General features: G+C 41.6%; 61 protein-coding genes, 3 pseudogenes and 1 riboswitch (2 of these 65 running past the window's edge). Of the genes and pseudogenes, 16 read left to right on the top strand and 48 right to left on the bottom strand.

Annotation, left to right across the window (positions count from 1 at the left end; genetic code table 11):
• On the bottom strand, positions 1-61 hold the beginning of the coding sequence (locus PGQ38_RS06825) for a 5'-methylthioadenosine/adenosylhomocysteine nucleosidase (RefSeq protein WP_118577995.1). The gene continues 638 nt to the left of window position 1, outside the view; 61 of the gene's 699 nt are visible here — the first part of the coding sequence; the start codon lies at positions 59-61; its stop codon lies off the left edge, out of view.
• A 204-nt stretch (positions 62-265) separates the two neighbouring features.
• Between PGQ38_RS06825 and PGQ38_RS06820 the strand changes: the two genes are divergently transcribed.
• Positions 266-508, top strand: coding sequence for a TIGR03905 family TSCPD domain-containing protein (locus tag PGQ38_RS06820; RefSeq protein WP_118577996.1), 243 nt, complete (start codon positions 266-268; stop codon positions 506-508).
• Positions 509-558: 50 nt separating this feature from the next.
• Here PGQ38_RS06820 and PGQ38_RS06815 read toward each other — a convergent pair whose 3' ends face one another.
• Complete coding sequence (locus PGQ38_RS06815) at positions 559-2,175, bottom strand: MBL fold metallo-hydrolase RNA specificity domain-containing protein (RefSeq protein WP_118577997.1); 1,617 nt, start codon at positions 2,173-2,175, stop codon at positions 559-561.
• Positions 2,176-2,230: 55 nt separating this feature from the next.
• Positions 2,231-2,773 (bottom strand): hypothetical protein, encoded by a 543-nt coding sequence (locus PGQ38_RS06810; protein ID WP_195379965.1) that lies wholly within the window; start codon positions 2,771-2,773, stop codon positions 2,231-2,233.
• A 120-nt stretch (positions 2,774-2,893) separates the two neighbouring features.
• Here PGQ38_RS06810 and PGQ38_RS06805 point away from each other — a divergent pair, with 120 nt between their 5' ends.
• Complete coding sequence (locus tag PGQ38_RS06805; RefSeq protein WP_173719051.1) at positions 2,894-3,958, top strand: undecaprenyldiphospho-muramoylpentapeptide beta-N-acetylglucosaminyltransferase; 1,065 nt, start codon at positions 2,894-2,896, stop codon at positions 3,956-3,958.
• Between the two features lie 48 nt (positions 3,959-4,006).
• On the opposite strand, the gene PGQ38_RS06800 is transcribed toward PGQ38_RS06805, so the two are convergent.
• Positions 4,007-4,534 (bottom strand): RNA polymerase sigma factor, encoded by a 528-nt coding sequence (locus PGQ38_RS06800; RefSeq protein ID WP_118578000.1) that lies wholly within the window; start codon positions 4,532-4,534, stop codon positions 4,007-4,009.
• A 17-nt stretch (positions 4,535-4,551) separates the two neighbouring features.
• Positions 4,552-4,959 (bottom strand): HIT family protein, encoded by a 408-nt coding sequence (locus PGQ38_RS06795; protein ID WP_118578001.1) that lies wholly within the window; start codon positions 4,957-4,959, stop codon positions 4,552-4,554.
• A 191-nt stretch (positions 4,960-5,150) separates the two neighbouring features.
• On the opposite strand from PGQ38_RS06795, the gene PGQ38_RS06790 reads away from it, so the two are divergent.
• Positions 5,151-5,840, top strand: coding sequence for a sensor histidine kinase (locus PGQ38_RS06790; protein WP_118578002.1), 690 nt, complete (start codon positions 5,151-5,153; stop codon positions 5,838-5,840).
• Here PGQ38_RS06790 and PGQ38_RS06785 read toward each other — a convergent pair.
• The 12 genes from PGQ38_RS06785 to PGQ38_RS06730 all read right to left on the bottom strand — a co-directional run bounded on the left by PGQ38_RS06785 (position 5,771) and on the right by PGQ38_RS06730 (position 16,026).
• Positions 5,771-6,409, bottom strand: coding sequence for a rhomboid family intramembrane serine protease (locus PGQ38_RS06785; RefSeq protein WP_226855113.1), 639 nt, complete (start codon positions 6,407-6,409; stop codon positions 5,771-5,773). The two genes, PGQ38_RS06790 and PGQ38_RS06785, sit on opposite strands and share 70 nt — an antisense overlap.
• Before the next feature lie 130 nt (positions 6,410-6,539).
• Positions 6,540-7,994: a DUF6382 domain-containing protein gene (locus PGQ38_RS06780; protein ID WP_118578003.1), complete on the bottom strand. Its 1,455-nt coding sequence runs from the start codon at positions 7,992-7,994 to the stop codon at positions 6,540-6,542.
• Positions 7,995-7,997: 3 nt separating this feature from the next.
• Positions 7,998-8,432 (bottom strand): TadE/TadG family type IV pilus assembly protein, encoded by a 435-nt coding sequence (locus PGQ38_RS06775; RefSeq protein WP_227200609.1) that lies wholly within the window; start codon positions 8,430-8,432, stop codon positions 7,998-8,000.
• On the bottom strand, positions 8,429-8,839 hold the full coding sequence (locus tag PGQ38_RS06770) for a prepilin peptidase (RefSeq protein WP_204452833.1): 411 nt from the start codon (positions 8,837-8,839) through the stop codon (positions 8,429-8,431). Before PGQ38_RS06770 ends, PGQ38_RS06775 begins: the two co-directional genes overlap by 4 nt.
• A 28-nt stretch (positions 8,840-8,867) precedes the next feature.
• Complete coding sequence (locus tag PGQ38_RS06765) at positions 8,868-9,665, bottom strand: hypothetical protein (RefSeq protein ID WP_195392055.1); 798 nt, start codon at positions 9,663-9,665, stop codon at positions 8,868-8,870.
• Between the two features lie 79 nt (positions 9,666-9,744).
• The gene (locus PGQ38_RS06760; protein WP_204452831.1) at positions 9,745-11,244 is read right to left on the bottom strand and encodes a DUF5702 domain-containing protein; all 1,500 of its coding nucleotides are present in this window, start codon (positions 11,242-11,244) and stop codon (positions 9,745-9,747) included.
• Between the two features lie 44 nt (positions 11,245-11,288).
• Positions 11,289-11,468, bottom strand: a complete 180-nt coding sequence (locus PGQ38_RS06755; RefSeq protein ID WP_118578007.1) for a Flp1 family type IVb pilin — start codon at positions 11,466-11,468, stop codon at positions 11,289-11,291.
• Between the two features lie 79 nt (positions 11,469-11,547).
• Positions 11,548-12,564, bottom strand: a complete 1,017-nt coding sequence (locus tag PGQ38_RS06750; protein ID WP_204452829.1) for a type II secretion system F family protein — start codon at positions 12,562-12,564, stop codon at positions 11,548-11,550.
• A gap of 3 nt (positions 12,565-12,567) precedes the next feature.
• Positions 12,568-13,320, bottom strand: coding sequence for a type II secretion system F family protein (locus tag PGQ38_RS06745; protein WP_270431102.1), 753 nt, complete (start codon positions 13,318-13,320; stop codon positions 12,568-12,570).
• Positions 13,317-14,510 (bottom strand): TadA family conjugal transfer-associated ATPase, encoded by a 1,194-nt coding sequence (locus PGQ38_RS06740; RefSeq protein ID WP_118578010.1) that lies wholly within the window; start codon positions 14,508-14,510, stop codon positions 13,317-13,319. Before PGQ38_RS06740 ends, PGQ38_RS06745 begins: the two co-directional genes overlap by 4 nt.
• On the bottom strand, positions 14,507-15,520 hold the full coding sequence (locus PGQ38_RS06735; protein ID WP_118578011.1) for a P-loop NTPase family protein: 1,014 nt from the start codon (positions 15,518-15,520) through the stop codon (positions 14,507-14,509). Before PGQ38_RS06735 ends, PGQ38_RS06740 begins: the two co-directional genes overlap by 4 nt.
• Positions 15,517-16,026 carry a prepilin peptidase gene (locus PGQ38_RS06730; protein WP_204452825.1) on the bottom strand — a complete coding sequence of 170 codons (510 nt, stop codon included), beginning with the start codon at positions 16,024-16,026 and terminating at the stop codon, positions 15,517-15,519. Before PGQ38_RS06730 ends, PGQ38_RS06735 begins: the two co-directional genes overlap by 4 nt.
• 274 nt (positions 16,027-16,300) lie before the next feature.
• Between PGQ38_RS06730 and PGQ38_RS06725 the strand changes: the two genes are divergently transcribed.
• The gene (locus tag PGQ38_RS06725; protein WP_173770902.1) at positions 16,301-16,921 is read left to right on the top strand and encodes an SGNH/GDSL hydrolase family protein; all 621 of its coding nucleotides are present in this window, start codon (positions 16,301-16,303) and stop codon (positions 16,919-16,921) included.
• Between the two features lie 289 nt (positions 16,922-17,210).
• Complete coding sequence (locus tag PGQ38_RS06720) at positions 17,211-17,966, top strand: GNAT family N-acetyltransferase (RefSeq protein WP_204452823.1); 756 nt, start codon at positions 17,211-17,213, stop codon at positions 17,964-17,966.
• A gap of 210 nt (positions 17,967-18,176) precedes the next feature.
• Here PGQ38_RS06720 and PGQ38_RS06715 read toward each other — a convergent pair whose 3' ends face one another.
• On the bottom strand, positions 18,177-18,737 hold the full coding sequence (locus PGQ38_RS06715) for a folate family ECF transporter S component (protein ID WP_173718422.1): 561 nt from the start codon (positions 18,735-18,737) through the stop codon (positions 18,177-18,179).
• A gap of 86 nt (positions 18,738-18,823) precedes the next feature.
• A riboswitch (THF riboswitch) is annotated at positions 18,824-18,925 on the bottom strand.
• A gap of 340 nt (positions 18,926-19,265) precedes the next feature.
• On the opposite strand from PGQ38_RS06715, the gene PGQ38_RS06710 reads away from it, so the two are divergent.
• Positions 19,266-19,490 (top strand): hypothetical protein, encoded by a 225-nt coding sequence (locus tag PGQ38_RS06710; protein WP_118578827.1) that lies wholly within the window; start codon positions 19,266-19,268, stop codon positions 19,488-19,490.
• Positions 19,487-20,644 (top strand): hypothetical protein, encoded by a 1,158-nt coding sequence (locus tag PGQ38_RS06705; RefSeq protein WP_187566132.1) that lies wholly within the window; start codon positions 19,487-19,489, stop codon positions 20,642-20,644. Before PGQ38_RS06710 ends, PGQ38_RS06705 begins: the two co-directional genes overlap by 4 nt.
• Here the strand turns inward: PGQ38_RS06705 and PGQ38_RS06700 are convergent.
• Complete coding sequence (locus tag PGQ38_RS06700) at positions 20,625-21,500, bottom strand: amidohydrolase family protein (RefSeq protein WP_187566131.1); 876 nt, start codon at positions 21,498-21,500, stop codon at positions 20,625-20,627. The genes PGQ38_RS06705 and PGQ38_RS06700 overlap by 20 nt on opposite strands.
• Positions 21,501-21,535: 35 nt before the next feature.
• Complete coding sequence (locus tag PGQ38_RS19800; protein WP_334298329.1) at positions 21,536-21,709, bottom strand: DUF6783 domain-containing protein; 174 nt, start codon at positions 21,707-21,709, stop codon at positions 21,536-21,538.
• Between PGQ38_RS19800 and PGQ38_RS19795 the strand changes: the two are divergent.
• Positions 21,626-21,934, top strand: a pseudogene (locus PGQ38_RS19795) (DUF6783 domain-containing protein); the annotation flags it as partial. The gene PGQ38_RS19800 and the pseudogene PGQ38_RS19795 sit on opposite strands and share 84 nt — an antisense overlap.
• Here the strand turns inward: PGQ38_RS19795 and PGQ38_RS06695 are convergent.
• Positions 21,856-22,968: pseudogene (locus PGQ38_RS06695) on the bottom strand (alanyl-tRNA editing protein); the annotation flags it as partial. The pseudogenes PGQ38_RS19795 and PGQ38_RS06695 sit on opposite strands and share 79 nt — an antisense overlap.
• Here PGQ38_RS06695 and PGQ38_RS20495 point away from each other — a divergent pair.
• The 4 genes from PGQ38_RS20495 (at position 22,960) to PGQ38_RS06680 (ending at position 25,138) form a co-directional block, all read left to right on the top strand.
• A complete protein-coding gene (locus tag PGQ38_RS20495) occupies positions 22,960-23,277 on the top strand; it encodes a DUF6783 domain-containing protein (RefSeq protein ID WP_373119321.1) in 318 nt (105 codons plus the stop codon). The pseudogene PGQ38_RS06695 and the gene PGQ38_RS20495 sit on opposite strands and share 9 nt — an antisense overlap.
• Before the next feature lie 84 nt (positions 23,278-23,361).
• Complete coding sequence (locus PGQ38_RS19790; protein ID WP_118578819.1) at positions 23,362-23,874, top strand: RNA polymerase sigma factor; 513 nt, start codon at positions 23,362-23,364, stop codon at positions 23,872-23,874.
• Positions 23,875-24,369 (top strand): hypothetical protein, encoded by a 495-nt coding sequence (locus PGQ38_RS06685; protein WP_270431100.1) that lies wholly within the window; start codon positions 23,875-23,877, stop codon positions 24,367-24,369.
• A gap of 1 nt (position 24,370) precedes the next feature.
• On the top strand, positions 24,371-25,138 hold the full coding sequence (locus PGQ38_RS06680) for a hypothetical protein (RefSeq protein WP_148462183.1): 768 nt from the start codon (positions 24,371-24,373) through the stop codon (positions 25,136-25,138).
• Between the two features lie 68 nt (positions 25,139-25,206).
• Here PGQ38_RS06680 and PGQ38_RS06675 read toward each other — a convergent pair whose 3' ends face one another.
• From PGQ38_RS06675 to PGQ38_RS06625, 11 genes and pseudogenes are all read right to left on the bottom strand, one after another.
• Positions 25,207-26,202, bottom strand: coding sequence for a biotin--[acetyl-CoA-carboxylase] ligase (locus tag PGQ38_RS06675; protein ID WP_306797064.1), 996 nt, complete (start codon positions 26,200-26,202; stop codon positions 25,207-25,209).
• Positions 26,192-27,181: a helix-turn-helix transcriptional regulator gene (locus PGQ38_RS06670; protein ID WP_173734981.1), complete on the bottom strand. Its 990-nt coding sequence runs from the start codon at positions 27,179-27,181 to the stop codon at positions 26,192-26,194. The genes PGQ38_RS06675 and PGQ38_RS06670 overlap by 11 nt, the downstream gene beginning before the upstream one ends.
• 10 nt (positions 27,182-27,191) lie before the next feature.
• Entirely contained in the window at positions 27,192-27,449 is a 258-nt protein-coding gene (locus PGQ38_RS06665; RefSeq protein ID WP_148462181.1) for a hypothetical protein, read from the bottom strand.
• A gap of 285 nt (positions 27,450-27,734) precedes the next feature.
• Complete coding sequence (locus PGQ38_RS06660) at positions 27,735-28,427, bottom strand: LrgB family protein (protein WP_148462180.1); 693 nt, start codon at positions 28,425-28,427, stop codon at positions 27,735-27,737.
• Positions 28,424-28,786, bottom strand: a complete 363-nt coding sequence (locus tag PGQ38_RS06655; RefSeq protein WP_118578807.1) for a CidA/LrgA family protein — start codon at positions 28,784-28,786, stop codon at positions 28,424-28,426. Before PGQ38_RS06655 ends, PGQ38_RS06660 begins: the two co-directional genes overlap by 4 nt.
• Positions 28,783-29,259 carry a hypothetical protein gene (locus tag PGQ38_RS06650; RefSeq protein ID WP_118578805.1) on the bottom strand — a complete coding sequence of 159 codons (477 nt, stop codon included), beginning with the start codon at positions 29,257-29,259 and terminating at the stop codon, positions 28,783-28,785. Before PGQ38_RS06650 ends, PGQ38_RS06655 begins: the two co-directional genes overlap by 4 nt.
• Positions 29,260-29,428: 169 nt before the next feature.
• Positions 29,429-29,890 carry a metallophosphoesterase family protein gene (locus PGQ38_RS06645; protein WP_118578803.1) on the bottom strand — a complete coding sequence of 154 codons (462 nt, stop codon included), beginning with the start codon at positions 29,888-29,890 and terminating at the stop codon, positions 29,429-29,431.
• A gap of 58 nt (positions 29,891-29,948) precedes the next feature.
• Positions 29,949-31,130: pseudogene (locus PGQ38_RS06640) on the bottom strand (endonuclease Q family protein); the annotation flags it as partial.
• Between the two features lie 145 nt (positions 31,131-31,275).
• Positions 31,276-32,274 carry a glycoside hydrolase family 5 protein gene (locus PGQ38_RS06635; RefSeq protein ID WP_204452820.1) on the bottom strand — a complete coding sequence of 333 codons (999 nt, stop codon included), beginning with the start codon at positions 32,272-32,274 and terminating at the stop codon, positions 31,276-31,278.
• Complete coding sequence (locus tag PGQ38_RS06630) at positions 32,274-32,840, bottom strand: M48 family metallopeptidase (RefSeq protein ID WP_226814855.1); 567 nt, start codon at positions 32,838-32,840, stop codon at positions 32,274-32,276. Before PGQ38_RS06630 ends, PGQ38_RS06635 begins: the two co-directional genes overlap by 1 nt.
• On the bottom strand, positions 32,834-33,613 hold the full coding sequence (locus PGQ38_RS06625; protein WP_319017282.1) for an HD domain-containing protein: 780 nt from the start codon (positions 33,611-33,613) through the stop codon (positions 32,834-32,836). Before PGQ38_RS06625 ends, PGQ38_RS06630 begins: the two co-directional genes overlap by 7 nt.
• A gap of 370 nt (positions 33,614-33,983) precedes the next feature.
• On the opposite strand from PGQ38_RS06625, the gene PGQ38_RS06620 reads away from it, so the two are divergent.
• The 3 genes from PGQ38_RS06620 (at position 33,984) to PGQ38_RS06610 (ending at position 38,202) form a co-directional block, all read left to right on the top strand.
• Positions 33,984-34,880 (top strand): AraC family transcriptional regulator, encoded by an 897-nt coding sequence (locus tag PGQ38_RS06620; protein ID WP_226836606.1) that lies wholly within the window; start codon positions 33,984-33,986, stop codon positions 34,878-34,880.
• 141 nt (positions 34,881-35,021) lie between these two features.
• On the top strand, positions 35,022-37,280 hold the full coding sequence (locus tag PGQ38_RS06615; protein WP_187566124.1) for a glycogen/starch/alpha-glucan phosphorylase: 2,259 nt from the start codon (positions 35,022-35,024) through the stop codon (positions 37,278-37,280).
• Between the two features lie 283 nt (positions 37,281-37,563).
• A complete protein-coding gene (locus tag PGQ38_RS06610) occupies positions 37,564-38,202 on the top strand; it encodes an endonuclease III domain-containing protein (protein ID WP_173715838.1) in 639 nt (212 codons plus the stop codon).
• Positions 38,203-38,299: 97 nt separating this feature from the next.
• Here the strand turns inward: PGQ38_RS06610 and PGQ38_RS06605 are convergent, their stop codons facing one another.
• The 14 genes from PGQ38_RS06605 to PGQ38_RS06540 form a co-directional block, all read right to left on the bottom strand.
• On the bottom strand, positions 38,300-39,070 hold the full coding sequence (locus PGQ38_RS06605) for an ABC transporter permease (protein WP_148462177.1): 771 nt from the start codon (positions 39,068-39,070) through the stop codon (positions 38,300-38,302).
• Positions 39,045-40,082 (bottom strand): ABC transporter substrate-binding protein, encoded by a 1,038-nt coding sequence (locus PGQ38_RS06600; RefSeq protein WP_148462176.1) that lies wholly within the window; start codon positions 40,080-40,082, stop codon positions 39,045-39,047. Before PGQ38_RS06600 ends, PGQ38_RS06605 begins: the two co-directional genes overlap by 26 nt.
• A 348-nt stretch (positions 40,083-40,430) precedes the next feature.
• Positions 40,431-40,868, bottom strand: a complete 438-nt coding sequence (locus PGQ38_RS06595; protein ID WP_330382748.1) for a MarR family winged helix-turn-helix transcriptional regulator — start codon at positions 40,866-40,868, stop codon at positions 40,431-40,433.
• A 99-nt stretch (positions 40,869-40,967) separates the two neighbouring features.
• On the bottom strand, positions 40,968-42,728 hold the full coding sequence (locus tag PGQ38_RS06590; protein ID WP_187566121.1) for an acetyl-CoA carboxylase carboxyltransferase subunit alpha: 1,761 nt from the start codon (positions 42,726-42,728) through the stop codon (positions 40,968-40,970).
• Entirely contained in the window at positions 42,718-44,082 is a 1,365-nt protein-coding gene (locus PGQ38_RS06585) for an acetyl-CoA carboxylase biotin carboxylase subunit (RefSeq protein WP_204452818.1), read from the bottom strand. The genes PGQ38_RS06590 and PGQ38_RS06585 overlap by 11 nt, the downstream gene beginning before the upstream one ends.
• 36 nt (positions 44,083-44,118) lie before the next feature.
• Entirely contained in the window at positions 44,119-44,547 is a 429-nt protein-coding gene (fabZ, locus tag PGQ38_RS06580) for a 3-hydroxyacyl-ACP dehydratase FabZ (protein WP_118578791.1), read from the bottom strand.
• A 121-nt stretch (positions 44,548-44,668) separates the two neighbouring features.
• Positions 44,669-45,205, bottom strand: a complete 537-nt coding sequence (gene accB, locus PGQ38_RS06575) for an acetyl-CoA carboxylase biotin carboxyl carrier protein (RefSeq protein ID WP_118578789.1) — start codon at positions 45,203-45,205, stop codon at positions 44,669-44,671.
• Between the two features lie 106 nt (positions 45,206-45,311).
• Positions 45,312-46,550: a beta-ketoacyl-ACP synthase II gene (gene fabF / locus PGQ38_RS06570; RefSeq protein WP_173770914.1), complete on the bottom strand. Its 1,239-nt coding sequence runs from the start codon at positions 46,548-46,550 to the stop codon at positions 45,312-45,314.
• The gene (fabG, locus tag PGQ38_RS06565; RefSeq protein ID WP_204452816.1) at positions 46,547-47,287 is read right to left on the bottom strand and encodes a 3-oxoacyl-[acyl-carrier-protein] reductase; all 741 of its coding nucleotides are present in this window, start codon (positions 47,285-47,287) and stop codon (positions 46,547-46,549) included. Before fabG ends, fabF begins: the two co-directional genes overlap by 4 nt.
• Before the next feature lie 148 nt (positions 47,288-47,435).
• Positions 47,436-48,362 (bottom strand): ACP S-malonyltransferase, encoded by a 927-nt coding sequence (gene fabD / locus PGQ38_RS06560; protein ID WP_204452814.1) that lies wholly within the window; start codon positions 48,360-48,362, stop codon positions 47,436-47,438.
• Positions 48,355-49,293: an enoyl-[acyl-carrier-protein] reductase FabK gene (fabK, locus tag PGQ38_RS06555; protein WP_118578783.1), complete on the bottom strand. Its 939-nt coding sequence runs from the start codon at positions 49,291-49,293 to the stop codon at positions 48,355-48,357. Before fabK ends, fabD begins: the two co-directional genes overlap by 8 nt.
• Before the next feature lie 145 nt (positions 49,294-49,438).
• The gene (acpP, locus tag PGQ38_RS06550) at positions 49,439-49,663 is read right to left on the bottom strand and encodes an acyl carrier protein (protein WP_118578781.1); all 225 of its coding nucleotides are present in this window, start codon (positions 49,661-49,663) and stop codon (positions 49,439-49,441) included.
• A gap of 279 nt (positions 49,664-49,942) precedes the next feature.
• Positions 49,943-50,911, bottom strand: coding sequence for a beta-ketoacyl-ACP synthase III (locus PGQ38_RS06545; protein WP_195392189.1), 969 nt, complete (start codon positions 50,909-50,911; stop codon positions 49,943-49,945).
• A gap of 148 nt (positions 50,912-51,059) precedes the next feature.
• A complete protein-coding gene (locus PGQ38_RS06540; RefSeq protein ID WP_270431088.1) occupies positions 51,060-53,411 on the bottom strand; it encodes a transglutaminase domain-containing protein in 2,352 nt (783 codons plus the stop codon).
• 133 nt (positions 53,412-53,544) lie between these two features.
• Between PGQ38_RS06540 and PGQ38_RS06535 the strand changes: the two genes are divergently transcribed.
• Entirely contained in the window at positions 53,545-53,901 is a 357-nt protein-coding gene (locus tag PGQ38_RS06535; RefSeq protein ID WP_195699620.1) for a hypothetical protein, read from the top strand.
• 84 nt (positions 53,902-53,985) lie between these two features.
• On the opposite strand, the gene PGQ38_RS06530 is transcribed toward PGQ38_RS06535, so the two are convergent.
• Together PGQ38_RS06530 and PGQ38_RS06525 are read right to left on the bottom strand one after the other, a co-directional pair.
• Positions 53,986-54,924, bottom strand: a complete 939-nt coding sequence (locus tag PGQ38_RS06530) for a glycosyltransferase family 2 protein (protein ID WP_204452801.1) — start codon at positions 54,922-54,924, stop codon at positions 53,986-53,988.
• A 123-nt stretch (positions 54,925-55,047) separates the two neighbouring features.
• Positions 55,048-56,475, bottom strand: partial view of an AAA family ATPase gene (locus tag PGQ38_RS06525; RefSeq protein ID WP_204452868.1) — the 3' portion only. 276 nt of this gene lie beyond the right edge of the window; 1,428 of the gene's 1,704 nt are visible here — the last part of the coding sequence; its start codon lies off the right edge, out of view; the stop codon is at positions 55,048-55,050.

Genomic DNA, 56,475 nt, shown 5'->3' with positions numbered 1-56,475 from the left:
TTTTTTCTTTTAAAATCGCAACTTCAACTTCCATTGCGCCAATAATACCAATTGTTTTCATTTAGCATTCTCCTCTGTTTTTGAAAGTTAACTGCTTCTTCATCTGACATTATACCAAAACTTCTTGCTATATCCAACTTAAATTTGGCATGGAAACTTATAATATCTTCTGCTATAATGAGAGAAGGTGCAAAGCTATTGCTGTTCATAACCTGACCAGCGTTCCTGATCTCCTGATTTTACATAACGATTGGAGGAAAAAACAATGGAATATAAAACAAAAGGTGTTTGTTCTATGGCAATTCAATATGATATTGATGATGAACAGAAAGTTCACAATGTGAAATTTATTGGTGGATGTTCTGGAAATACACAGGGAGTTGCCAAACTTGTAGAAGGTATGCCGGCGAAAGAAGTAATTGCACGCCTGGAGGGAATCCAGTGTGGACGCAGACCTACTTCATGCCCTGACCAGCTTGCCACTGCTTTAAAAGAAGCGATTTCATAATTACTTCCCCGGGATTTTTGTCCCGGGGATTTCTTTTCAGACTGTAACACTTACCCATCAGTTCTGTCCCATTTATCACATAAAGATTGGACATCCCTTGAAAACTTCTCCAGATCTTTGTTTGCACAGCCCTCGTTTTTGCGTATGACGGAAAGCAGTCTGTATCCAAGCGCAAGCAGCTTTTCGTATACCTTTGCAGCCTTAGATGCTTTTTGTAACGCAGCAGGCTTCTGTATCTTAACGCCCTCTGCCTCGTACAGAAATTCGCCTTCAGCCAGATCAAATTCTGTTCCACTGAATGGCGCATATGCATCATAGTTCATCTCATCACGCAGTCTTGCAGCAAACAGTTCTGTCACAGTATCCTCGCCATGAGTAACAAACACTTTCTGAGGCTTTACTTCAAATGCTTTTATCCAGTCAACCAGACCATTTACATCTGCATGGCCACTGATTCCCGGCATACGGCAGATTTTTGCTGCAACGTGCACCGGTTCACCAAAGAGTTTTATTTCCTGAGTTCCTTCCAAAAGGGCGCGTCCCGGAGTTCCAACAGCCTGATAGCCCACAAAAAGAATGGTGCTGTCCTCCCGCCACAGATTATGTTTCAGGTGATGTTTAATTCTTCCTGCATCACACATTCCACTGGCAGAAATAATCACCTTACAGTCATCATCGAAATTGATTGCTTTTGAGTCTTCACTTGTTACGGATATCTTCAAACCAGGAAAGCTAAGAGGATTGATTCCTTTTCGAATAAGTTCCAGAGCCTCGTCATCAAAACAATCATATTTATGAATACCGAAAATATTTGTTGCTTCATTTGCAAGAGGGCTATCTACAAACACTTTAAAATTATCATGCCCGTGAATAAGGCCTTCTGCTTTTATCTGTCTGATAAAATACAGCATCTCCTGCGTTCTTCCCACTGCAAAAGAGGGAATTACCACATTACCGCCCCGGTCAAAGGTCTCCTGAATAACATCTGCCAGAAGGCGCACATAATCTGGTCTCTCTCCGTGGCTCCGGTCTCCGTATGTAGATTCCATTACCACGTAGTCTGCTTTTCTAAAATAGGCAGGGTCTTTTATAAGCGGCTGATTTTTGTTTCCTATATCTCCCGAAAATACAATTGTTTTTTCAACTCCAGCTTCACAGATATTCACCTCAATACTGCTTGATCCAAGAAGGTGACCTGCATCAATAAACTTTACTCTCAGCCCCTCGCCAAGAATTATTCCAGTCTCATATGGACAGCCTACAAAATTACGAATAACCCCTAATGCATCCTCCATGGTATAAGCTGGAACAAATTCAGGCTTCCCCTGACGTTTTGCCTTGCGGTTACGCCATTCTGCCTCAAACATCTGGATATGGGCACTGTCACGGAGCATAATATCGCAAAGATTACAGGTTGCCTCTGTGGCATATACAGGTCCTTTAAAGCCTTTTGCGTAAATAGCAGGAAGATTTCCGGAATGGTCCATGTGTGCATGTGTTAAAAGCACAAAATCTAATTCTCCCGGAGGCACAGGAATATCTTTATTTTCATAATAATCAGGTCCCTGTTCCATTCCACAGTCTACAAGAAACTTTTTTCCTGCTGCTTCCAGGTAATAGCAGCTCCCGGTAACTTCATGTGTTGCTCCAATAAAAGTGATCTTCATACAGATTCCCCCTTTTACCCGAACTCTTACTTATATTACATATATTTTTCTGTTTTTATGGCATAACATCTTCACTATTTATAATATGCTGAACAGAGCTGACAAATTTCGCTGAATCAGCCTGGCTTGCCATACTTCCGGCAAGAATACCGATTGCAGCAAGAACTGCAATCCCTACTGCCTTTCCATATTTGTACCAGGGTTTATTTTCTTCTTTTTCAAACTGACGTAGCTTATCAGAAAATCCTGCAATAAAATCAATTTCCTCAGCTGAACTTTCTGTTGATTGAGCATCTTTTAAATTTTCCTCTTTGGACGCCTCGTTCCGGAATCCTGGAAACTTCACTATTTCAGCAGTCTTTGTATCATTATTCATAGCTTTTGCAGAATTGGCCTCATTTATTTTATCTTCATCCAGTTTGCCTTCTGCTTTCATTTTCTTTAAAAACTGCTGATACGCCTCATCCAGTTCCTCATCCGAAATCTCAAAATCATTTGCAGCATTTCCAAGAAGACTTTCTTCTATCATTTTTGCTTCTTTGATCATTTCAGCTTCTAACAGACTATCGGTTTTCTCTCCTATCTTTTTTTTGTTCATTTTTTTCTCCCAGATTTTTTTCTTTTCTTGACAATTCCCTTTTAGGGGTTCATATTTATTAAATAGGTCGCTATTCACAAAGTGAACTGTAACTATTAAACACTTATTCAGGAGGATCCTATGAAGCATATTATCCTTACCGGCGGTGGTACTGCCGGACATGTTACCCCGAATATTGCTCTGATTCCCGCTTTACAGGAAAAAAGTTATAAAATTTCTTACATCGGCTCCTACAATGGTATTGAAAAACAGCTTATTGAGGAGCTTGGTATTCCTTACTATGGAATTGCTTCCGGTAAATTAAGACGATATTTTGATTTGAAAAACTTTTCAGATCCATTTCGCGTTATAAAAGGCTATTTTCAGGCTAAAAGTCTTATGAAAAAATTAAAGCCTGATGTAGTATTTTCCAAAGGTGGCTTCGTAACAGTACCAGTGGTAATTGCCGCAGGCAAACGACACATTCCGGCAATCATTCATGAATCTGATATGACTCCGGGACTTGCTAATAAGCTTTGCCTTTCTTCCGCAACAAAAGTCTGCTGTAACTTTCCAGAAACTGTAAATAATCTTCCAAAAGATAAGGCAGTTCTTACAGGTACTCCTATTCGTCAGGAGCTTCTCCATGGTAATAAAGAACACGCTCGCGCATATTGTGGTTTTACTTCAGATAAACCAGTTCTTTTGGTAATTGGCGGCAGTCTGGGTGCTGCTTCTGTAAACGAAAATGTACGAAAAATTCTTCCTGAACTGCTGAAAGAATTCCAGGTTATTCATATTTGTGGCAAGGGAAAAACGGATGAAAGTATCCAGCTGACAGGTTATGTCCAATATGAATATGTTCAGGAACAGCTTCCTGACATGTTTGCATTGGCAGATGTAGTAATCTCCCGTGCAGGAGCTAATGCTATCTGTGAACTTGCCGCACTTTCAAAGCCAAATCTCTTAATTCCATTGTCCGCAAAGGCAAGCCGCGGTGATCAGATTCTCAATGCCCGCTCCTTCGAGCGCCAGGGTTACAGTATGGTACTGGAGGAGGAAGAGATTACAGAAGCGTCTCTCTTAGAGGCAATCCGTAAACTCTATCAGGAACGTAATAAATATATTGCGGCTATGTCGGCTGGCAAAAACTTAAATTCTATTCAGCATATTGTGAATCTCATTGAAGAATGTATTCATTCCTGATTTTACACTGCATACCTCTGTTATTTAACAGAGGTATGCTTTTTAATTTTACTCTTTTTCCAGTCTTAAGATTTCTGCTAAAAGCCATTTTCTGGCTCTAAGTACTCTGTTATTTACATTGTTTCTTGTATAGCCAAATTCGCGCGCTACTTCTTCAGTAGATACACCTTCCATTACAACTCGCATAAAAATCATATAGTTAATTAAATTTTTCCGTCGCAGGCCTTCAAATGCCATTGATAAATATTTCTGTTTTTCCAGCCCCAGTAATGCCGCTTCTGCGCTTTCTGTAGTACGATACTGCAATTCAGCCACATCATTGTCAAACATTACTTCCCGCTTTACATATGATTTTCTCAGGTAGTCCCTTCCTTTATTGGTTGTTTTCCATACCACCAATGCGTGAAGCTTTTCTTCGCTGGAAGCATCCAGTCTCTCTTTTATTTCGTAAAAGTATGAAAATACCTCCTGTGTAACATCCTCGGCTGTAAAACGGCTTTGTACAATTCCATTTGCGATTTTAACAGAGACTTTATAATACCGTCTGTAAAATGTGTTAAATTCTTCGCTATTCATCTTGTGTACCCCGTTTTCTAGCAGCTTTTCAATTTCTCCAGGATTTCATTTTTCACCTCATCCGTTAAAGTTCCAGGTTTCCAGGTAATTCCCACCTGATCTCCTTCATATCTCGGAATCAGATGCATATGAAAATGAAAAACAGTCTGTCCTGCCGGTTCGCCATTATTTTGTACAATGTTAAAACCATCGCACTTTAACGCCTCGGTCATTTTTGTGGCCATTTTCTTTGCCAGAATCATTGCTTTCGCAGCCATATCATCTGATATCTCATAGATATTAGCCGCATGCGCTTTCGGCAAGATCAAGGCATGTCCTTTACTTGCAGGACCCAGATCCAGAATTACTCTGAAGTCTTCATCTTCATACAATGTTGCTGATGGAATCTCTCCGTTTGCAATTTTGCAAAAAATACAATCACTCATAGTCTTATCCTCCCAAATAGAATATATAAATTATACGTCTAATAATAGCGAAAATCACATTTTTTTCCAAAATTTTTTAAAAAATTTTTGGAACAGTATTTTTTATCTCTGTCGAATAATCTCGATTTTTTAAGTACGATTTTGTTTGTCATTTGTCCACTTCAATGATACACTTCACTTGAGGTGAGCTTATGAAAAATAATTTAATCTTAAACAAAAAACAGGATGAATTTCATCTGATACTATCACGATTTTCCCATGAGATACGCAATCCCATAGCACTTATTAACAGTGAGATTCAGATGATTGAAGACACACATCCTGAAGTTGTCTCATTTGATTACTGGAATGATATTACAGCTAATCTGGAGTATACAAAAGAATTGTTAAATAATCTTTCAGATTACAACAATGCCCATAAACTTGAGCGAAAAAAAACTGCTTTTACTGCCTATCTTAAGGAAATTATTTCCAGCATCCAGCCCACTTACCAGTACCTGGGCATTGCTTTAAAAACTGATATTTCGCCTTCACTGCCTGCCCTCTTTATTGATCCCATTAAATTAAAGCAGGCTTTACTGAATCTGCTCAGAAATGCAGCAGAAGCAATTTCCAGTGCTGATGGAAAAGTAAAATTATGTGCTTTTTCCAGTGACCAAAGGGTACATATTGTCATAACTGACAATGGATGCGGCATACCGGAATCACAGCTGAATGAAATTTTTACTCCATTTGTAACATTCAAAGAGGGTGGAACCGGACTGGGGCTGGCAATCACCAGAGAGATCATCCAGGCTCACAGCGGAAACATTTATGCAGAAATTGAATCCGATGGGGAAACATCCTTCCACATTGTTCTGCCAGAAAAATTTCCCGGATGATAAAGAACTGCCGCCAGGATAAATCCACAAACCATGCCGCCAACATGGGCTGCATTATCTACACCAGTACTTGTAAAACCGAAATACAATGAGAATCCGGCCATGATCATCATCTGTCGTACGGAAATATCCTGAATTCTTCCATGATTTCGAATAACTACATAGAGCATTGCTCCCATTACTGCAAAAACGGCACCAGAGGCACCAGCTGACACTGCATAATCCGCTGATTTCATTTCCATAATAAAAGAAAAAATATTTCCACCAAGACCGCCAAGAAGGTAAATTAAAATAAATTTAATCTTCCCTACAACCGGTTCCAGGCGCTGTCCCAGTACAAAAAGGACAAGCATATTATTGGCAATATGATAAATTCCAAAATGCAGAAACATACAGGTAAATAACCTGTATATCTCTCCATTTTCAAGAATCAGCGGTGGATAGGCGGCTCCACATTCAATCATGTGAGCAGTATTTTCTGATCCGCCGGTAAAATCAACAACAAGAAATATCAATATATTCAGAAGTATAAAAAGAACCGTTATTGGTTCTTTTTTTATTTCTTCCACGCCATCACCTCGATATTTTCAGTCTACTTTCAATACTGTTTTCGTTACTTTCTGATAATAGAATAAGTATAGCACAATTTCTCTGATACCTCAACAGATCAGACCCGGTAAATTTTTAAAATCTGTTATTTTATTTCAGAAACACATACCTGGCCTGCGCAAAGTCTATCTGATCCTGATCCTGAAGGCAATATTCCTCATCCCCTTTTAAAATTTTGCCATTTACAGATGTTCCATTGCGTGAATTCAAATCCGTAAGATAATATTCTCCCTCCCGTTTCCGTATCTTCGCGTGTATCCGGCTTACTGTAGGAAGTTCGATCACCGCATCCGCTGCATTCTCCATTTTTCCAATTACCGTAAGTTCATTCTGAAGATAAATCGTAGCAAGTTCACCAGGTTCACGGCTTACAAGAGTTGCCGGTCCAGTAACAATATTCGCAGATAAAACCACTGTTTCGCCGCAATTTTTTTGTGATATTGATATTTTTTCTTTTTGGTGCAATACTTCTGCTGTATTTTGCATTGAAGTCGTGTTTCTTTCAATGCTATCTTTAAAGTTCACCTTATCTTTTCCTGAGTCTTCACTCACTTTTTTATTTTCTCTTTTATTCTGTATTTCCAGATGTCCCTTTTTCTCATGTCTGATGCAATTCTTATTCTTTATAACGGACACACCCCAGGTACACAACATTCCAATTACCATAATCCCAGCTGCCACTCCCAGAATAACCTGCATAGATACCCTCGGCAGATACCCCAGTGTTTCTGCGGCCACAACCACCAGTGCAAAAAATCCAGCTGCTACACACCAAATCAAAAATCCTTTAGACGTACCCCCAACATCTTTTTTCTTTTTTTCAGATAATTCTTCCTCCCAAAGCAACTCTTCCAGATGTTCTTCCTGAGGCTTTTCCTCTTTTGACTCCCCATAATTTTCAAACAGATCAATTTTCTCACTGCCATCTGAATTACACCTTTTCTCTGTCATAGTGCCTGATTCCTGCAAAATTGAGGAACCAACTGTTTTTTCTATTTCCTCTCTATCCTGATAAAGTTCCTTTTTTATATATTCCAAATGAAAACTGTCTTCCAAAGCTCTTCTGTATATTCCATACCCAAGCATTACAGCCTTTGAGTCTTCATGATCCAGAATCGGAAGAATATACTCTGTCAGTTCCTGAAATTTCTGTCTCACATCTTCATCATATCCAGGAAGATAACAAAAATAGATCTGTCTCTTTTCCACATCTACATACATATACTCCGGCTTCAATACTAACCTGCATGGATTCAGCAAATATTCTGACATATCTTCCATCACCTGCACAAATCCACCCAGGATCATCTGAAGATCTTCGTAACCCATTTTCTTTTCTTCATAAAGAGAAAGCAAAGACTGTTTGGAGGTAATGTCATAACACACCATAAACTGTCCATCAACTCCCTGCACTCTGCATTTAAGAATAGATGGAATCGAATTGCCAACCAGCATTCTCATCTGATAAGAAGAAGTATCTGGTTCTTCATTTTCATACAGCACAAGATAATTTCCATTTATATCTCTTTTATATTCTGATTTCATTTTTTACCCCTTCAGCTTATTTGACACCTCAGAAAGTCCCTTTACTTTTCGGATCCAGGTTACCGGTTTTATTACTTTTACACTTCCCTTTACCTGCAAATGACTGTTAAATCCTCCATATAAGGAAAACATATCAAGATCATACGTTACCTGCACTTTTTTTCCTTCGCTGACCTGAAGTTTCAGGTTTTTGCTTTCATAAAATCCAGAGTTTCCAAGTTCTTTTCCTTTTTTTAATGCTTTATCACGGCTTTTTCCTTCTGGCCGTGCCGTTTCCAGACTGCCGTCAAGAGCTGCTTCGTAAGCCGCGGCTGTGAGCCAGACCTTATTATGTACGTAAAAAAACAAATACAAAGTTATCGTCACAACCAACAAAAGCAGCGGCATTAAAAGTGCTGCTTCTATTGTCATGCTTCCCCTTTTCATTCTCTTTTTCAATAAATCAAACCTCCAATATATCCCAACATAAGAAATGGAACGAAAGGCATCTCAGTCTTTTTCCCTTTTCCTGACAGAAATAACACCACAATTCCCCAAAAACAGCAGCAAAAAAGTCCCAATAAAAATGCTGACAAAAGTTCCTCAAAAGACAGTACTGTTCCAAGCGACAGAAATAAAAGACCATCTCCCATCCCAACAGCGCCTTTCGAGATAATACTGAGCATGATCACAGCGGCCCCCATACAGACATTCCATACCAAATCCACACTCACAGTTCCAAGAAAGCAGGCTCTTATCATTCCCACAATTCCAAATACAACAATTGACAAAATTGAAACTTCTCTTGTACGTATATCTTTCCAACTGTTAATTCCAAGAAATGCAAGAATGCAAATTCGTTCCATTATTCTATTCCCCTTCCATTTCTTCTTATTAACCACATCGTTTACATGCATGCAGATTACCAGCTTCCGACTCTTTTACCAGACGTACGGACCTTTTCAAGCCGCTGCAATTTTTGTCATTATGATAACGGTTTCCAGATTTTGTGATATAAACTGTACTTCCTGGAGCTTGCCCTCTACTGCAGCTTTCACATGCATGATATTTCTCTCCATTTTCATTTCGTCTGGAAGAAACACTTCCACCCGACACTTTAGTAACCGACAGATTGAGGTGACTGCAAGTCAGCTTTTTGTGATACACCGAACCTGAAACCGTTACATACACCATATTTTCCGGTTTTTCATTCTCTTCACTATTCCCATTTCCTCTGTCCACGCCAGTCCAGGCATGAACCCTCACCTTGTTATACTGCCATTTAGCCGGAAGCGGTATCAATCCGCCAATTGGCTTGTATTTGTAAACATCAGGAAGCGTAATTTCTTCTACTCCGTCGCCTCCCACCACATACGCATACATTCCGGCTTCCTTTGCACTCTGACACAGTTTGCTCAAGTGTTCCGTCTGAATTCTGTATACATCCATAAAATGTATCATTGTCACCATTCCAAAGAAAAAGAGTGGAAGGGCAAAGGCCGCTTCTATCGTAAGACTGGCTTTTTTTACCTGCTCTTTTATTTCTTTTCCAAAGGCGCACAAAGACACTTTTCCGAAAAGATTTCTGACAGAAAACGGGGACTTTCTGACAGACCGGATTCCCAGAGAACTCTTCCTTCTTGTTCTGCTCCTCAGAGCCTGTATATCTTTTCTCTTTTTTCTTTTAATCATTTTCCATCTCCTTTCCGGGAAAGCATCCTTCTGCGCCTTTCTTATATAGTAATATGGCAAGAGACGATCTATTTTCCAGCTAAATATAGTGATATTCCCGCGTTACGGTGAACACTTTTCTTTTATTTGCCTTTACATCCACAGAAGCCTCCAGTGCAGTAATGCAATGATCCAGACAAAATTCATTCCAGTCTTCCATCTCCCGAAACGAACTTTCAATCATATCCATACCCCCTTTAACTTTTTGTGTCTTTAAAGTTGTCAATAAAAATATCTGCAAATAATCCTCATAGGACAACCCGTTTACATCGTTTTGCCGGTCCGTATCCAGCTTATCTACCAATGCCGGCAGCCCCTGCAACGACAGTTGCCAATTAGAGGCATTCTTAGTTAAAGGTACTTTTCCGCCGGCAAATAGCTCTCTTACATCCAGAATGCTTTCAGCAAAAGCCCAGCATAGGATCAGCGCACCTTCAATCACCACAACTGCCGGTGGAATAAGAAATGCGGCTGCAATTGCCGCTGCCATGGCATGAATCTGTCCCATCATAAGTGCATCTGAAACCAGATATGCAACATTAAGTCCTTCCCGAACCATCAAAAGTTTTTTCGCTACATCTTTCAAATTTGCCTCATCACTGTTTTTCTTTCCAATAATGTACTCAATCTGATAGCGCAAGCCGCTCTTTCCTGGTTCTATATAGTTTCCCAGTTTTTCCATGAGATATTGCTGATACAAAACCTGGGAGAGCATACTTCCATCTGCTTTTACGGAATCCTCCATTGCCAATCCTGTTTCAAGTTTTCTTCCTGAAACCAATTCTTTAGTTTTTACCTTTTTGTCAGAAACTTCTTTTCCAAAAGGAAGGACCAGATCCAGAAGTCCCATTTTTCGTACTTTTCGAATTGCTGGAATAGGATTTTCAACTTTTGCAGGAGGCTTCTTTTCTGTCACAGACGGAAGCATTTTCCCATCTGTAAACCCATCTTGCCCATTCTGCTGTTCCTGTTTCTTTTTTTCTTCCAGCAAAGCCTGACTTTTTTGTTGTGCAGAGTCCATTTCACTTTCATAATTTTCAATGGTTCCTTTACTTTCTATCTCATTTCCTTGTCGCTCCGCTTCAATTGTCTTTTCCTGCATATTTTGAATTTTGTTTAAAAGGAGCTTTGCCCCATGGCTTCCAAGAGTTTCTTTCATGTATTGGACTGCCTGCTGATAAAAGACTTCACCTTCTGAATCTGTCATCAGAAGATAACCGGAAATGCCACCCTGCTGTACTGACAATTTCTGACTATTTTGCTTCATCACAGGCTTCATATAAGATTCCAAATTATCATATATAGAGGCCAGATTCATTTCCTTTCCCCCACAGGCTCCGTCAACAGCGAACAAGTCAAAATCCTTTAAAAGGGACTTGTTATATTGTCCAAATAAAGAATACAGTCCAATATCCATCCCATTCAAAATCTGAGTTCTGGCCGCAGCCATTCTTGCTGACTCGAGTCCTGAGCTCAGCAGGGACAGAATAAGTCCAAGGGTTAAGGCCAGAAAAACAGTAATACTTCCTCTTTTTACCATGGCGCACCTCTCCTTTTCAAATCATTTTGTTAGTTGGAAATCATTTAAATAGAATTACTTTGCTTTGTGATCTTTGACAGAATATTCTTCACAAGACTGGTCAACTGGTCTTTAAAAATCATGACCAGTGCAATAAGAACTACAAGGATCAGAATAATTTCCACAACGCCTACAGCATCTTCTTCCCACAGAAATTCTCTCATCAGTCTGCGCAGTTCGCTCATATTTCTCACCTCCCTCAGCCTGAAAAATTTCCTTTGGCACTTTTCTTTTTAAATATGAAAATCGGCCTTCGGATTGGATTTATCCATAAAAGGACAGACAGGCCGGCAGCATAACAATAGCCATTACAACGCCTAGCATCAGTATCATTGGGAATAACAATTTGGTAGTTGCCGCTTCTCCTTGAACTTTTGCTTTTCTTTTCCTGTCATCCCAGGCTTCCACAGATTCTTTTTCCAGCATTTCTCCCATATGGTGGCTGCCTTTCTGAAGATTCTGGATCAATAATGTTGCAAATGTTTTATATTTTACATGTCCGCACCTTTCACCAAAGCGGCGATAGGCTTCCATTTCTGAAATTCCACTCTCCATTTCATGGCAGGCAGTAACAATCTCTTCATATGCAATACGTTTTTCATTTTTGTTTTTATAATCCGAAGCCATCTTCCTAAACGTATTTCGAACAGTCATTCCAGCCTGCACCAACAAGGTGAACTTCATGATCAGTCCCGGATAGTCCATCATCAGTTCTTCATATCTTTTCGTTCTGGCTTTCTGCTCTTCTCGCGCAATTATAACAATCATGACAAATGCTGCTGCAAGGAAAATTGCTGTCAACATGTTTCCGGTAGTATCATAAGGTATTTTCCACTCCAGTTTTCTTCCTTCCCAGTCAGATGGAAGATAATAATACTCAGAGTCTTCCAGTTCGCTGTTATAATTTGCTACAAATTCCAAAAGCTTCTGTTCTTCGTCTTCCTCTTTCGTCAACACTTCCGGCTGCCCGGTATCTTCCTTTTCCAGTTCTTTTTCCGGGATCTGTACATAGACACTGCCTGTTTCTTCTCCTTCCACGGATACCATAAATTTTTCTTCATAAGCATTTTCCTCCTTTTTCAACTCATAACCGTCTTCAAATACCTGTCCGCCACCTTTTGTCCAAGTCAGCAGTCCTCCTGTTATATTTCCTGCCAGAGCAACCACAAGAAACATCTTTCTGCCTTTTACCGTACCAATGTTTTCTACATGGATCCAACCTAAAGTACTGCATACGGTCAAAAGCAATAATATAACAAAAATGACAATATGGAGCCACATCAACTACACCTCGATTTCCACAATTCTTTTCCCCATCCAGTAAGCAGCTCCATATACTGTAAGACAGACTGTCATTGCACAGATTCCAAATGGATTTCCGTAGAGAATATCCAGAAATCCCGGTGATGCCAGCTGCAGATAAAGAATAATTCCTGCCGGCATAAGACTCATGATCATCTGTTCCGACTTCTTCGCAGCCAGAGTCGCTTCAATTTCTTTTTTTACATCAATCTTATCGCCCAGCATTCGAGCCACTTTCTGAATTACATTTCCAAGATCACCACCGCTTCTTTTTGCTGTATACAAAACTGAAGCAAAGTTTTCAATATCCTCAACCCTACAGCGCTGCCCAAGATCCAGAAATAATTCTTCTACCGGCACACTCACTCTCTGTTGTGTCTCTATATAACGAAATTCAGCTACAATATCTTCATTCTTCGGATATAGCTGCTCTAGATCACGCACACAGGCAGAAACTGCATTTTCCACAGAATATCCAGCCTGTACCGCCACACTCATAGAATTCAATGCATCCCGAAACTGATAATTAAGGCGCCGTTTTCTTTCTCTGATCATCTGTTTCTTCTTCCACTTCAGAAAGAACACAGAAACCGGAACCACAAATAACATTACCCAAGGTGTTTGATAGAACAAATAATCTACAGCACCACACAATGCTGCACTTTCTCCTATATATTTTAAAATTTCTTTCTGAGAATATCTGTATTTTCCATAATCAACTTTCTGCCTGATCATAATTTCACCCCCGCCCGTTCCAGTTTTTCTCTGTGCAGGAGAGGCTCCACAGGCACCAGACCACACCCATCCTGCCATTGATACAATGGTTGTATCCTGATTTCACCATCCGCATACGCACATACTTCTGAAACTTCCAGAAGTTTTCTTGATTTATCGCGCATACGTCCCAGATGCACCAGAATATCTACGCCAGAGGCGATCTGCCTTCTTACCGCCTGAAGCGGCAGATCCAGTTCCGCCATCAATGTCATTATTTCCAGTCTGGCCAGCATATCACGGCAACTGTTTGCATGAGCTGTTCCAAGACTGCCTTCATGCCCGGTGTTCAGTGCCTGAAGCATATCCATAGCTTCCCCACCCCGTACTTCTCCTACGATTATTCGATCCGGTCTCATACGAAGTGCAGACTTAATAAGATCTCTTATACTTACTCCCGGTGCTCCGTTTATGGTCGCTGTCCGGGCTTCAAGGCGCACCAGATTTGCAATCCCTTGAAGCTTCAGTTCTGCATTGTCCTCAATAGTGATAATCCGTTCATCTTTTGGTATGTACTCTGACAAAGCCCCCAGGAATGTGGTCTTCCCACTTCCCGTTCCTCCGCCAATTACAATTGAATACCGGGCCCTTACCAGTTTTTCCAAAAAGGACGCGCACTCTGGAGTTATACTTCCCAGTTCAATCAGCTTTTCCATTGTAATTGGAGTATCCGGAAAACGTCTTATTGTCAGAATTGGACCATTTAATGCTACCGGAGCCACAACCACATTGACTCTGGCGCCATTTTCCAGTCTGGCATCTACTATAGGAGATGATTCATTCACAATGCGATTGCATTTTCCCACTATCTGTTGTATCACATCCTCCAGCTTTTCCTGATCTGTAAAAGACTTCGGCCACCTTGTCAGTTTTCCTTTTCGTTCTACAAAAATAGAATCCGGACCATTCACCATAATCTCAGTTACAGTTTCATCTTCGATCAATTCCTGTAATACATCAAGCTTCCTGACGGAATAAAACAGTTCCTGGCGAAGCTGCACTTTTTCTTTCAGGCTCACTCCTGATTCCCGCAGAGTGTTTACGATCAGCTCATCAATCGTTTCCAGAATTTCCTGGTCTGTAAGTTCCCGGTAAACATCCAGCTTCTCCATGAGCATTTGTCTCAGTTTGCGAAAGATTTCCTGACTCATTCCTTTTCCTTTCTCAGAATTTCCCTGACATAATCTCCAAGTTCACTCCACAGCAGCCCTTCAATATAATTCTCCGGTGCCACGTTTCCTCCATGAAAAGGCGGGCGTACCTTTACAGTTCTGGTAAGAATCTGCGGATAATCCCAGATTCTTATCAGGTTTTCGAATTGGGCAATCTTGGATATGGATACCGGATCAGACAGCACTGGCATATAAATTCTCCGGCACATATCCAGAACTTGAAAAGTCCCATCTACAGCCCCTCCAATATCCAGAATCACAAATTCGTAATTACTGTGAAGTACAATCTCCTGTATCAGTTTTTCCCAGTCTTCCCATGCAGTTCCTCGTATGTCCTCTGGCGTACGTACAGGCGGAATGAAATCCAGATTGTTTATTGTCTGTACCATACTGTTCATCTTATAAATCAGATTTCCATTTTCCTGCCGTACAAAATAAAGAAGATCACTTAAATTCTGTGCGAACCCTTTTCCCAACATTTCTTCAAAGCCGGAGTATTCCTCCAGATTCAGATAAAGAACAGCTCTTTCTTTTGCCAGAATCTGTCCTAATGTAAGTGCAAACGATGTTTTCAGGCAGCGCCCCAAAGGAGAATATACTGCATAAATTTCCGTGGTCTTTTTCAGTACAGGAAAAACAGCCGGAGCTACTGCTTTCTCGGCTCCGTAACACGCCATCACTTCTCGCACAACATCTGAAGAGGCCTGATATTTATACACACTTGGATAACGGTCCAGATCCGGTGGGTGCACGCCTTCCGAAAGTATAACAATTTTACCAATTTCCAATTCCTGCACCTGACGGCACATAGCCTTCTGGGAAATCAGCAGCAACTCTATGTGATTCATTTTCCCATAGGCGATCAGACTCTCTACGTTGGTAAATGCCTGAATCTCAAATGGGATATTTTTCTTATGATTAAGATAATCCATAAAATTCAAGGCATAATCCACCTCAAGATCACAGACAGCAAAAATATTCTTCTTCAATAGACACCTCCCGCATAAAGCAATGCACTTAAAAATATAGGAACTGTGAAATGAAAGTTTTCCAACGGCATACCGCTTTTGTAATAGGGTTCTCTTTTTCCTGTTTTGAAATAAACACTGATGTAATGTAATAAGTAAAGAATTCGCTGGCAGACAATGCCGCTTGAAATCATAAGAGCAGCTGATATGACAGCTCCAATCAGAAAGGAATAGGAAATGCAATTGAGAATTTTCGTCGGTCCGATCATGCTTCCAATAACACTCAAGAGCTTGATGTCTCCGGCTCCCAGCATTCTGAATATGAATAAAATCCCCAGAATCAGTATCGGTACCAGCAGACCGCATATCCAAGATCCGAGACTGCTAACCTCCATTTTCCATATTCGCGTAAACAAACTGACCAATACACAAAAAAGCAGCCAGCCATTGTCTACCTTCGCTCTCTGAATATCCATCAGAGCGGCGCAGCCTGCCGCTATAGCAGGAAATATTCTGTAAAAAAGCATAGACGTACCATCCCTTCTTTTACATAGGTTTACTAATAACAGGAGGCTATCTTGAAGTATTTTAGAGCCTGTTTGAGAAAGGCTTTCTGTATTTTATCTTTCGTAGAATAGGGAATAGTCGATCTGAAAAGATGACCTTCGATACCAGATGACTTCTGGTGAGTCTTATTATAGGTTCTCTATCTCCATTTGTCCAGTCTTTTTTTTACAAATTTTTCTAAAAAAACTATAAACCTTTTTGTTCTTGCAGTATAATATTAACGGAGGTAAAATTATGACAATATTAACATGTCTTGGTGACAGCATCACCGATTGTGAACACTGCTTTTCCAGAGATTTCCTTGGCAATGGCTATGTAAAAATGCTGTCAGACTGTCTTAAAAGGGACGGCTCAGACTATCAGGTACGCAATTATGGCACTGACGGCTTTACTATAAACAGACTTCTGCAGAGAATTCAGGGTGATTCTGATTTTACAAGTGATATTATAACAATTTTAATCGGAATTAATGATATTGGATTAATAATGAATACGGACAGAACACCGTTTCAGCAGAGGAATATGCTTTTTTCTTTTTACAAATGCTATGCAGATCTTATAACAATATTAGCAAAATCAAATTCACGCATTATTTTAATGGAGCCATTTCTTTTTCCCTGGCCTGCCTGTTATAGAACCTGGCTTCCTTTTCGCCAGAAAATATCACAAATGATCCACCAGCTATCAGAACAGTTTCAAATTCCTTATCTTACATTGCATGAGGAATTGAATGAAAAGGCGCGTCGTTATGGATATTCAGAAATTACTACAGATGGGATTCACCTTACTGAGCAGGGACAAAAATTTCTGGCAGACAGATTGTATAAATTAATTTGCGGCTATTCACCGTACTAGTACATCGTTTTCGAAATAACTATACCACTCACTTGTCTGTGAATCCGATTGCACAGGTATAAAAGCCTCGGCGTAGCCCGCTACGCCTGCGTTTTTATACCTGCACACTCGAATTCACATCTTACGCGATTGGTATAGTTATTTACGAAACGATGTACTAGAGCGTGTTTGAAAAAGGCTTTCTGCAAGATGTGTAAAAAGCGATCTGTCTTATAACAGACTATTTTCAGTTGCATTGCTGGATACAATTATGTATAATGACCCTAAACTTATAAAAGAAGGTTTTTTTATGGATAAAATCATTAAAGAAATTGAAGATATGTCACTAAATGCATGGCCCTCCCATAAAATGGAGCTTTATGATGGATGGATTCTCCGTTTTTCCTATTTTTATACACATAGAACAAACAGTGTGGAGCAGTTCGGAACTTCTACCCTTTCCTGGAGGGAAAAGGTTTCTTTCTGCGAAGCAGAGTATGCCCGACTGGGCAGCCCTGCAATTTTTAAGATCAGTCCTCTGGTTTCTCCGGATTTTGATTATCTTCTGGAAAACCGCAACTACGAAATCCAGCATACAACAAATGTTATGGCAGCCTCACTGGATGGAGCAGATTTTTCTGCGCCTTGCGATCTGGTAACTCTTACTGACGATATTCCAGATATTTGGATTGAAAGTCTTTTTGATCTGAAAGGCACCATTAATCCTGTTCACCGTGCTGTAGTTCCATCCATGTATCATGCCATTGTAAAAGACACCGTATGCGCCTCCATCTGGAGTAACGGAAAAATTATTGCAACCGGGCTTGGCATTCTGGATCGAAATTATATTGGATTGTACGCTATCCATGTTCGCGAAGATTTCAGACACAAGGGTTATGCTCGTCAGATTTGTACTGCACTTCTAAAAGAAGGAAAAAAGAAAGGCGCAACTAAGGCCTATCTTCAGGTAGTAGAGGGAAACACTCCAGCACGCAATCTTTATGAATCACTTGGACTTCATTATCTCTACACCTATTGGTTCCGGGTTCAGACACATACAAACTGAAAACTTTTCAGAGCATGTTTAAAAAAGGCTGCGATCAGTGTTTATCCTGATCACAGCCTTTTATTTGGGAATCGTATTTTTTGACTTATTCAACAAGTTGATTTCTCAAACAATCAACTTTCCAGTAAGTGCATTGCTTCATAATCCATCTTATGCCATATTATTTAATTTGGGGTTTTGTATATAATTCAGATCCTGGACTGCTGCCATTTATACGGTCTTCTTCTCCAGCTTAGCAGGTCTTATGTTTCCTACAACCATGCCTGTAAGCGGGCTGAAATAAAGAAGACTGGTAAGTACGCAGTAGATTGGAGTCATGATTGCAAACTGTACAAGACGTCCTGGCATAATTGCATAGAAGTTTGCTCCGATCATTACCAGTCCTGCAGTGGTCAGTCCAAGTGTTCCCACTACGCCAGAGACTGCAATTGCGACACACATAACAACAGTCTTTACTTTTCTGTTCTTTTCAGCCATTAGTTTTCCAGCCAGTCCGGGGATCACACCCCAGGCAACTGCTGATAAAGTAATCAGTGGATTAACTCCATAGCCTTTCATAAAACATCCAATGATATCGGCAACAGCACCTTCTACACCACCAGCTACAGGTCCCATCCAAAGACCTGCCAATACAGTGGCGACAGTTCCCAATGTAATTCGATATACACCAAGATCAATTACCAGAACGCGTGACAGCACAAGCTGGATTGCTACCAGCAGTGCAAGGAATACAAGAGTCTTAACACTCCATGTCTGTTTGTTTTTACGCATAAAAAAAACACCTCCATAATGATTAAAATAACAGAGTAGTTACCATAAATAATAATCCCTCCACATTATGAGATGTTCTCACATGTAGCAACGGGTGCGGAAAATATATCGTAAACAGTCCTGCTGCTTTTCGTTTCACGGCGACTCCCCAGCCAATGAACACTTGACGCATAAATTCCTACTTCGCTATTATTTATTTAAAATGATTATAGCACAAAATATAGAAATTTCAATATGTATTTGTTATAATATTCACATAAATAAATTAGTCGTTACTGTTTACTGGTAACGTTCCGCGAGTGTTTTTTGTGAACAAAGTTCACAGAAAACCCGAGAATCTTAGCGCGAAATCATGCGAATGCATGATTTCTGTGCATCGCGAAGCGCGTTACTGGTCACGGAGTGAACAGTAACAATTAGTCGTTACTGTTCACTGACAAATGTTTGTGCATACTCTCCTCTTTTTCGCATATTCTAAGAATAGCTTCCCTTATATAGGAAAAATATTTGACAAAAAGGAGTGTTTCTATGAATATAAAATCCACAAACAAATCATCCTGCCAAAAACAGCCGCCACTACAGAATCCTTACAATGTTTTTTATAATAATTACATGAATACAAATGCTACTACAGAATGTACAGGACTTGGCTATCGTATGCCGGATAACTCGGAGGAATGGAATGCCTGCCGAGAGGTTTTCGATTTTCTTCCTGTACCATTTCCGGATTCGGAGGATACAAAGCAACAATGAAAAATTTCACAAAACTATTACTTGGCTCTTTGGTACTGTTCTCTCTGTCAGGATGTACTGCCGGTGATATGATCACCAGCTATACTTCTACATCTGATCAGAGTGAAACCACCTTACAGAACACTTCAGGAACACCCAAACAGCGTGTTTATATGGATGAAATCAAAGGAACCCTTAAGGATTTCACCGGTGCCACCCTGACTATGGAAAGTCAGGAACAAACTTACGTTTTTGATCTTTCTGAAGCAACTTTGGAATGCGAAGATGGCATGATCACTGGAGATGAAATCAGTGTCATTTATGAGGGTCAGCTCTCTAACAAGGATACCAGCACTGTAAAAGCATTGAAAGTAGTAGACGACTTTCACAAAAAGAATCAGCTGGAAGTACGAAAGGCCTATGGGGAAGTACAGAGTCTGACTCCAAATACCATTACCATAAAAAATAAAAAAGGCAAAACAGCCACCTATCCAATCACTGGAACAGAACAATATTATCAGAATGGCATCCGTACCGGTGTATGGGTATACATTCATTTTAAAGGCAAGTTTGCTTCCAGTCAGGATACCCAAAGTTCTTCTCTTAATGCCAGTCATCTGAAAGTACTAAGCATTTCAGATATTGATCCGCTTACACTTCCAGATCCAACACCAACACCAGATCCTGCACAAGTTCCTGCCGATGACTCAGCAAAAGAACAGCAGATTCATGCAGAAATTCAGAATATTTCCCTGAATACGCTCACAGTTCTTCCCTCTGGCTCTGATAGCACAATAAATGTAGATTTGTCTCAGACTCCTTCTTACTTTAAAGGTGGAACAGCACCAGGCTCCTATGTAACCATAACTTACACTGGACAATTTCAAGGAAATTCACTGGATGGTGTTACTGTTACAGCAGTCACCGGTGATGATCCGGATTCTCTTGGAAGCCGGGAAATTACCGGCTCAGTCAGCGGTACAATTATAGGCCATACAGCAAATACCGTCACACTTCAAACTGGCGATGGCGCAACCATAACCTGCTTTACAGAGGGGGCAAAGGATATCTCCACCAGTAATATGGAATCCGGCGCAGGTATCTGCATTACCTTTGATCCTACAAAATCCAAAAATTCCAACATTTATACATCTATCAAGATTCAGGACGCCTGAAGGTGTCCTGAATCCTTTTCTCTCCATCTGCCAGCCAGGCTCTCACATCCCCGGATTCTCCCAGAATGTCCATAAATGCCTGGTATTCATCCATTAAGCCCTTCCCATGTAAGACCATATAAGCTCCTGCATCACTTCCAAGAGCCACCTTTGCTCGGTACTTGTATGCCAGACGAAGGTTCTTTGCGGCCAGTTCTATAATAGGATCAAGCACTGATTCCTTATATCTTCCACATCCACGAAGATTTCGAATTGTCACAAGAGTAGGAACCCATACACTATCACTGTCAGCTAATTCTCTGATTGTTTCCGGATCAATATAATTTCCATGTTCTACCGAATCCACACCAGCTTCCACAGCTGCCTGTACGCCATAAATCCCATTGGTATGGCTCATCACCGCCATCCCTTCTTCATGGGCGATATGTACCATCTCACGGACTTCTTTCCTGTCTAAAGGCGTTCCGGTAATCTGTCCGTGGTTATTAAAATCCAGAAGTCCCGTGGTCATAATTTTAATAAAATCTGCCCCTTTGTTTTTCGCTTCTTTCAAAAGGACATGGTATTCTTTCATAGTGTCAAAACCTTTTCCCACTATAGATCCATAGTGTCCATTTTTATGGATGGCAAAAACAGGAGTACGATAATCAATTCCGTATTCCGGTGCCAGTCTCCTGGCTCTTTCTGATACTCCTAATGCATCTCCACCATCTCTTACAAATACAATTCCCAGCTCTTCATAAACTTTCAGATGTTTCCGTATCACTTCATCGTTTACATGATCCTTATGAATAGAAATTGCCTCTTTATAATTCAGTCCATCCATGATCAGGTGCGCATGACACTCTCCAAACATTTCTTCCTATAACACTGATTATCTTGAAAAATAATTCAGCTTTTCCTTTCTTCCGCAGAACGTGTTTGAAAAAGGTCTTCTGCAAGATGTGCATCACAATTTATGGGAGATTTTGTCCGGAGGAGGGCGTCGTAGCAGGCTACGACAACCGAATTCGGGCAAAATATACCGCAAAGTGGGGCGTACAGATTGTGGGAATGCTTTTTCAAACATACTCTGATACGGATTTTTTCCAATCCTCTTTTATTATTTATTACAACTATTCAGCAGGTGCTATTCCGCAAGGTGCTTTTGCGAAGGAACTGAACAGTTGCTATTTATTTTCAAAAAAGGCTCGAATTTCTTTCTCGGAAGCCTGCACAGAACCCTGTACAAAGAAAGGCTTACCGCCTCCTCTGCCATTCAATGCTGCATTCATCTCTTTCGTAAACTGACGTAAGTCTCCGTCTTTTTCTCCCATAGCATACTTATAGCTTCCATCTGCATTCCTGGAGAATACTACACAACGCCCCTTACAAACCTGTAAAATTGCATCTGCAAGCTTCTGAACGCTTCCTGCTTCCATTCCTTCCTGGAATAAAAGCACATTCTCTTTTTCTTTCCATTTAGCAGCTTCGCCAACGATAAATTCTTCTTCTAACGCATGTACTCTTCCCTTCAGAGCAAAATTTTCATCCTGAATCCTTGCTACCGCTGACGCTGTTTTGTCCATTTTCGCAGACAGCTTCACGGAAATCTGACGATTCTGTTCATTTATCATGTTCAGATAATCAAGCACTCGCTTACCTGACAGCATTTCCATACGAACCCCCTCACGGAATTTCACTACAGAAAGCAGCTTCACCATTCCAATTTCTCCAGTACGCGTCACATGAGTTCCACAGCATGCGCAGGTATCTGCTCCCGGGAAGCGCACAATACGAACCCATCCGGAAAGCTCTTTCTTACTTCTGTAATCCAGATTTTTAAGTTCCTGCTCTGTAGGATAAAAAATCTCAACTTCCTGATTTTCCCAGATAATCTGATTCGCTTTCGCTTCGATTTCGGCCATTTGTTCTTCATCCAGCATTCCGCTGAAATCGATGGTGATCACATCGCTTCCCATGTGGAATCCCACATTGTCATATCCAAATGCTTCATGTACCAGCCCACTTACAATATGCTCTCCGGAATGCTGCTGCATAAGGTCAAATCTTCTGCCCCAGTTAATTTTTCCTATTACATCCATACCAACTTCCAAAGGCCCATCTGTATAATGAACTAACTCTCCATCCTTCTCATGAACTTCCTTAACATTTATTCCGCCTAATATACCGGTGTCACTGGGCTGTCCGCCTCCTTCTGGATAAAAAGCTGTCTGGTTTAAAATTATTTCATAGCCTTTCTTGCTCTCACGACACTCCAACACCTTGGCGGTAAATTCTTTTTTATATACATCTTCATAATATAACTTTTTTGTATCGTACATAAATGCTCCTTCTTTCATAAATTAAACAGCAGGATTTATTTCTATCTTTTATTCACGAAACTGATTATAGTCTATTTATGCTCTTCCCGCAATTTTTATTTTTTCTTTGTATTTAGTCATTTCAGGACGTGTTCAAATATACCGCAATCTCCCACAAAGTGGGGCGTGCAGATTGCGGGAATGATTTTTCAAACACGCTCTAGCCCATCCGATATCTATGAATTCTCTCATGCAAGCATGGCTCATTCATGGTTTCCATCCGGGACTTTTATAGTAAAAACACCTTGCAAAATAGTACCAGCTGAATAATTACAAAATTTTTATTTATTTTTGAAGAACTTTATCAGGCAGTCGCGTTATAATTAGAGAACGGACAGGAAGGAGGCTGATAACATTTCACAGGAAGAATATCTGGAATATCTGATTGACCAATACCAGAATCTGATATATTCCATATGTCTGAAATCAGTAGGTAATCCTTTCGATGCAGAAGACCTCACTCAAGAGGTATTCCTGTCTGCCTACAAAAGTCTCGCCCACTTCGATGGGCTTTATGAAAAAGCCTGGCTTAGCAAAATTGCAGTACGCAAATGCCTTGATTTCCTAAAAGCTGCCGGACGCCGTTCAATTCCAACGGAAGATATTTATTTCTCACAGCTTCCTGATCTGGAGAATCATTCTTCCCCAGAGGAACAGTATCTGCAGTCTGATTCGGAACAGCAGGTATTTCGGATATGCAGCGGCCTGAAAAGTCCTTACAAGGAAATTGCCATTGCTCATTTCTGTAAACAGATGTCCGTAACAGAAATATCGCAAAAAGAAGGCAAAAACCCTAAGACCATTCAGACACAGCTATATCGTGCAAAAAACATGTTAAAAAAAATGTTGGCAGAAAGGAGCGATTAAATGCATATCAATAGTAATGACCTGAATAATTTTCAAAATGAAGAGATGAACACTGATGAAATCATTGCATTTCTGGAACATATGAAGCACTGCGACTACTGTCTTAACCAGCTTGCGGACGAATATACAGATCATGCATCCTCAGCTCCCGCCTGTCTGAAAGAAACAATTATGGAACGTGTTACAGCTCCTGATATTCAGATACAGAAAACAGCAGCGGATGCTACCTATAAAATGCGGTTTTTCTATGAGGGGCTCCGCACTGTAGTCGGAGTCGTACTTGCACTGGTTATGTTGTTCAGCCTTGGGCAAATGGACTTCGTCTCGCCTCAGCTTCCGCAGTCCACAGCCAAATCATCTGAAACGCGCCGGGAAATTAGAACTTCATTACGTAATTTTTCAAATGGAATTACAGATGGAATCTCTGATGCTCCCCAGAAAGTTGTCAACTACATTAATTCTATTTCAAATACAATAACAAACGGAGGTAACTAACATGCAAAAACAAAAAAAGGGATTCCTGCTTTTTATCTCTTCCCTGATTCCTGGTGCGGGAGAAATGTATATGGGATTCTTTAAGCAGGGAATCAGCATTATGACTCTATTCTGGGCTATTATCGCAATTGCCGGAGGGCTTAATATCTCCTCTCTGGTTATCTTTCTTCCTGTATTATGGTTCTACAGTTTCTTCCATGTTCATAACTTGAAAGAACTGCCGGAAGAAGAATTTTACGCGATAGAGGATAACTATATTCTGCATCTTGACCGTATATTTCAGAATAATATCAGGCTCTCGCAAAAACATATTAAAATTGCGGCAATTCTCCTGATTGTTTTCGGAGTTGCTGTTTTCTGGAATGGTTTCCGTGATCTGCTCTTCTGGATTTTACCAAATTCTCTGGCTATTATTATACAGGATATCATGTACCAGATTCCTTCTGTTATCATTGGAATTCTGATCATCGTTGCCGGTTATCAGCTTCTTACAGGAAAAATCAAAAGCATCTCTCCTGACGAAAAAGCTGATTGTAAAAAAGATGTGTCAGAACATTATTGGCAGCCATATCGTCCTTATCAACAGCCTGTTGATAACAGCGCTCCACAAATGAATACAAAATCAGCACCTGCCTCAACAGTGTCTTCAACAACACAGCCAGATCAGAATGCGGATAATGTAATAAAGAATACCGATATCAAAATTTCGGATACTACTTCAGTTCAACCATTCATTACTGCTGAGCCAGACAATAATTCTGCAAAATAGAGTAACTATTCCAATAAAAGTCAGGTATCTGCCACATAATATTTCTAATAACTTTACCGCCGATAAATTTATTTTATCGGCGGTATTTTTATTGAGATTTCTCCAAAAGCCAGCTTACTCTGAGTGCCATCAGTCTCCTGAACCAGCAATTTCCCATCTGGACAAATCGCTAATGCTCTGGCACTTCTGCTGCTTTTATTATCTGTAATTGTAATTTCATTTCCCGGAACAATATTATGTTCCACGTATTCTTCTGACAATTTCAATTCCCGGGTTTCTTCCAGAAGATAGTTCACAATCTGCGCTGCAAGGCGGTTCCTGTCCGCAGTTCTGGAGGATTGTTCATCTTCGTAGATTCCTCCGGCAATTTCCTGAAGCTCTTTGGGGAATTGTTCCTGCTCAACGTACAAGTTCAGCCCAATTCCTACAATTGCAAATTCTATATTTCCACTTTCAAAATCTGTGACCGCCTCTGTAAGAATACCACAAACCTTACGGTTATCCTTGTACAGGTCATTTACCCATTTAATTCCAAGTTTTACACCGCATACTTCTTTCACAGCCTTATACACTGCAGTAGCTGCTGCAGTAGTGATCAGAAGACTGCCCTCCAGTGTCCCCTTCGGTTCCAGAATAACACTGAGATAAATCCCATTGCCTTTAGGAGAATAAAACTCCCTGCCTCTTCGTCCTCTTCCTGCTGTCTGCTCCATGGCAACAACAAAAGAGCCGTGTCCAGCCATTCCGCTCACAGCCAGCTGCCTGGCCTCCAGATTGGTAGAGCTGATTGCATCAAATATTTTTATCTCAACCTGTGGATCCTCCAGAAAAAGTCTGATTCCCTCTGCTGAAATCAGATTACTCTCTCTTGCAAGCATATATCCCTTATTCGGTCCGGCCTCAATGGGGTATCCTTCCTGGCGCAGACTGTTCACAGCTTTCCAAACTGCGGCTCGTGTACAGGAAAGCTCCCTGCCAATATCCTCGCCAGATAAAGTTTCACCTTTATGCTGTTCTAATAACTCCAAAAGTCTGGATTTAACCGTCATGCTTTTATCCTTCATAATTCTCCAGGGCTTTTCTTAAAAAATCCCGGTATTCTTTTCGCACATTCTCCGGTGAAATCACTCTCACGCTATTTCCAAGGGCAGCAAGCCAGCCATAAAACTGTGTACTTACATTCACCTGTACCCTGGTGACGGAGTGCTCATTGTCCTTGGACATGATCATAATATCCTGCCCAAATCGATCAATCATTACACCAACAAGATGGTTTTCAAATTCCAGATTAACTTTCTCTTCACGGCCTCCAAACATTCCAAAAGTACCGGCAGCAAATCTGGCACTGTCAAATTTCCGGAAGAGTTCGGCACCATTTCTTGCTTCATTCTCTGTAAGGATCTTCAACATTTTGTCTACGCGGTAATGCTTCACAATGCCACTCTTCTCATCAACTCCTATCAGATAATAATTACCATCCTGCCATATCATCTGCCATGGACTGATCTGATAGCGAGCTCCACCTTTCTTCAAATGTTTCTCCTTGGACACTGTCCATTCTGTATACTGGAAGCTGATCTGTCTGTTCTGCGAAATTGCTCTGTGTATCTCATCTACATTATAATAAATGCTCTCGTTTGTATTCTTCACCTGATCCAGTACGATTGCCTGCCGCTGCAGGTCTTTGGCCTGATAAATACTGGTAAGGTGCTCCAGTTTCTGGATCAACTGCCGCGATTTCCCAACAGTAAGAAATCTGGAAAACTGAACAGCATCTACAAGAAGCTTCAGCTCTGCAGTCTCAAACTCACGGCTTGCAAGATAAAAACCTGACGGTCTCTCTCTTCGATTCATAATATCCATTCCAAACACACGCAAAGTCTCTATATCGTCATATATCGTCTTCCGCTCTGCATGAATTCCCAGACTCTCCAGATAGGAAATCAGATCTTTCACACTCATGGGATGTGCCTCATCTGTTTTCTCAGAAAAGACTCGCATAAGATATAAAATTTTCAGTTTCTGCTGGAAAGATTTTGGCATATCCTTACTCCTATTTATCTGTCAATACTGCTACGACTCCAGAATATAATACCATAAAAGCAAAGAGCAGAGCAATAAGATCTGCACCATGAAAATCATAATTAAAGATCATAGCTCCCCCGATCATGAGCTCCAATGTAATAAAAAGTCCCAGTATCATGGCTGTGCTCCCGGAAAATTTCCTGCCGCGGCTCTCCTGTGTATCCTCCATATATCCCTCTGCAAGGGCAGCTCTTCTGCTGTTAATATTTCTGCCTGATTTCCACATAATATCTCCTCCGTTTCCCAAACTCCAATATCATCCGCCATCAAATACCGAACGTATTTTCCGAACATATTTTCTTCATGAGACTAGTCTACCACAATATTAGTCCTATAAAACGGTATGAATCCATCATTTTCGAATATCTGTTCGCTTTTTGAGTAATAAAAAAACGTCTGAACCTGTTTTAAACAGAATCAGACGTTTTCCTTTTTACAAAATCTAAATGAACATGTCTACAGGCTTATTTATTCGCTATACTTTCATAGTAGTTAATCCACAAACATGTTTTTACATAAATCCAGCGAACACAGAAGCGGCAATAACAGTAAGAAGTCCGGCAACGGCAATTGCCAGGCTGCTCATAGCACCTTCTACAGGACCCAGTTCCATTGCCTTAGATGTACCTATGGCATGGGCTGAAGTTCCAAGTGCCAGACCTTTCGCGATAGGCTCCTCAATTTTTGCCACTTTAAGGACTGCCTCCGCAATCACATTTCCCAGCACACCAGTGATAATAATAACTGCAACAGTGATCGTAACAAGTCCGCCAAGTTCTTCCGATACACCCATTCCAATGGCTGTAGTAATGGATTTCGGAAGCAGAGTAACATACTCCGAATGGGAAAGTCCAAACAGCTTTGCAAAAATCAAGACGCTGACCATACTTGCAAGTACACCGGAAACAATTCCTATAACGACAGCTTTCAGATTCTTACGAAGCAGAGTAAGCTGTCTGTAAAGCGGTACCGCAAGACATACTGTAGCAGGAGTAAGCAGATAACTGATATACTGACCGCCTGCATTGTAGGTCTTATAATCCACCTGCATAAGCTGAAGCATTCCCATTACACATAGAATTGCAATCAAAAGAGGATTAAACAGCGCCATTTTAAACTTTTTCTTCAGCAAAAGACCGACCTCATATCCAGCCAGACTTAATGCCGCCCCGAAAAACAGGGAATTTTCTATAAAATTTATCATTTCTTATCTTTCCCCCTGTCCTTTCTGATCACAAACTGAGTACTGCGTCCAGTAACTACCATTACAATGACGGTTGTCAGAATTGTTATGAGCACAACAGGAAGCCAGATTGGCTGCAGATCACCCCACGCTTCCAAAAGTCCCACACCTGCAGGAACGAACATAACCGGCATAATTTCAACCAGAAAATCTGCTGCTTCCTCTACCTGCTCAAGTTTCAGAATTCCGCTTGCAAGTGCTCCAAGCATCAGCACAAGACCATATACACTGGCCGGTACCGGAAGAGGCAAAAGGATATGTAATCCCTCACCCAACGCTGAAACCAGCAAAATAATACAAAATTGCCTCAGATACTTCACTTTTTGTCTTCCTCCTCGCTGTCTCCACAAAGAAGTTCATTTGCAATTTCCAGATAAGGCTGAAGCTCCTCAAGAGAAGCCCTGCCATTTCGCTTCATCTTTGTAATCCCTGGATACTGTGCAGGGATGGATCTTGTCATATTTCTGTCACCGTAGATTTTCACCATATCTCCATTTTCCAAGGTATCCCCGGCAATTAATTTATCATTTTTGTTATAAATTCCTTCCTTGGGAATCGCTGCCTTGAAAACAGTTTTTTTATCCATATCTACGAATACCATTTCCTTCAGTATATCTCCGGCTTCCACATAAATAGCTCTTATGGCTTCATTTTCCAGACGGGCTTCCTCCTGTTTGTCTTTCTGTGCCTGTCTGGCAACCAGATTCCAGAACGAGCCGCCTACTACGCCAAAGATCACCAGAAGAATGACAATTCCTACAATGAATTTTACATCGATTTCTTTTTTCTCCACTGCAAATCCTCATTTCTTTCATGGCTTTTTCTTCTGCCCTATTATACATTATCTTGTTAAAATTGCAATGTCATCTTTCGACAATTCTCTCCCCTGTTTTTCCCAATTTTTCTACAACATAATTGTAAAACTGTGTTCTGGATATTCCTTTTTTCCACATTGCAACTGTTCAGAGCACGATTTTTTCCACCTGCCAGCTGCCGTTTTCCACGGTCATAACTGCCATGGTCACGTCTCCACCAAAGCGGCTTCTGCCGCAGCTTCCAGGGTTCAGCCACAGCCTTCCGTCAATTTCTTTTGCAAAATACTGATGACTGTGTCCAAAAATCACCACCTGGGTATCCCCTAACTCCCAGGCAACATCTTTCCTGTCATGAACCATAAAAAATTTCACATTTCCAACTGTAAAGTTCAAGCTTCTTCGCAGATTCTGTGCCCAGTATCCATCATTGTTTCCTCGCACTACATATAAAGCGCCCAATGATCTTATAGTATCCAGAAGCTCCGGTCTGTCCACATCTCCAGCATGAAAAATGCAGTCACAGGACTGTAATATGTCCAGAACTTCTGTCCGTAAAAGACCATGTGTATCTGAAATAATTCCAATTTTAATTCTCTTATTTTCTATCATTTCACCGTTCCTTATACCACATTCATCTATATTTTTTCAAAAAACAGCCTTTTCCTCAAAACAGACAGATTTTCCCATACTCGCCGTCAAATCCAGGTTTACAGATTACTTCTCTGTTTCTAAGTTTCCGAATGCCTGAAGCAATCATGTGACTACTTTCTTTCTCAATATCCGCAATGGGAATTTCCCTTAAAATATCAAATTCATTTCCCAGTTTCTGAAGCATCTTTTCATATTCACCAGTGACTGTTTTGGTGGTTACAGCCTTTCCAACACAGGCAGAAATCACCTCAGGAAGAGGTACAATGCTCTCAAAAGGTCTGGCATTTTTTCTCACAAACCCATTTTCTCTATCAGCCAGATCCATAATTCTGTGATTCACTCCCATAGTCAGTTTTTTCCCGCATACAGGACATATTCCATGATACTTTTCTGCTTCTTCCGGGCTCAGACAGATGTGACATTTTCTGTGTCCGTCATAGTGATATTTGCCCTCTTCCGGGAAAAATTCCAGTGTTCCAAGAAGACCTTTTCCATATTGGACAGCACCATAAAGTCCCTGATAGGACAATTCAATGTCCAGTAAGTTAGCCTCTCTTCCAAGCTTTGATGGAGAATGTGCATCTGAGTTTGAGATCAGCTGAAGTCCATCAAGTGCAGATAAACGCCAGTTCATAGGTGGATCTGAAGATAATCCCGTCTCCACAGCATGAACATATGAAGTAAGATCTTCAAAACATTCTTCCATGGTATCAAACCCTGAGGCGGCACCAAAAAGTCCGAAGTGGGGAGTCCAGATATGTGCTGGAACCAACATTCCATCGGCACAGTTTTCCAGTAAAATTTCCAGAAGATCGTGACAATCAAGTCCCAATATTGGCCTTCCATCTGAGTGAATATTTCCAATCTTTTCCAGTCTCCCAGCTATTTTATCTGCTTCTTCAAGGCCGGATAAAAGAAGTACATTATGCACCTTGCGGCACTTTCCATTCTTCTTATAGATAGAACTGATCTCCCCTGTAATTACGAAACGGGGAGCTCCCCCAGGAAGCATTTTCGCCTCTTCCAGCACATATTCATCTCTTAACCGATACAGTCCACTTTCTGCCGGAACCAGCTTTTCTTTCAGTTCCTCCCGCCAGGCAGGATGGGTAAAATCACCGGTTCCCACTAAAGAAATTCCTTTTTTTCTTGCCCACAGATCCAGATATTCCGGGGTTCCAAGCTTGCTTGTTGCCATGGAATATCTGGAATGAATGTGAAGATCTGCGATTATTTCCACTTAATTAACTCCATTTCAGTCATTTATATTTTGATTTGCAACTGCTCAAAATTCTCAAAACTATAGAAAAAAACACTTTCCAATGTGTTCTTTTTATTTCTTTTTATTTCTTTTTATACCAGTTTGTAATCCATTTTCCTGCTGCTGTCAGATTCTTTGAGGACCATTTTCCTGTATTACTGCAGCCGGATTTTATAAATGCAGAGCTTTCTGCCTTATTTGACAGGCTCCATGCCATATAGCTGATATTGTTTTTATCCAGGAAAGTCAGCCACTTTTTTGCTTCAGCTTTATCAAGTCCACCATTTCCAGAAGCATCACAGATACTAAACTCGGATACAAATAACGGCAGTCCTTTATCAAGGGCAGCCTGTGCTTTATCTCTCAGCCATTCCTTATGTGTTGCTGCGTAAAAGTGCAGGGTGTACATTACGTTTTTCCTGTATTTCTTACTAACCGGGGAAAGCGCAGCCTGATCTACATCCTGTGACCAGTTGGGCGTTCCTACCAGAATCACAGCTTTTTTGTCATAGGTGCGGATACCTTTTATAATCTTTTCAGCGTATTTTTTTATTGTACTCCAGGATGTTCCTCCATTTGGCTCATTACAGATTTCGTAGATCACATTGGTATTATTTTTGTATTTTTTTGCCATTTTTTTGAAAAACTTCAAAGCTTCTTTCTGATTTTGCTGAGGGTTTCCATCACTTAAAATATGCCAGTCAATAATCACATACATACCTGCATTTGTGGCATATTTTACACCGTTATCAATACACGCTTCCAGCTTACGCCGATTGGATGCATCCCCGGTACAATAGCCGTTATATTCAGCAGTATACATGGCAAGACGCACTGCATTTACCTTCCAGTTTTTCTTTATAAAAGTAAATGCACTTTGATTTACATACTCTGGATACCAAGACAGACCATGGGTGCTGATACCTCTAAGCTGTACTTTTTTCCCACTGCTGTTTACAAGCTGTGTGCCTTTTACCTGTAATCTGGGAAGCTTGGACGCAGCCGCTACCGGTACACAGAATGCACATAAAAATACAATTGCAATAAGCAAACCGAACCATTTTTTTCCTTTTTTTCTCATTAAAACCCCTCCTCCATTAATCTCCATCCGTTGTCTTTTAGCCACTTTTGTCTTTCCCGGTAATCTGGAAGGATCTTCTCAACTTCTTTCCAGAATGCCTGGGAATGGTTCATTTCCCTACGGTGGCAAAGCTCATGGACCACCACATAATCCAGCACCTCAGGAGGTGCCAGAATTAACAGCCAGTTAAAATTCAGATTTCCATTTGCGGCACAGCTTCCCCATCTTGTTTTCTGTTGACGCAGGGTAATTTTCCCATAGCTTACCCCTAACTTTTCTGCATAATATGCCACTCGCCTTGGAATTACCACGCAGGCTTTATTCTGCAGATGCTGTCTTTCCAGGGCAGACAGCTTTTGTACGTTCTCCTTCTGTGCATCTCTTTTCTGGATTTTTTCCAGATTTTTCAGGATCCATTCTTGTTTTTCTTCCACAAATTTCTGAATTTTTGCTTCGGAAAGACGGAGAGGCGCGCGTACAACAACACTGCCATCAGCCTTAATTTCCAGGCTCATAGTTTTGCGGCTGCTGCGGATGATCTGGTAAGAAATCTGAGAGCTCAGCATAGGATTTTCTCCATGTAAGCGTTCATCTGCTGCTCCAGTATTTCCATCTTTTCTCTGGTGTCTTTATCCTTATATTCCAACCGCTTTATAATCCTGGAAATATAATTCTTTTCTTTCATGATCTGCCATGTTTCCTTAAAATTCAGGTCATAATACTGCGCTGCATAGGACACCCAGTAATCTACGGACGTAATCCGGTCAGGAGATGAAACTGCCTCTTTTCTCAGGCAGGATTCCCATACCTTTGGAGATATTTTGCCCTCTCCGGCATGCTCCTGAGGGACACCGATCATAGCCTCCACAGAATCCACCAGCTTCACTCTGCAATTGTCCAGCTTGTCCGCATCGCGGATCATTTTTGCGTGGAAAAGAGTTCTTTCGTCCTGAATTCCTTCCAGCCTGAAATCACTGTGTCTGGCAATTGCCACGCGAATGATGTCATCATAGCTTCGGTCTTCTATGAATCTGCTGATCATCGGATTTTCTCCCTCAAATAACAGTTGTACACCGAATGCAGCGTGATCCATAGTGTCCGGTGAAAAGCTGTTATAAAGACGAAGCTGTTGGAATCTTCCAATATCGTGAAGCAGGGCAATAAGCTCTGCAAGCTGCTGGTCTTCCTCATTCAAATGCATTCTGTGACCAATTTCACGAGCACTTTTTACCACCCCATATGTGTGAATGATTTTTAATTTTATCTTTTCATCTTCTCTGTCATATCCATTTAAATAATCCTCGAAAACGCCTCTTGCATGTTTAAAATCTATCTTCAAAATGCCTTCCTTTCCGCTGTATCTTTTGCACATCCAGAGCGAATATTAAGTAACCGCTTTTGTCAATGTGCAGATACTGAACAGCAGCTCTTTTAATCCTTATTATAAACCACCTGGTTTTCTTTTCCAATAAAAGCGTCAGATTTTCGAAAATTTCTACAGACTTGCGAAGGTTTGACGCATAACGTATAATACAAGACAATGATAACATATATTAATTATAAGCAAACAAATTTCGCTATTGTTTACATTTCGTTACGGTTCACTGGTAACGTTCCGCGAGGCGTTTTTGTGAACAAAGTTCATAGATAACACAATTCTGCATGCTTCGTGAAGCTTGTGGATAATACTCATTTTCAGGGAGGATGCCATGGCAGATAAAATACCTGATATTTCACCAAACGTAGACGAAACCATGAAGGAGCTTGAAACCCATGGTTCTTTTGAGCTGCCAGTAGAAACTTATACAGATAATTGTGAGATTTTCCGCTCCTTATACAACCACTGGCATAAAGAAATGGAGATCATCTGTATTGACAAGGGAAACGGGCTTGCAAGGCTTAACCGGGAAACACTGCGTCTGAAAGAGGGAGATCTTCTCATTGTCAACAGCGGTGTTCTGCATGGAATCAAGTCAGATTCCAGACATATTTTATATTACAGAAGCGTGGTGTTTGACCTTAGCTTTCTGGCGGGTCCTGCAGGGGATCTCTGTCAGGAAAAAGTAATCTCCCTGCTTATGGAGAACCGGGCAGAATTCACCCATCTGATCACTCCTGCCAATGAAAATTATAATAATATTTTCCATCTTTTCTGCGAGATCCATAAATGCCACAAGGAAAAACCGCCCTTCTATTATATGAAGCTGAAAGGACTTTTCTATGGGCTTTTTTATGAAATGCTGGCAGGAAATTACATCATTACTACAGATGCCGAACAGAACAGGAATCTTTTATCTGTAAAAAAGGTCCTGGACTATATCAGTGCCCATTACCGTGAGCCTCTGTCTGTAAAGGAACTGTCCGGTCTTTCCAATTACAGTGAATTCTATTTTATGAAGCTGTTCAAACAGTATACCGGAAAAACAGCAGCAGCCTACCTGAATGACTACAGACTTGAAAAGGCAAAGTCCCTGCTTTTGCATACAGATGCATCTGTGACGGACATTGCTCTAGATGTAGGTTTTAACAATACCAGTTATTTTATAAAAAAATTTCAGGAAGCCAATCAGCTGTCCCCTCACAAATTCCGCAAAAAAATGTCATAACAGAACAGTTTTGTTGTATTTTTCTAAGAGATGCATATGCTAATATAACACCATCGAACAAAGGTGATGTCCACGGCATCAGGCATACCGGTGGATTTCAGACGAGCATCATTCACACGCTCTCGAAAGGAGAAAATAATTATGAAAGCTTTAGAAACTATGATCCAGAACATGTTCCACAAAGACTGCGCAGCATGTACCGACCAGGAAGTATACGAAGCACTTCTCACCTATACAAAAGAGCAGTTAGCTGCAAAAGGCTATCACGATGGCAAGAAAAAAATTTACTATATTTCTGCCGAATTTCTCATTGGTAAGCTTCTTTCCAACAATCTGATCAATCTTGGAATCTACGATGAGGTTGCAGAATTTCTGAAAAAAAATGGCAAATCTCTTGCAGAAATTGAATCTGTTGAGCCGGAACCATCTCTTGGAAATGGTGGTCTTGGACGTCTGGCTGCATGTTTCCTGGATTCTATTGCAACACTTGGACTTCCTGGAGAAGGTATTGGTCTGAATTACCATCTTGGACTTTTCAAACAGGTTTTTGAAGACAATCTTCAGCATGAAGTACCGAATCCATGGATCACTCCTGATTCCTGGCTGACTGCTACAAATGTAACTTATATGGTTCCTTTCAGAGGTTTTTCCCTGAAATCTACCATGTATAGTATTGATGTTGCAGGCTATGAAAACAAAGCGATCCACCTTAATCTTTTTGACATTGATCTGGCAGATGAGTCCATGGTTCATGATGGAATTACCTTTAACAAAAAGGATATTCTCCACAATCTGACACTGTTCCTGTATCCGGATGACAGTGATGAAGATGGACGTAAGCTTCGTGTTTACCAGCAGTATTTCATGGTCAGCAATGCCGCTCAGCTGATTCTGGATGAGGCAGTTTCCAAGGGAAGCAACCTTCATGATCTGGCTGATTATGCTGTCGTTCAGATCAACGACACTCACCCAAGTATGATCATTCCTGAGTTCATCCGCCTTCTTGGTGAGCGTGGAATTGACTTTGATGAAGCTGCTGAAATCGTTTCCCATGTATGTGCATATACCAATCATACAATTCTGGCTGAGGCACTTGAAAAATGGCCAATCCATTATCTGGAAGACATTGTTCCACAGCTGGTTCCGATCATCCGCAAGCTGGATGAAAAAGTAAAAGCCAAATATCCGGCTGAAAATCTTGCTATTATTGACAGCAATAATCTGGTTCATATGGCACATATGGACATTCATTATGGCTTCTCAATCAATGGTGTTGCAGCCCTTCATACAGAGATTCTGAAGAACTCCGAGCTGCATCAGTTTTATGAAATTTATCCTGAAAAATTCAATAATAAGACCAATGGTATTACTTTCCGCCGCTGGTTAATGTATTGCAACCAGCCACTGAACAAGTTTATTTCTTCACTTATTGGAGAGGGTTATAAGAAAAATGCCGATGAACTGAAGAAGCTTCTGGCTTACAAAGATGACCAGAAGGTTCTGGATCAGCTGCTTGAGATCAAGACAAATGCAAAGAAGATCTGCAAGGATTTTGTTCTGGAAAATACTGGCATCGAGATTGATGAAAACAGTGTTTTTGATATCCAGATCAAGAGACTTCATGAGTATAAACGTCAGCAGTTAAATGCTCTTTATATTATTTATAAGTATCTGGAAATCAAAGACGGAAAGAAACCGGAAAGACCGATTACTTTCATCTTTGGTGCAAAAGCAGCTCCTGCTTATTACATTGCAAAAGATATCATTCATCTGCTTCTGACTCTGGAAACCCTGATTCAGAATGATCCGGACGTAGCACCTTATATGAAGCTTGTTATGGTGGAAAACTACAATGTAAGTGCTGCTGAAAAACTGATCCCTGCCTGCGATATTTCCGAGCAGATTTCCCTGGCTTCCAAGGAGGCAAGCGGTACCGGAAACATGAAGTTTATGCTGAATGGTGCTATTACTCTTGGTACTATGGACGGAGCAAATGTTGAGATCAGCGATCTGGTTGGCAAGGATAATATTTATATCTTTGGTGAGTCCAGTGATGAAATTATCAAGCATTATGAGAAGATGGATTACAATTCCAGAGCAATTTATGAGGGAGATGCTGATATTAAAAAGTATGTAGATTTTATTGTCAGCGAGCCGATGCTGAAGCTTGGTAAAGAGGAACATCTGAGAAACTTCTATAACGAGCTTTTGAATAAAGACTGGTTTATGACTTTGCTGGATCTCAAAGATTATATTAAAGTTAAAGATCAGGTATTTGCAGATTATGAAGACCGTAACAGCTGGGCAAAGAAAATGCTTGCAAATATCGGTGAGGCAGGATTCTTCTCTTCTGACAGAACCATTGCACAGTATAATAAAGATATCTGGCATTTAAACTAAAAAGTGCATCCCGCGGCAGTATATATAACTGCCGCGGGATTTTTTTATAACAATATTCACATTTTCACTCTGAAGTATTACTTTTTTCTGTTACTGTCTGCAGAGTCAACAGTGATCTTTTTCCCATTACTGTTCACTGGTAACGTTCCGCGAGGCGTTTTTTGTGAACAAAGTTCACAGTAACCTTTTTTCCTAAGTTCTTACAAAATAAAGCAGCATAAACTTGCAAAATCGAGGATTTCCAATTACAATGAATACATCATTCATGAAAGGATTTTACAAAATGACAAAGGAAGAACTCGCTCTTGAAGTGATAGATCGATTAAAGAAAGAATACCCCCTGGCAGATTGCACTCTTGATTACGACGAAGCCTGGAAACTGTTGGTAAGCGTACGGCTGGCAGCACAGTGTACCGATGCCAGAGTCAATGTTGTAGTGCAGGATCTGTATGCCAGATATCCGGATGTAGCCGCACTTGCAGCTGCTGCTCCTGAAGAAATTGAAGCGATTGTAAAGCCTTGCGGACTGGGAAAAAGTAAAGCCAGAGACATCAGCGCATGCATGAAAATCCTGCATGAAAAATACCATGACAATGTTCCATGTGACTTTGACGCTCTTCTCGCCCTCCCTGGTGTAGGACGCAAAAGTGCCAATCTGATCATGGGCGATGTATTCGGTAAACCAGCTATTGTCACTGATACACACTGCATTCGTCTCACCAACCGGATTGGCCTTGTGGATGGAATCAAGGATCCTAAGAAAGTTGAAATGGCACTGTGGAAAATCATTCCGCCGGAAGAGGGAAATGACTTCTGTCACCGCCTGGTAAACCACGGACGGGAAGTCTGTACTGCCAGAACCAGGCCTTATTGCGACAGATGCTGTCTCGCTGATATCTGCGCAAAAAACGGAGTAGACTAAAGCAAAGGCTTTCTGCAGGATATGCAGGTTTTAAAGCTCCCTATAAAAAGGAAGCATTTTCGCCCGGATATTTTCTCGAAAATGCTTCCTTTTACGGTTATTCTCCCACACTTCTTCTCAACGCAAACATAAAAATCTTCTCAAATCCCACACTCACTGCAATAATGACAATTGTCCATGCAAACAGGTCTGGTGTCTCCAGATACACCTTGGCTTTGTATAATTTTTCACCGATGGAACCAGCTGGAATGCCGATTACTTCAGCCGCAATTCCCGCTTTCCAACAGAGACCAAGTCCCAGTTTACAGGCAGTAACTGCATATGGCATAACCTGGGAAAGATAGATAAATTGTAATTTTTTTCCCACTCCCGCTCCAAAGGAATCTGCCATCTCCAGAAGCTGTTTGTCCGTCTGCCTGATTCCTTCCAGAATATTTGTATATACCACTGGAAAAACCATGAGAAACGAAATAAAAACGGATAAGTTTCTGGATGGGATCCAAATCAGGCACAGAATGATAAAAGAAGCAACTGGCGTAGCTTTTATCACCATGATCAATGGCTCCATCAGCACTTCCACAGCAAAAAAAGCAGAAGAAAGCGCCGCCAGAACCGTTCCCAGGATCAAAGCCAGAGAAAATCCCAGTATAATCCTTACGAAACTGAACACCACAGATTTCCAGAAATCTCCCATTACAATCAATTCGGTAAGTCTCTTTATAACAGAAACAGGAGATGCCAGAAGGATCTCCTGTTTCAGCCACATACTGGTCAGCTGCCATACCATAATCCATACAGCAGCTGCCACAATTTTATAAAATATCCGATATTTTTTTGCCTTATCAGCGTTTATAATAGAAGTCCTCATCTGGTAACTGACCTCCGATTGTTTCCGGATTCTGCTCATTTAGTGTGTTCAGATAGCCGGAAAGAATGGTCTGCATTTCGTCGCCCTCCATGAATACAATACTGCATTCCGGAATGGCTTTTGCTGCAACTTCTGCCGGAATAATATCATGGTTTCCAATGATCTGGGCAGCTGCTTCTGTATCAGAATTTACAAATTCTACAGAGTCCTTATATGCATCCATAAACGCATCAATATCTGCTTCATGCTCTTTCAGATAATCATTTCTGGCAATTACAACACCTGTTACCAGCCTGCTTCCATCTGTTGCAGAAGACTCCCAAAGCTCATTCAGGTCAAGGGCCACACGAAGGTTCTCATTCTTCATAAGTGCAGTGGTTACAAAAGGCTGTGGAAGAAGTCCAACTGCTGTCTGGTCTTCTGCAAGCGCTGCTACAACCTCTGCATGCTCAGACTTGTACTCAATGGTCACATCCTTCTCCGGATCCAGTCCATTAGACTTCAGAACAGAGTTTAACGCATACTCCGGAGTCGCACCTTTACCACTGGCATAGATCGTTTTTCCCTTTAAATCATCTACAGACTGGATGGAATCACCATTCTCCACCAGATAAAGAACACCAAGAGTATTTACTGCCAGAACGCTGACGTTTTTATCTGTTTTCTGATATAAAACGGAGGCTAAATTGGATGGAACAGCTGCTACATCTACCTGTCCCTGAACGATCATTGGGACAATTTCATCTGGAGATGCAGCAAGGGAAAACTCGTAATTCTCATCGTCCAGAAGCTGTGCCATTCCCATTGCAGTAGGACCCTTCAGTGCCCCAATTTTCATTACAGAACTGTCTGAATCCGTCTCATCAGCCGGCTCTTCTGATGTCTCATCTGCCGCTTCCGTTTCTTCCTTCTGTTCTTCTGCCAATACAATATTTGCGCTTCCAATACCTCCAGCCATTGTTCCAACACCAAGTGCAGCTGCCATAAACCATGATAATGCTCTTCTCTTCATAGAATGTCCTTTCCGGATCTTTACCTGATCCCATCAGTTCGTAATAGGTTACTGTTCACTGGTAACATTCCGCGAGGTGTTTTTTGTGAACAAAGTTCACAGAAAACCCGAGAGTTGCGGCGCGAAATCATGCAAAGCATGATTTCTGTGCATCGCGAAGCGTGTTACTGTGAACGGAGTGAACAGTAACCGTAATAGAAACTATACTGCTACAGCAGTCAGATATTTGTCTCTTGGATTTATAGTCAAACTATATGCGTCATAATCATTATCCAGATCAAAACATGGAATTCAGGAAAAAGAGAAATTCAGTTTCGTCACAGTCAAAATAATCCGGTTCTACCCATATCATGCTTTATACTGCCTGAAGAAAAGGGTCAGACTGTCCAGGGCCTTGGCAAGGACAAGCGCTTCCTTCTCGTCCAGTACATCAAGCACTGCATCTGTCATTTTGCGGTGAAATTCCGCATGGTGATGATATGCCTTTCTTCCTTTCAGGGTGAGATGGATAAATACCACACGGCGATCCTGCTCACTTCGCTCCCTTGTGGCGTATCCCTTTTTTACAAGGCTGTTCATGGAAGTAGTCAGGGAACCTACGGTGATATTCAGTTTGGCCGCAATGTCGGACATTTTGTTCCCACCAAGGCCTACAGCTTCAATAATATGCATATCATTATTCGTGATATCCTTATATTCTTCCGTAATGATTGCCTGCTCTTCCAGCTCCATAATCTCGTTAAACAGATGTACCAGTACATCATTAATAACTTCCCTGTTCTCCACTCTTTTCTCTCCTATAATGTGACAACATTATTTTCTATAAAACATTCAAGCAAATATTTACGGTAAGTATATCACAATTTGATATGTTTTTCTACAATTTTACAAATTTCGAAAACGCTTATAGCGCTTATTCAGTAATTTTTCCGGATCAAGCAACTGATAAGTTTCCAGGAATTCTTCTATTCTGTTTTTCAACTCTTCCATGGTATCTGCCATATTTTCTCTGGTAAGAGGCTGATTCTCAGGGATTACCTGCTCAATAATTCCAAGGTCCTTCAGATCTACGGCTGTCAGCTTCATTACTTCTGCGGCTTCCTTTGCCCGTGTGCTGTCTTTCCACAAAATAGATGCAAAGCCTTCTGGGGAAAGAATTGAATAAATGGAATTCTCCATCATCCAGACCTGATCACCTGCGGCAAGAGCAAGGGCCCCACCGCTGCCGCCTTCTCCAATTACAATAGAAAGCACCGGAACTTTAAGGCTGGAGAGCTCATACAGATTTCGGGCAATTGCCTCTCCCTGGCCCCGTTCTTCCGCCTCCAGTCCACAAAACGCCCCGGGTGTATCCACAAGGCAGATCACTGGTCTGTGGAATTTTTCTGCCTGCTTCATAAGACGCAGGGATTTTCGGTAGCCTTCCGGAGAAACCATGCCAAAATTATGGGCAATATTCTCTTTTGTACCATTTCCTTTTTCCTGGGCGATCACAGTTACAGGCTTTCCTGCAAGGTATGCAATACCGCCAATCAGAGCCGGATCATCGCCAAAAAGTCTATCTCCATGAAGCTCTATAAAGTAATCAAACAGCCAGGGAAGATAATCTTTTCCTGTTGGGCGTTCTTTGCTTCGTGCAAGAGAAACATGCTCCCAGGCAGATTTTTTTGCTGTGATTTTCGTCGTAAAATCCACATTTAATTTGTTGTTTACAGACATGCCGTCAGCTGAATCAGATTTTTTTTCTGAAATCTTCTCTGCATTTTCCTGTCCTTCCAGACTTTCCGCACAATCATTTTTACAATGCATTTTCAAGAGTCTGGCCAGTGTTTCTTTCATGTTCTTTCGTTCTGCAATCTGATCAATAAATCCATGTTCCAACAGAAATTCTGAACTCTGAAATCCTTTAGGAAGCTTCTGCCGGATCGTTTGTTCTATCACTCTGGGACCTGCAAAACCAATTAATGCACCTGGTTCTGCTAGGATAATATCTCCCAACATGGCAAAGCTTGCTGTCACACCACCGGTAGTTGGATTCGTAAGGACACTGATATAAAGAAGCCCGGAATCGCTGTGTCTTTTTAAAGCTGCGGAAGTCTTTGCCATCTGCATCAGGGATACAATTCCTTCCTGCATTCTGGCACCTCCTGAGCAGGCAAAAAGCACTACAGGCAGACGTTCCTGTGTTGCCCTTTCTACTGCTCTGGCAATTTTTTCTCCCACATTTTCTCCCATACTAGCCATGAGAAAACGGCTGTCACACACTCCAAGCACTACAGATATTCCGCCTATTTTTGCCTTTCCTGTGACAATTGCTTCGTCCAGGTTTGTCTTTTCCTGAAGCTTTTTTACCTTCTCTTCGTACCCTTTATAGGACAAAGGATTACTTATTGGCATTACCTTATCCCACTCTTCAAAGGTTCCTTCATCTGCCAGCATTTCGATTCTTCTCCTTGCATGAACACGGAAATAATTGCCGCAATGCGGACAGATATAGGCATTCTTTTTCACCTCATCTACAAATACAGCGGCCTTGCAGGCATTGCATTTCTTCAGCATACCATCCGGCACTTCTGGTTTCAGTTCTTTATCTGCACCTGCAGATTTGTTTGCAATTGTACGTTTAAAGGCATATCTAAGCTTCATTTACCTTCACTCCTCCGATCTGATGACTCTCCAGAAAGCCGATATCAAATACACCTTTCTGATAGTCCGGATCGTTCATAATTTCAAACTGATAGTCTACATTTGTATCAACACCCTGAATGATCATTTCTCCCAGAGCGCTTTTCATTTTTGCAATTGCTTCCTCACGGTTATTGCCGTGTACGATCAGCTTTGCAAGCATGGAATCATAATACGGTGGAATCTGATAACCATTGTAAATTCCTGTATCTACCCGGATTCCCTGGCCTCCGGGAAGATGAAGATCCGTGATTGTTCCAGGTGACGGGCGAAAATTTTTCCATGGATTTTCGGCATTAATACGACATTCTATAGCATGTCCCTGAATATGAATATCTTCCTGGGAAAAAGGCAGAGTTTCCCCGGAAGCAATCCTTAACTGCTCCTTTACCAGATCCAGACCGGTAACCCATTCTGTCACAGGATGCTCAACCTGAATACGGGTATTCATCTCCATAAAATAAAATTTTCCTGTCTTTTCAAGGAGAAATTCAATGGTTCCGGCATTTACATAATGTGCTGCTTTCGCCGCTTTTACTGCTGCAATTCCCATCTCTTTTCGCAGCTCTTCTGACACTGCCATAGAAGGAGATTCTTCAATCATTTTCTGATGATTTCGCTGAATCGAACAGTCCCTTTCTCCAAGATGCACTACATTTCCATGACTGTCTGCAAGGATCTGAAATTCAATATGTCTGGGATGTTCCACAAAGTGCTCGATATACATGGTTCCATCTCCAAATGCGATCTGAGATTCCTTCTGAGCTGTAAGAAATGCCAGTTCAAAGTCCTCCGGAGAGAAGGCAGTTCTCATACCTTTTCCACCGCCTCCAAGAGCTGCTTTTATGATGACCGGATAGCCAATCTGACTGGCCTCTCTTGCTCCTGTTTCCACATCCAGAATAGCTTTTGTAGTGCCGGGGATTACTGGAACTCCTGCTGCTTCCATGGTATTTCTGGCAATCTGTTTGTTTCCCAGATTCTGGATTACCTGTGATGGAGGTCCCACAAAAGTGATGCCGCACTGCTCACAAATCTGGGCAAATCTGGCATTTTCAGATAAGAAGCCAAATCCAGGATGTATTGCATCTGCACCGGATACTATGGCGGCACTGATAATACTTTCCATATTCAGATAACTTTTAACAGAAGGTCCCGGTCCAATACAGATGGCTTCGTCTGCAAGCTGCGTATGCAGGCTTTCTTTGTCTGCCTCAGAATACACTGCAACTGCTTCTATTCCCATTTCCCGACAGGCGCGGATGATCCTTACGGCAATTTCTCCGCGATTGGCAATTAATAACTTTCTGATCATAATTTCACCCTTCCGAGTATCGTTATATACATCTATCTAGCCCACCATAAAAGTAAGTTCCGCTTTCACTACAACCTTTCCATCCACAGTTGCCACAGCCTCTCCAACACCCATAGGCCCTTTCTGTTTCATGACTTTCATTTCCAGTTTTAACTTATCTCCAGGCTGAACTTTCCCTTTAAACCGGCACTTATCAATGCCGCCAAAGTAAGCAATCCTGCCTTTGTTTTCAGGCTTGGAAAGAATCGCGACCGCACCTGTCTGTGCCAGTGCCTCCACGATCAGAACGCCTGGCATTACCGGCTCCTGGGGAAAATGTCCTTTAAAAAAATCCTCCCGGAATGTGACACATTTATAGCCAACAGCAAATTCTCCCGGTTCATAATCTTCGATGTAGTCAACCAAAAGGAACGGGTGACGATGAGGAAGGATTTCCTCAATTTGTTTTATATTTAAGTGATTCATATCTGCTCCTATTTCATTGAAAAACAAATGTATTTATCCTATTTTTGATAAAATGGTCTGCGTGTCAAAAGGGATTCTGACCTTTTAACATGGATATTATAAAATTTAGCTTCTTTCTATATCAACGGATTACAAATAACGGCTGTCCATACTCTACAGGCTGACCGTTTTCAACCAGAATTTCTGCAACTTCTCCATCAAAATCGCTTTCAATATCGTTCATCAGTTTCATAGCTTCTACAATAGCAAGAATCTGTCCTTTTTTTACTATATCTCCCACTTTTACAAAGGCAGGAGCATCCTCAGATGGAGCTGCATAGAATGTTCCTACCAGAGGAGATTTCACAGTATTTCCTGTTGGTTCTCCGTTGGAAATCATTGTATCTGAAGCCTGTTTTTTCTCACTTGCAGAAAGTTCTTTATCCGCCATTTTTCTATCTGGAGCCTGTTCTGAAATGCTATACTTTTCTCCATATACGAAACCTTTTTCTCCTGTTTCAGCACCAGATAATATGTTATTTTGCATGGTTCCAGGTATGATCACAGGTGCAATTTTATTATTTAAAGTCAGTTTCACTCCATCACTTTCATAGCAGAAAGACTCCAGATGAGAAGCTGATACATGGTCAACCAACTTTAATATCTGTTCAAATTCCATGATTTTTTCTCCTTATTTACAGCAATTTCTGCAGCAATTCATACTTTAAATGTAGCTGTTCAGTACCTTCAAAGTTACAGGCTTCGCAAACTGATATTACTCACTTTTACCTGTATTTTTTCATTAAAAGTACTGCGTTATGTCCACCAAATCCAAGAGAATTACTCATAGCATAATTTACTTCCTGCCGTGTTGGTCCGCCGATACAATAATCGAGATCCAACTCTTCTTCTGTCTCCTTTGTGCCTACAGTCTGATGAATAAAACCTTCCTCAATGGACTTCACACAGACAACAGCTTCCACACCTCCGGCGGCTCCTAAAAGATGTCCGATCATAGATTTGGTAGAATTAATTTTTACCTTCTTAGCCGCATCTCCAAGGGCTGCTTTAATGGCTCTTGTTTCAAAAAGATCGTTGTGGTGTGTACCTGTTCCGTGCGCATTAATGTAGTCGATTTCTTCTGGCTGTATACCAGCTTCTTTCATGGCATCCATCATAGCACGTGCCGCTCCGCTGCCGTCTTCAATCGGAGACGTAATGTGGTAGGCATCGGCAGTTGCGCCATATCCCACTACCTCAGCATAGATCTTCGCACCACGTGCTTTTGCATGCTCAAGTTCCTCCAGAACAACAACTCCGGCTCCTTCTCCAATTACGAAACCGCCTCTTTCTTTATCGAATGGAATGGACGCACGATATGGATCCTGACTGGTGCTAAGGGCAGTCAGATTCGTGAATCCAGCCACACCAACCGGGCTGATCGCACCTTCCGTTCCCCCTGCGATCATAACCTCTGCATCACCATACTGGATTGCACGAAATGCATCTCCGATACAATGTGTTCCAGACGCACAGGCAGTCACTACGTTGGTGCATTTTCCCCTTGCACCAAGAGCAATGGATACGTTTCCAGCGGCCATATTGCTGATCATTTTGGGAACAAGAAGAGGGTCAACCTTGGATGGTCCGCGCTGGATCAGTCTCTGATCTGCAGATTCCATTGCCTGAAGGCTTCCAATTCCGGATCCCACGATCACTCCGACACGGAAAGGATCTTCTTTTCCCATTTCAATTCCTGCATCTGCCATAGCCTCCTTTGCTGCAGCCACTGCATATTGGGAAAACAGTTCCATTCGTTTGGCAGATTTGAAATCCATATAATCTTTTGCATTAAAATCTTTTACTTCTGCCGCAAGCTTCACCTTAAAATCTGCAGTATCAAATCTGGTAATTTCTCCAATTCCTACCTTACCTGTTTTTACACTTTCCCAGAAGGCCTGCACATTATTTCCCACAGGTGTTACTGCTCCAAGTCCAGTCACCACTACACGTCTTTTACTCATAACATTCCTCCGTCTACGCACAAAACCTGCCCTGTAATATATCTGGCTTCCGGTGATGCCAGGAATGCTACTGCCTTGGCTACATCCTCCGGTTCACCATAAGTTCCCATAGGAATATTCTTCAAGGTTTCTTCTTTTACCTTATCAGAAAGTACATCTGTCATGTCCGTTCTGATAAAGCCAGGAGCAACGGCATTTACGGTAATTCCTCTTGATGCAAGTTCCTTTGCTGCAGTCTTTGTGAGACCGATCACACCTGCTTTTGAGGCTGCATAATTAGCCTGTCCGGGGTTTCCGCCGATGCCAACAATGGATGCCATATTTACAATGCGTCCGCTTTTCTGCTTCAACATCTGTCTGGCCACATGACGAATGCAGTTAAAAGTTCCTTTAAGATTTGTATCTATAACCCTGCAGAAATCATCCTCACTCATTGCCATCAGAAGCCCGTCTTTTGTAATTCCTGCGTTATTCACCAAGATATCTATCTGTCCATATTTTTTTACTGTTTCTTTAATAAAAGCGCCGCAGGCATCAAAGTCAGATACGTTGCACTGACTGGTTTCAGCCGAACCTCCGGCAGCAATAATCTCTGCTTTCACTGCCTCTGCTTTTTCTTTTGAACCATTATAATTTATAACTACAAATGCTCCCTTAGCAGCAAGCTCAAGAGCAATCGCTCTTCCAATTCCACGGGAAGCACCTGTTACAACTGCAATCTTTTTTTCTGCATTCATTCCTTGTTTTACTCCTGTAAAGTCAGGTGAATATCATATTTTTCCAGCACGACAAGCATTAACTTTCCCCTTGTTAACCACTTCTGAATTTCTCCGTATCGGCTGCTTCTGATAATACCTGTATTGTTTTAATTAACTGTTTTTGATCTTATTTTCTACTGTGTATAAGATCTGAAATCTGTTCAAGATCTTCCACATTCTGAATATTATAGGTCTTCATTTCCGGCGCTATTTTCTTCATAAAACCAGCCAAAGTCTTTCCGGGACCAATCTCTACGAAAGTATCCACACCCTCCTGAATCATCTTTTCCACACTCTGCTGCCAAAGAACAGAGGAAGAAATCTGCCTTGCAAGAAGATCTTTTGTCTCGCTGATGTCTGTCACACACTGGGCGGTCACATTGGTCACATAAGGAATCTTCAGACCGGAAAACTCTACTTTTGACAGTTCTTTTTCCAGTTCTTTTCCTGCATTTTGAAGCAAAGAGGAATGAAAAGGACCACTTACTGCAAGGGAAAGTACACGCCTTGCACCGGCTTCTTTCAGCTTCACAGAAGCTTCTTCTACAGCGGGTTTTGGTCCTGTGATAACAATCTGTCCAGGGCAATTATAATTGGCAATTTCAGCCTTTGTTCCTGCAATTGCGGTCTGGATCTTATCTGCATCAAGACCTATAACAGCTGCCATAGAGCCTTCTCCTGCCGGCACTGCATGTTCCATAAGGATTCCTCTTTTTCGCACAGTTACTATGGCATCTTTCACACTCATTCCACCTGAAACAGCAATGGCACAGTACTCTCCAAGGCTTAATCCGGCAGTTATATCCGGATGAAGCCCACACTCCTCCACCACTTTTTCCATTGCAAGACAGGTGGTTACCAGTGCTGCCTGCGTATATTCTGTAAGGTTTAATCTGTCATTTTTTTCAAAGCAAAGAGCTTTCATATCCAGAGAAAGCCATTGACTTGCCTGGTCAAAAATCTGTCTGGCAGAAGGATACTTTTCATAAAAATCCTGTCCCATTCCAGCCTTCTGTGCTCCCTGTCCAGGGAAAAGAAATGCGATCTTACTCATAAATTCCAGTTCCTTTCAACAACGCATCCGTCTCTTTTACCAGCTTTCTGATCAGTTCCTGACAGCTCATCTGCTCCTTCACAAGTCCTGCACTCTGACCAGCCATAACGCTTCCCATTTTCACATCTCCGTCTACAACAGCACGGCGCAGGCTGCCAAGCGTCATCTGCTCCAGTTCCTCAAACGGAACTCCTTCTGCCTCTTTTTTCAAGTATTCTTTTGTCATCTGATTGCGGAGAGCACGTACCGGATGACCGGTGGAACGACCGGTTACCTTTGTATCAATGTCCTTTGCTTTCAGTATCATATCTTTGTAATTCTGATGTGCCCAGCACTCTGTGGTTGCCACAAAATGAGTTCCCATCTGAACGGCTTTTGCACCAAGCATGAAGGCTGCTGCAATCCCTCTTCCGTCTGCGATTCCACCAGCTGCAATAACCGGAATGTTCACTGCATCTACGACCTGAGGCACCAGAACCATTGTGGTTGTCTCACCGATATGGCCGCCGGATTCACATCCTTCTGCCACTACGGCATCCGCTCCGCATCGCTCCATTCTCTTTGCGTGAGCCACAGAAGCAATAACCGGAATGATCTTTACTCCTGCTTCCTTCCACATTTTCATGTATTTCTCAGGGTTTCCTGCACCGGTTGTAACCACTGGAACTTTTTCTTCCACAATTACCTGTGCAATCTCATCTGCGTATGGACTCATCAGCATAATATTCACACCAAAAGGTTTATCGGTCAGTTTTTTTACCTCCCGTACCTGCTGACGAACCCAGTCTGCAGGAGCGCTTGCGGCTCCAATCAGCCCCAGTCCGCCAGCTGCTGAAACAGCTGCTGCCAGATGATATTCTGCCACCCAGGCCATGCCGCCCTGAATGATCGGGTATTCAATTCCAAGTAATTCTGTAACTTCTGTTTTCATGAAATTCTCCATTCTGTAATTCCGTTATACCATGCCCGCCTATGGCAAATACATGCCGGAATCATCCTTTAAATAACTTATATTTCCTGACATTCCGGCTGATTATTTCTGTATACTGCCAAAGTCTGAATACAAAATTTTCAAATTACTGGCGACTCTGAAGATAGCTTTCCACATCACCGATGGTCTTAATATTCTCAAGATCTTCAGTAGGAATCTCTACCTCAAACTCTTCCTCCAGTGCCATTACCATCTCAAAAAGATCAAGGGAATCTGCTCCGAGATCTTCTTTGAAAGATGTTTCTGCTGTCATTGTACTTACGTCTGCTCCTAATGAATCTGCTGCGATTTCTTTGATTTTTTCTAACATTTTTTTGTTCTCCTTATTTTGTTTTTTAGATTTTCAAATCCATTTTCAACTTTTTATGATTCAAAGCTTTACTTGGTTGCTGTTCACTTTATATGACCCGAGTGTGTTGAAAAAGACATTCTGCAAAATATACTGCAAAATAGGCGCGCAGATTGCGGAAATGATTTTCAAAACGCTCTCTAACAACCTGTATTTATCAGCCTGAATTACCTTATTTCCAGAGCAAAGCAGCTTTTTTATCTGCTATAGTTTTATTTTTCAAAGCCCTGATACACATTTTTACCACTGAAGCAGGCTGGCTCCATAGGTAAGTCCACCGCCAAATCCTGAAAGGATAATCCAGTCTCCTGAATTTAATCTGCCTTTTTTATTCCACTCATCCAGGAGAAGCGGAATGCTTGCGGAGGATGTATTTCCTAAATTTTCTATGTTCATCGGATACTTTTCCAAAGGTTCGTTCATGTGTTTTGACACAGAAGCAACGATCCTTTTATTCGCCTGATGAAGCATGTAAAAGCGGATTTCTTCTTTTGTTTTTCCTGCTTTTTCCAAAACCTCCATAATCACTTCCGGAACTTTGGAAACTGCAAATTTGAATACTTCTTTTCCATCCATCTGCATGTAAGTTGACGAAATATCTGCGTCTTCTTCTATAAATTGCTGCTGATTGCGGCTGACACAGGTAAGGGCTTCGCCTCTGCTTCCAATAGAATGAACAGCCTGGGTATAGACTGCATTTTCTTCTGCTTCCAGCACCACCGCACCGGCACCATCGCCAAACAATACGCAGGTACTTCTGTCCTTCCAATTTGTAAGATGGGAAAGAGTTTCAGAACCAATTACCAATGCCCTGCGATAAATCTGCTGTCCCAGATAGGCCTGGGCTGTATTCAACGCCAACAGAAATCCTGTACATGCACCGTTCAGATCAAAACAGGCCGCGTTCACTGCACCGATCAACTTCTGCACTTCGCATGCAGCACACGGCATGATTCTTTCAGATGACATGGTAGACACCAGGAGCAAGTCAATCTCTTCCGGTCGCATTCCTGCATCTGAAAGAGCTTCCTCAGCCGCACGAGCTGCCATATAAGCAACGGTCTCTCCACGGCTTGCAATGTGTCTCTGACCGATTCCGGTTCGCCCACGAATCCACTCATCACTTGTATCCATCATGTGGGACAGTTTGTCATTGTCCCACACCTGAACCGGCCTGTAGGAACCGGTTCCCTTTATTTTTCCAACCATAATACCCTCCAGGTATGTTGTGTAGTTTCTTGTTTTTATTTTAAAATAGTTTGATTATCAAAGTATATCATATTTTTGGGCTTTGTCAATAAAAAAATACTGTCAAAACCAAACTTTATTTTGTTTCGGTTCTGACAGTATTTAGGGGTTATTTCTTTACTTTGACTTTACAGGTAATTTTTTTGTTTCCTGACTTCACTGTAATTGTAGCTGTTCCTTTCTTTTTCGCAACTATTTTTCCTTTTGAATTTACTGCTGCTACTTTGGAATTGGAACTTTTATAAGTTACTTTTTGCTGGCTGGTGACTGGTGTGAGAGTAACTTTCAGCTGAAAGCTTTTTCCTTTTCTGGCAAGGATTATATTCCGTTTATTCACGGAAACAGACGTTGTTTTTACAATGCCTTTCTGCACTTTTACCTGGAAAATCCTGCGGCTTCCGTTGGTATAAGTGATGGTTACCGTTGCTTTTCCGGCTTTTTTCCCAGTGATTTTGCCCCTCTTATCCACTTTGGCAATCTTCTTATTGGTTGTGCGGACTGACTTTATTTTACCACCTGACTTGTAGGTTTGTTTTACCCGTAAGGTAAGTATGGTGGTAGTTGGTGCAGGTGTCGCAGTCGGTATTGGAGCCACGCTTACAGTTGGTATCGGGGCTACACTCGCGGTGGGTGTCGTTTTCACACTTGCTGTTGGCGCCGGTTTCACGCTTACAGTCGGTGCCGGTTCCGCACTTGCAGTCGGGGTCGGAGCCACACTTACGGTTGGCGCCGGTTTCACGCTTACGGTCGGTTCCGCACTTGCAGTCGGAGTCGGAGCCACACTTACGGTTGGCGCCGGTTTCACGCTTACGGTCGGGGTCGGTTCCGCACTTGCAGTCGGAGTCGGAGCCACACTTACGGTTGGCGCCGGTTTCACGCTTACGGTCGGGGTCGGTTCCGCACTTGCAGTCGGAGTCGGAGCCACACTTACGGTTGGCGCCGGTTTCACGCTTACGGTCGGGGTCGGTTCCGCACTTGCAGTCGGAGTCGGAGCCACACTTACGGTTGGCGCCGGTTTCACGCTTACGGTCGGGGTCGGTTCCGCACTTGCAGTCGGAGTCGGAGCCACACTTACGGTTGGCGCTGGTTTCACGCTTACGGTCGGGGTCGGTTCCGCACTTGCAGTCGGGGTCGGTCCCGCACTTACCGCCGCAGTTGGTGTCACTGTAGGCGCAGATGTAACTGCGGGCTCATTTTTCCCCTTATTATCCGCATAACTCCCTTCTGCCAGAACCGGCAAAATAAACACAGGGCCAGCCGTTTCTGCTGAGGTAGTAGAAAAACTAGTATACTCCACACGTTCCTCACCAATGGTAATATATTGCCCCTTTGTAGCCCTTCCTACCAGCAAATACCGTGAAGATGGAGGGGTTCCCACATCATCCCATGTGGCATCCACCAGATACCAGTTTCCATCATCCATCTGTACATAATTCCACATGTGCGCTCCAGGAGTTCCTGAAGAAGTTCCCCTGGCTGTTCCGCTGACACAGGCACAATTTATTCCCATATAATAGCAGAAAATTTTCATGGATTTCGCATAGCCCTCGCAGACAAATGCAGGATCTGCATCCAGAAACAACGAGGCGGCAGAATGCACCCACAAAGTATTATCGTTCCTGTAAGTAACTCTCTGACAGATATAATCATGAATCCGCTTTATTTTCTGCTCCATATCCATGCCAAAAGTCTGCTCATTCAGCTCTGCAACAGCACTCTGAACACCATTCATAAAATCCCCCATTCGAGTATGGGCATTCTCACTGATTTCCCTGTTTGCCGGTTTAAAGGTGAAATTCTTAAAGGTTCCCCTGTATCCGGTAGAAGAGGACCCATCCCGAACACAGCTGACCCAGTATCCATAGTTGCTGCCCCTGAACCAGAAAGCTTGTGGATAATCATAGGAAAAAGCATCTGAAGCTGCCTGAATTGCTGTTTTCACATCATCGGTAGCCTGTACATAGCTTTCTCCTTTTCTCTGAAAACTGCCATCCTCAACAACTGCTTCAAATGTAATGGTATCAGGAAATTCAAAAGGAAAATCAACGCTGTCCAGATACTGGCTGTAATCCACCACATAATTCTGCACCAGAAGATCGTACAAGGCCTTTGCATTTCCATCCAACTGAGCACCATAGCTGTCCGTATAATAGTCCAGAGAAAAAAGGCTGATGCCGCTGTCAACGGAATCTCCTGCAATAGCACCGGAGATGATCTCACCAGATTCTTCTGCCTCAATCCTGTCATTTTCCTCTGTGGAAATTTCAGCCTGAAAGCCATTTAAATCCTCATTCCCCACTTCAGGAGCAGCTGAAAATTCCTCCTCGTTCTCCTCGTCAGCCCATATTTCTTCTACTGCCCCAAAGCCTTCTGCATCCTGCATTTCTGCGGCAACGCACAGGGGCTGAGCAGCCATGACAAATGTTGAAAGTATAACCAGTAAGCGCTTCCGTTTCTTCATTTATCCCTCTCTTTTCTTATAAATCATTGCATATTTATTTCCGATTCGTTATAATATTTTAACATGAAATTTTATTTTTGTGTGAATAGCAGAGCATATTTCACAAATATTTTTTACACAGGAGATTCTATATATGAATAAAGAAAAGAAAATACCAGGACATATCCTCTCGCTTTTTATCATTCTTCTCTCTATCAGTGGTGTATGTCTTCTTATGTATAAAGCCCAGTTTCGTTTTAACCTTCATCAGCCCATTGAGTACGTTATGATGACAACTCATAAACCTACAGGTACCATAACCTTGTCCTCGGATTCCCCCGTTCTTACAGAGACGTTTACCTGTACAGTTCCTGAGTTAAAGATGTTTACAATCATATACAGGGCATTCAAGAACGTTATTTTCCTCCTCTTGCTCCCTGTTCTCAACTTAGATGGTGTCAGTAGATCACAAAAACAGCTGCAAAATATGGGAAACCATGATGGTGATTGAAATTCTTCTTATTATACAGACTACAACAATAATCATATAACGTAAAAAGTGGAAGCTCATTTTCGCGCTTCCACTTTTTTCATTTTATTTTTCTAAATTATTATACTGCTCCTGTATTCTCTGCAGTTCCATTTCAAAATCCTGCCGGTTCTTCTGGACCATTGTCTGCAGGACCAGTCCGGAAAACAATGACTGAATTGCTCCCAAAACAGCAAAACCACATACAATCAGAGTAGGAATTTTTCCCACGCGTCCGGTTTCAAGGAAGGTTACAAATACCGGGATAAAGAATCCAATTCCAAGGATCAAAAGCACTGCTGCCACCAGTCCAAAGAATGCCATTGGCTTATAATTACGGTATAATTTGGCTATGGTTTTCAGTACCCGGAAGCCATCTGAATATGTATTCAGTTTGGATTCACTGCCTTCGGGACGGTCTCTGTACTCGATCACTTCATTTTCGATATACATGTTCTTATCAACTGCGTGAATGCTCATTTCAGTCTCAATCTCAAACCCCTTGGATAATACAGGGAAGGACTTTACAAACTGGTAGCTGAATGCTCTGTAGCCTGTCATGATGTCGTTTATCTGGGTTTTAAACATAATGTTAATGCATTTACGCACCAGACTGTTTCCAAAATTATGGAATGGCCGCTTATTCTCTGTAAAATAAGTAGATGACAGACGATCTCCCACTACCATATCAACCTTTTTATTCAATACCTTCTCAACCATTGAAGGGGCAAATTCTGCGGGATAAGTATCATCTCCGTCTGCCATGATATAACACTGTGCCTCAATTTCACGAAACATTCTGCGAATAACGTTTCCTTTGCCCTGCTGATATTCGTATCTGACTACAGCACCTGCTCTGCGGGCAATTTCATCTGTATGGTCAGTGGAATTATTATCGTATACATATATTACCGCTTCCGGCAATGCTTTCTTGAAATCTGTTACAACCTTTTCTATGGTTTTGCTCTCGTTGTAACAGGGGATTAGTACTGCTATTTTATCCATTTTAAATGCTTTCCTTTCCGGCGATTCTTAAGTAAGTTTTCTTTACGTAAAAAATCCGTCGATTGTCTTGTAGCTTTATTTTACTACATAGACAATCGGCGGGCAAGGGGATTGTTCCCCAAACTATCCGATCAATACTTTTTTCCCCTCAAAAGCAAATCCATAATGGAAAATATTCTCTTTCTGAATTCCCCGGCTTAAAAGCTCACAGTCATAATCTTTTTCGTTTATCTGCTGTAATGCGTTTGCCACAGTATCTTCCAATGTCTTTTCTTTACGTGGATTAAATACTTTAAATTCCAGGACAAAGGCATCTTTCGTTTTCTCCAGGGGTTCCAGCATAACATCATATCGGCCAAATCCACTTTCCCGATTAGAGGTAACCCGATACTTTCCTGCAAGTTCAACAATCAGCCCAAGTACAAATCCATGATAAAATCTTTCAGGATTGGTATCATCAGACGGGTTTCTGCCAGTATCAAAGGTACTGAATGTCGCTTCTGCTACACGGTTCATATATTCATTCATATAATCCAGATCTTTTGCCAGAAAAGCTTTCAGAAAATCATTATATGGGACTGTTTCATCAGAAAACCATCCCTCCACCATATCTTCAAAAAGCATTTTGACTTCCTGATTTGTCAAAGCCAATTCATAGCTGTATCTACCACTGGATATATCAAACTCACTCTTTACAACTTTCAAATAACCGCCAGCAAGAAACAGACTCCAGATTGCCCCCTTCTTCCGCTGCAGCTGCTCAAAAATAATTTCCTCGTCAATTTCCGTCTGAAAGCTTTTCCCTGCCAAAAGATCTTCCATGACCATTTTTATCTGAGCAGAGCCTTCTCTTACCAGTTTTCCCACAAGCTGATTGGAACTGGTATTTGCCCAGTAGGGTCTTAGCTTCTTCTCTTTCAAAAAACATGTGATTGACCATGGATTATAAATATCCTTTTTGTTTCCAAAGGAAAATCCGTCATACCATGTCTGAACTTCGACTTGCCGATCTGACATTCCATACTTTTCCAGGGCGTCAAATACTTCTGTTTCTGTAAATCCAAAGCAATCAGCATATTGCTCCGAAGTAGTAGTTATAACTGTTAAATTGTTTAGATCAGAAAAAATAGACTCTTTACTAACCCGCGTTATTCCTGTCAACAGAGCTCGTTCCAGATAAGGATTTGTCTTAAATGTGGAATTAAATAATCCACGCATAAAACCTGTCAATTCGTCCCAAAATCCATACATGTAAGCTTCCTGCAACGGCGTATCGTACTCATCAAGAAAAATCAGAACCTTTTTTCCGTAATAACTGTGTAAGCACATAGAAAGACGCTTCAGTGACATTGCAGCAACTGCATCGGACATCGTTGGCGCAACCAGAGAAAAATAATCTTTTTCTTCCTGACTTAAGCGTTCACTTTCCTTTAAAAATCCAAATTCGGCATATAAATCCTGAATTACCTGACAGATTGCCTCCCGGGCGGAGGTAAAAGTCTGCCCTTTTATGTCTGCGAAACTGAAAAAAATCACAGGGTATGTTCCCTG

It is taken from the genome of Blautia faecis, assembly GCF_027662325.1.
Taxonomy (GTDB): domain Bacteria; phylum Bacillota; class Clostridia; order Lachnospirales; family Lachnospiraceae; genus Blautia_A; species Blautia_A faecis.
This window is presented reverse-complemented; position numbering and strand designations above follow the sequence as displayed.

What these genes read in the sequence shown, in the direction of transcription:
- PGQ38_RS06820 (WP_118577996.1), top strand. Translation starts at nt 266, where the DNA reads ATGGAATATAAAACAAAAGGTGTTTGTTCTATGGCAATTCAATATGAT.
- PGQ38_RS06815 (WP_118577997.1), bottom strand. Translation starts at nt 2,175, where the DNA reads ATGAAGATCACTTTTATTGGAGCAACACATGAAGTTACCGGGAGCTGC.
- PGQ38_RS06810 (WP_195379965.1), bottom strand. Translation starts at nt 2,773, where the DNA reads ATGAACAAAAAAAAGATAGGAGAGAAAACCGATAGTCTGTTAGAAGCT.
- PGQ38_RS06805 (WP_173719051.1), top strand. Translation starts at nt 2,894, where the DNA reads ATGAAGCATATTATCCTTACCGGCGGTGGTACTGCCGGACATGTTACC.
- PGQ38_RS06800 (WP_118578000.1), bottom strand. Translation starts at nt 4,534, where the DNA reads ATGAATAGCGAAGAATTTAACACATTTTACAGACGGTATTATAAAGTC.
- PGQ38_RS06795 (WP_118578001.1), bottom strand. Translation starts at nt 4,959, where the DNA reads ATGAGTGATTGTATTTTTTGCAAAATTGCAAACGGAGAGATTCCATCA.
- PGQ38_RS06790 (WP_118578002.1), top strand. Translation starts at nt 5,151, where the DNA reads ATGAAAAATAATTTAATCTTAAACAAAAAACAGGATGAATTTCATCTG.
- PGQ38_RS06780 (WP_118578003.1), bottom strand. Translation starts at nt 7,994, where the DNA reads ATGAAATCAGAATATAAAAGAGATATAAATGGAAATTATCTTGTGCTG.
- PGQ38_RS06770 (WP_204452833.1), bottom strand. Translation starts at nt 8,839, where the DNA reads ATGGAACGAATTTGCATTCTTGCATTTCTTGGAATTAACAGTTGGAAA.
- PGQ38_RS06765 (WP_195392055.1), bottom strand. Translation starts at nt 9,665, where the DNA reads ATGATTAAAAGAAAAAAGAGAAAAGATATACAGGCTCTGAGGAGCAGA.
- PGQ38_RS06760 (WP_204452831.1), bottom strand. Translation starts at nt 11,244, where the DNA reads ATGGTAAAAAGAGGAAGTATTACTGTTTTTCTGGCCTTAACCCTTGGA.
- PGQ38_RS06755 (WP_118578007.1), bottom strand. Translation starts at nt 11,468, where the DNA reads ATGAGCGAACTGCGCAGACTGATGAGAGAATTTCTGTGGGAAGAAGAT.
- PGQ38_RS06750 (WP_204452829.1), bottom strand. Translation starts at nt 12,564, where the DNA reads ATGTGGCTCCATATTGTCATTTTTGTTATATTATTGCTTTTGACCGTA.
- PGQ38_RS06745 (WP_270431102.1), bottom strand. Translation starts at nt 13,320, where the DNA reads ATGATCAGGCAGAAAGTTGATTATGGAAAATACAGATATTCTCAGAAA.
- PGQ38_RS06740 (WP_118578010.1), bottom strand. Translation starts at nt 14,510, where the DNA reads ATGAGTCAGGAAATCTTTCGCAAACTGAGACAAATGCTCATGGAGAAG.
- PGQ38_RS06730 (WP_204452825.1), bottom strand. Translation starts at nt 16,026, where the DNA reads ATGCTTTTTTACAGAATATTTCCTGCTATAGCGGCAGGCTGCGCCGCT.
- PGQ38_RS06725 (WP_173770902.1), top strand. Translation starts at nt 16,301, where the DNA reads ATGACAATATTAACATGTCTTGGTGACAGCATCACCGATTGTGAACAC.
- PGQ38_RS06720 (WP_204452823.1), top strand. Translation starts at nt 17,211, where the DNA reads ATGGATAAAATCATTAAAGAAATTGAAGATATGTCACTAAATGCATGG.
- PGQ38_RS06715 (WP_173718422.1), bottom strand. Translation starts at nt 18,737, where the DNA reads ATGCGTAAAAACAAACAGACATGGAGTGTTAAGACTCTTGTATTCCTT.
- PGQ38_RS06710 (WP_118578827.1), top strand. Translation starts at nt 19,266, where the DNA reads ATGAATATAAAATCCACAAACAAATCATCCTGCCAAAAACAGCCGCCA.
- PGQ38_RS06705 (WP_187566132.1), top strand. Translation starts at nt 19,487, where the DNA reads ATGAAAAATTTCACAAAACTATTACTTGGCTCTTTGGTACTGTTCTCT.
- PGQ38_RS06700 (WP_187566131.1), bottom strand. Translation starts at nt 21,500, where the DNA reads ATGTTTGGAGAGTGTCATGCGCACCTGATCATGGATGGACTGAATTAT.
- PGQ38_RS06685 (WP_270431100.1), top strand. Translation starts at nt 23,875, where the DNA reads ATGCATATCAATAGTAATGACCTGAATAATTTTCAAAATGAAGAGATG.
- PGQ38_RS06680 (WP_148462183.1), top strand. Translation starts at nt 24,371, where the DNA reads ATGCAAAAACAAAAAAAGGGATTCCTGCTTTTTATCTCTTCCCTGATT.
- PGQ38_RS06675 (WP_306797064.1), bottom strand. Translation starts at nt 26,202, where the DNA reads ATGAAGGATAAAAGCATGACGGTTAAATCCAGACTTTTGGAGTTATTA.
- PGQ38_RS06670 (WP_173734981.1), bottom strand. Translation starts at nt 27,181, where the DNA reads ATGCCAAAATCTTTCCAGCAGAAACTGAAAATTTTATATCTTATGCGA.
- PGQ38_RS06665 (WP_148462181.1), bottom strand. Translation starts at nt 27,449, where the DNA reads ATGTGGAAATCAGGCAGAAATATTAACAGCAGAAGAGCTGCCCTTGCA.
- PGQ38_RS06660 (WP_148462180.1), bottom strand. Translation starts at nt 28,427, where the DNA reads ATGATAAATTTTATAGAAAATTCCCTGTTTTTCGGGGCGGCATTAAGT.
- PGQ38_RS06645 (WP_118578803.1), bottom strand. Translation starts at nt 29,890, where the DNA reads ATGATAGAAAATAAGAGAATTAAAATTGGAATTATTTCAGATACACAT.
- PGQ38_RS06635 (WP_204452820.1), bottom strand. Translation starts at nt 32,274, where the DNA reads ATGAGAAAAAAAGGAAAAAAATGGTTCGGTTTGCTTATTGCAATTGTA.
- PGQ38_RS06630 (WP_226814855.1), bottom strand. Translation starts at nt 32,840, where the DNA reads ATGCTGAGCTCTCAGATTTCTTACCAGATCATCCGCAGCAGCCGCAAA.
- PGQ38_RS06620 (WP_226836606.1), top strand. Translation starts at nt 33,984, where the DNA reads ATGGCAGATAAAATACCTGATATTTCACCAAACGTAGACGAAACCATG.
- PGQ38_RS06615 (WP_187566124.1), top strand. Translation starts at nt 35,022, where the DNA reads ATGAAAGCTTTAGAAACTATGATCCAGAACATGTTCCACAAAGACTGC.
- PGQ38_RS06610 (WP_173715838.1), top strand. Translation starts at nt 37,564, where the DNA reads ATGACAAAGGAAGAACTCGCTCTTGAAGTGATAGATCGATTAAAGAAA.
- PGQ38_RS06605 (WP_148462177.1), bottom strand. Translation starts at nt 39,070, where the DNA reads ATGAGGACTTCTATTATAAACGCTGATAAGGCAAAAAAATATCGGATA.
- PGQ38_RS06600 (WP_148462176.1), bottom strand. Translation starts at nt 40,082, where the DNA reads ATGAAGAGAAGAGCATTATCATGGTTTATGGCAGCTGCACTTGGTGTT.
- PGQ38_RS06590 (WP_187566121.1), bottom strand. Translation starts at nt 42,728, where the DNA reads ATGAAGCTTAGATATGCCTTTAAACGTACAATTGCAAACAAATCTGCA.
- PGQ38_RS06585 (WP_204452818.1), bottom strand. Translation starts at nt 44,082, where the DNA reads ATGATCAGAAAGTTATTAATTGCCAATCGCGGAGAAATTGCCGTAAGG.
- fabZ (WP_118578791.1), bottom strand. Translation starts at nt 44,547, where the DNA reads ATGAATCACTTAAATATAAAACAAATTGAGGAAATCCTTCCTCATCGT.
- accB (WP_118578789.1), bottom strand. Translation starts at nt 45,205, where the DNA reads ATGGAATTTGAACAGATATTAAAGTTGGTTGACCATGTATCAGCTTCT.
- fabF (WP_173770914.1), bottom strand. Translation starts at nt 46,550, where the DNA reads ATGAGTAAAAGACGTGTAGTGGTGACTGGACTTGGAGCAGTAACACCT.
- fabG (WP_204452816.1), bottom strand. Translation starts at nt 47,287, where the DNA reads ATGAATGCAGAAAAAAAGATTGCAGTTGTAACAGGTGCTTCCCGTGGA.
- fabD (WP_204452814.1), bottom strand. Translation starts at nt 48,362, where the DNA reads ATGAGTAAGATCGCATTTCTTTTCCCTGGACAGGGAGCACAGAAGGCT.
- fabK (WP_118578783.1), bottom strand. Translation starts at nt 49,293, where the DNA reads ATGAAAACAGAAGTTACAGAATTACTTGGAATTGAATACCCGATCATT.
- acpP (WP_118578781.1), bottom strand. Translation starts at nt 49,663, where the DNA reads ATGTTAGAAAAAATCAAAGAAATCGCAGCAGATTCATTAGGAGCAGAC.
- PGQ38_RS06545 (WP_195392189.1), bottom strand. Translation starts at nt 50,911, where the DNA reads ATGGTTGGAAAAATAAAGGGAACCGGTTCCTACAGGCCGGTTCAGGTG.
- PGQ38_RS06540 (WP_270431088.1), bottom strand. Translation starts at nt 53,411, where the DNA reads ATGAAGAAACGGAAGCGCTTACTGGTTATACTTTCAACATTTGTCATG.
- PGQ38_RS06535 (WP_195699620.1), top strand. Translation starts at nt 53,545, where the DNA reads ATGAATAAAGAAAAGAAAATACCAGGACATATCCTCTCGCTTTTTATC.
- PGQ38_RS06530 (WP_204452801.1), bottom strand. Translation starts at nt 54,924, where the DNA reads ATGGATAAAATAGCAGTACTAATCCCCTGTTACAACGAGAGCAAAACC.